At 70.8% G+C, this 55,633-nt stretch carries 59 protein-coding genes and 1 pseudogene; 36 read left to right on the forward strand and 24 right to left on the reverse strand.

What is annotated here, in order from left to right; genetic code table 11:
- On the forward strand, nt 1-1,245 hold a 1,245-nt coding region (locus NH287_RS04500), incomplete at its 5' end, for an ATP-binding protein (RefSeq protein ID WP_253034638.1).
- Between the two features lie 145 nt (nt 1,246-1,390).
- Here the strand turns inward: NH287_RS04500 and NH287_RS04505 are convergent.
- From NH287_RS04505 to NH287_RS04535, 7 genes and pseudogenes are all read right to left on the reverse strand, one after another.
- The gene (locus NH287_RS04505; protein WP_253034639.1) at nt 1,391-1,870 is read right to left on the reverse strand and encodes a GNAT family N-acetyltransferase; all 480 of its coding nucleotides are present in this window, start codon (nt 1,868-1,870) and stop codon (nt 1,391-1,393) included.
- A gap of 167 nt (nt 1,871-2,037) precedes the next feature.
- A pseudogene (locus NH287_RS04510) lies at nt 2,038-3,471 on the reverse strand (phytoene desaturase family protein); the annotation flags it as partial.
- Complete coding sequence (locus tag NH287_RS04515; RefSeq protein WP_253034640.1) at nt 3,420-4,376, reverse strand: UbiA family prenyltransferase; 957 nt, start codon at nt 4,374-4,376, stop codon at nt 3,420-3,422. The pseudogene NH287_RS04510 and the gene NH287_RS04515, both read right to left, overlap by 52 nt.
- 105 nt (nt 4,377-4,481) lie before the next feature.
- Entirely contained in the window at nt 4,482-4,979 is a 498-nt protein-coding gene (locus NH287_RS04520) for a gluconokinase (RefSeq protein WP_253034641.1), read from the reverse strand.
- The gene (locus NH287_RS04525; RefSeq protein WP_253034642.1) at nt 4,976-5,998 is read right to left on the reverse strand and encodes a zinc-binding dehydrogenase; all 1,023 of its coding nucleotides are present in this window, start codon (nt 5,996-5,998) and stop codon (nt 4,976-4,978) included. The genes NH287_RS04520 and NH287_RS04525 overlap by 4 nt, the downstream gene beginning before the upstream one ends.
- 15 nt (nt 5,999-6,013) lie before the next feature.
- Nucleotides 6,014-6,781: an SDR family oxidoreductase gene (locus NH287_RS04530; RefSeq protein WP_253034643.1), complete on the reverse strand. Its 768-nt coding sequence runs from the start codon at nt 6,779-6,781 to the stop codon at nt 6,014-6,016.
- Nucleotides 6,774-8,156, reverse strand: a complete 1,383-nt coding sequence (locus NH287_RS04535; protein ID WP_253034644.1) for a GntP family permease — start codon at nt 8,154-8,156, stop codon at nt 6,774-6,776. Before NH287_RS04535 ends, NH287_RS04530 begins: the two co-directional genes overlap by 8 nt.
- Before the next feature lie 167 nt (nt 8,157-8,323).
- On the opposite strand from NH287_RS04535, the gene NH287_RS04540 reads away from it, so the two are divergent.
- The 6 genes from NH287_RS04540 to NH287_RS04565 all read left to right on the forward strand — a co-directional run bounded on the left by NH287_RS04540 (nt 8,324) and on the right by NH287_RS04565 (nt 13,162).
- The gene (locus NH287_RS04540; protein WP_253034645.1) at nt 8,324-9,028 is read left to right on the forward strand and encodes a FadR/GntR family transcriptional regulator; all 705 of its coding nucleotides are present in this window, start codon (nt 8,324-8,326) and stop codon (nt 9,026-9,028) included.
- 147 nt (nt 9,029-9,175) lie between these two features.
- A complete protein-coding gene (locus NH287_RS04545; protein ID WP_064002763.1) occupies nt 9,176-9,457 on the forward strand; it encodes a metal-sensitive transcriptional regulator in 282 nt (93 codons plus the stop codon).
- A gap of 28 nt (nt 9,458-9,485) precedes the next feature.
- Nucleotides 9,486-9,773, forward strand: coding sequence for a heavy-metal-associated domain-containing protein (locus NH287_RS04550; RefSeq protein WP_217528798.1), 288 nt, complete (start codon nt 9,486-9,488; stop codon nt 9,771-9,773).
- Complete coding sequence (locus NH287_RS04555) at nt 9,770-11,947, forward strand: heavy metal translocating P-type ATPase (protein ID WP_253034646.1); 2,178 nt, start codon at nt 9,770-9,772, stop codon at nt 11,945-11,947. Before NH287_RS04550 ends, NH287_RS04555 begins: the two co-directional genes overlap by 4 nt.
- Nucleotides 11,948-12,220: 273 nt before the next feature.
- On the forward strand, nt 12,221-12,649 hold the full coding sequence (locus NH287_RS04560) for an SRPBCC family protein (protein ID WP_253034647.1): 429 nt from the start codon (nt 12,221-12,223) through the stop codon (nt 12,647-12,649).
- A gap of 81 nt (nt 12,650-12,730) precedes the next feature.
- Complete coding sequence (locus NH287_RS04565; RefSeq protein WP_253034648.1) at nt 12,731-13,162, forward strand: hypothetical protein; 432 nt, start codon at nt 12,731-12,733, stop codon at nt 13,160-13,162.
- 1 nt (nt 13,163) lies between these two features.
- Here NH287_RS04565 and NH287_RS04570 read toward each other — a convergent pair whose 3' ends face one another.
- Together NH287_RS04570 and NH287_RS04575 are read right to left on the reverse strand one after the other, a co-directional pair.
- On the reverse strand, nt 13,164-13,901 hold the full coding sequence (locus NH287_RS04570) for an SDR family NAD(P)-dependent oxidoreductase (protein WP_253034649.1): 738 nt from the start codon (nt 13,899-13,901) through the stop codon (nt 13,164-13,166).
- A gap of 13 nt (nt 13,902-13,914) precedes the next feature.
- A complete protein-coding gene (locus NH287_RS04575; RefSeq protein WP_253034650.1) occupies nt 13,915-15,465 on the reverse strand; it encodes a cryptochrome/photolyase family protein in 1,551 nt (516 codons plus the stop codon).
- A gap of 94 nt (nt 15,466-15,559) precedes the next feature.
- Between NH287_RS04575 and NH287_RS04580 the strand changes: the two genes are divergently transcribed.
- Entirely contained in the window at nt 15,560-16,552 is a 993-nt protein-coding gene (locus NH287_RS04580; protein ID WP_253034651.1) for an alpha/beta fold hydrolase, read from the forward strand.
- A 152-nt stretch (nt 16,553-16,704) separates the two neighbouring features.
- Here NH287_RS04580 and NH287_RS04585 read toward each other — a convergent pair whose 3' ends face one another.
- Nucleotides 16,705-17,898, reverse strand: a complete 1,194-nt coding sequence (locus tag NH287_RS04585) for an ROK family protein (RefSeq protein ID WP_253034652.1) — start codon at nt 17,896-17,898, stop codon at nt 16,705-16,707.
- 127 nt (nt 17,899-18,025) lie between these two features.
- Between NH287_RS04585 and NH287_RS04590 the strand changes: the two genes are divergently transcribed.
- The 11 genes from NH287_RS04590 (at nt 18,026) to NH287_RS04640 (ending at nt 27,258) form a co-directional block, all read left to right on the forward strand.
- Nucleotides 18,026-19,330, forward strand: coding sequence for an ABC transporter substrate-binding protein (locus tag NH287_RS04590; protein ID WP_253034653.1), 1,305 nt, complete (start codon nt 18,026-18,028; stop codon nt 19,328-19,330).
- Nucleotides 19,327-20,250 carry a carbohydrate ABC transporter permease gene (locus NH287_RS04595; RefSeq protein WP_253034654.1) on the forward strand — a complete coding sequence of 308 codons (924 nt, stop codon included), beginning with the start codon at nt 19,327-19,329 and terminating at the stop codon, nt 20,248-20,250. Before NH287_RS04590 ends, NH287_RS04595 begins: the two co-directional genes overlap by 4 nt.
- Complete coding sequence (locus tag NH287_RS04600) at nt 20,250-21,170, forward strand: carbohydrate ABC transporter permease (protein ID WP_253034655.1); 921 nt, start codon at nt 20,250-20,252, stop codon at nt 21,168-21,170. The genes NH287_RS04595 and NH287_RS04600 overlap by 1 nt, the downstream gene beginning before the upstream one ends.
- Nucleotides 21,171-21,199: 29 nt before the next feature.
- On the forward strand, nt 21,200-22,894 hold the full coding sequence (locus NH287_RS04605) for a glycoside hydrolase family 13 protein (RefSeq protein ID WP_374209361.1): 1,695 nt from the start codon (nt 21,200-21,202) through the stop codon (nt 22,892-22,894).
- Between the two features lie 107 nt (nt 22,895-23,001).
- Nucleotides 23,002-23,844: a DNA-formamidopyrimidine glycosylase family protein gene (locus NH287_RS04610; RefSeq protein ID WP_253034656.1), complete on the forward strand. Its 843-nt coding sequence runs from the start codon at nt 23,002-23,004 to the stop codon at nt 23,842-23,844.
- A 9-nt stretch (nt 23,845-23,853) separates the two neighbouring features.
- Complete coding sequence (locus tag NH287_RS04615; protein WP_253034657.1) at nt 23,854-24,228, forward strand: DUF2256 and DUF3253 domain-containing protein; 375 nt, start codon at nt 23,854-23,856, stop codon at nt 24,226-24,228.
- 1 nt (nt 24,229) lies between these two features.
- Nucleotides 24,230-24,682: an MSMEG_6728 family protein gene (locus tag NH287_RS04620; RefSeq protein ID WP_253034658.1), complete on the forward strand. Its 453-nt coding sequence runs from the start codon at nt 24,230-24,232 to the stop codon at nt 24,680-24,682.
- 237 nt (nt 24,683-24,919) lie between these two features.
- The gene (locus tag NH287_RS04625) at nt 24,920-25,369 is read left to right on the forward strand and encodes a DUF805 domain-containing protein (protein WP_253034659.1); all 450 of its coding nucleotides are present in this window, start codon (nt 24,920-24,922) and stop codon (nt 25,367-25,369) included.
- Between the two features lie 42 nt (nt 25,370-25,411).
- Nucleotides 25,412-25,573 carry a hypothetical protein gene (locus NH287_RS04630; protein ID WP_217528769.1) on the forward strand — a complete coding sequence of 54 codons (162 nt, stop codon included), beginning with the start codon at nt 25,412-25,414 and terminating at the stop codon, nt 25,571-25,573.
- 63 nt (nt 25,574-25,636) lie between these two features.
- Nucleotides 25,637-26,923 (forward strand): Na+/H+ antiporter NhaA, encoded by a 1,287-nt coding sequence (gene nhaA / locus NH287_RS04635; protein ID WP_253034660.1) that lies wholly within the window; start codon nt 25,637-25,639, stop codon nt 26,921-26,923.
- On the forward strand, nt 26,920-27,258 hold the full coding sequence (locus NH287_RS04640; RefSeq protein WP_217528765.1) for a DUF6804 family protein: 339 nt from the start codon (nt 26,920-26,922) through the stop codon (nt 27,256-27,258). Before nhaA ends, NH287_RS04640 begins: the two co-directional genes overlap by 4 nt.
- Nucleotide 27,259: 1 nt before the next feature.
- Here the strand turns inward: NH287_RS04640 and NH287_RS04645 are convergent, their stop codons facing one another.
- The 6 genes from NH287_RS04645 to NH287_RS04670 form a co-directional block, all read right to left on the reverse strand.
- Entirely contained in the window at nt 27,260-27,649 is a 390-nt protein-coding gene (locus NH287_RS04645; RefSeq protein ID WP_253034661.1) for a ribonuclease inhibitor, read from the reverse strand.
- A gap of 4 nt (nt 27,650-27,653) precedes the next feature.
- On the reverse strand, nt 27,654-28,589 hold the full coding sequence (locus NH287_RS04650; protein WP_253034662.1) for an aldo/keto reductase family oxidoreductase: 936 nt from the start codon (nt 28,587-28,589) through the stop codon (nt 27,654-27,656).
- A gap of 79 nt (nt 28,590-28,668) precedes the next feature.
- Nucleotides 28,669-29,367 carry a GPP34 family phosphoprotein gene (locus NH287_RS04655; RefSeq protein ID WP_253034663.1) on the reverse strand — a complete coding sequence of 233 codons (699 nt, stop codon included), beginning with the start codon at nt 29,365-29,367 and terminating at the stop codon, nt 28,669-28,671.
- Between the two features lie 33 nt (nt 29,368-29,400).
- Nucleotides 29,401-30,171, reverse strand: coding sequence for a MerR family transcriptional regulator (locus NH287_RS04660; protein WP_253034664.1), 771 nt, complete (start codon nt 30,169-30,171; stop codon nt 29,401-29,403).
- 45 nt (nt 30,172-30,216) lie between these two features.
- On the reverse strand, nt 30,217-30,732 hold the full coding sequence (locus tag NH287_RS04665) for a small multidrug efflux protein (RefSeq protein WP_253034665.1): 516 nt from the start codon (nt 30,730-30,732) through the stop codon (nt 30,217-30,219).
- A 128-nt stretch (nt 30,733-30,860) separates the two neighbouring features.
- On the reverse strand, nt 30,861-31,646 hold the full coding sequence (locus NH287_RS04670; RefSeq protein WP_253034666.1) for an EI24 domain-containing protein: 786 nt from the start codon (nt 31,644-31,646) through the stop codon (nt 30,861-30,863).
- 220 nt (nt 31,647-31,866) lie between these two features.
- Between NH287_RS04670 and NH287_RS04675 the strand changes: the two genes are divergently transcribed.
- Both NH287_RS04675 and NH287_RS04680 read left to right on the forward strand, forming a co-directional pair.
- Complete coding sequence (locus NH287_RS04675; protein ID WP_253034667.1) at nt 31,867-33,246, forward strand: APC family permease; 1,380 nt, start codon at nt 31,867-31,869, stop codon at nt 33,244-33,246.
- Nucleotides 33,247-33,304: 58 nt separating this feature from the next.
- Complete coding sequence (locus NH287_RS04680) at nt 33,305-34,555, forward strand: FAD-binding protein (protein ID WP_253034668.1); 1,251 nt, start codon at nt 33,305-33,307, stop codon at nt 34,553-34,555.
- Between the two features lie 379 nt (nt 34,556-34,934).
- Here NH287_RS04680 and NH287_RS04685 read toward each other — a convergent pair whose 3' ends face one another.
- Nucleotides 34,935-36,341 (reverse strand): HNH endonuclease signature motif containing protein, encoded by a 1,407-nt coding sequence (locus tag NH287_RS04685; RefSeq protein ID WP_253034669.1) that lies wholly within the window; start codon nt 36,339-36,341, stop codon nt 34,935-34,937.
- A 407-nt stretch (nt 36,342-36,748) separates the two neighbouring features.
- Nucleotides 36,749-36,994 (reverse strand): hypothetical protein, encoded by a 246-nt coding sequence (locus NH287_RS04690; protein WP_253034670.1) that lies wholly within the window; start codon nt 36,992-36,994, stop codon nt 36,749-36,751.
- Between the two features lie 199 nt (nt 36,995-37,193).
- On the opposite strand from NH287_RS04690, the gene NH287_RS04695 reads away from it, so the two are divergent.
- The 4 genes from NH287_RS04695 (at nt 37,194) to NH287_RS04710 (ending at nt 40,317) form a co-directional block, all read left to right on the forward strand.
- Nucleotides 37,194-38,201, forward strand: coding sequence for an SDR family oxidoreductase (locus tag NH287_RS04695; RefSeq protein ID WP_253034671.1), 1,008 nt, complete (start codon nt 37,194-37,196; stop codon nt 38,199-38,201).
- 57 nt (nt 38,202-38,258) lie between these two features.
- Nucleotides 38,259-39,053 (forward strand): thioesterase family protein, encoded by a 795-nt coding sequence (locus tag NH287_RS04700; RefSeq protein WP_253034672.1) that lies wholly within the window; start codon nt 38,259-38,261, stop codon nt 39,051-39,053.
- Nucleotides 39,050-39,910 carry an SDR family oxidoreductase gene (locus NH287_RS04705; protein WP_253034673.1) on the forward strand — a complete coding sequence of 287 codons (861 nt, stop codon included), beginning with the start codon at nt 39,050-39,052 and terminating at the stop codon, nt 39,908-39,910. The genes NH287_RS04700 and NH287_RS04705 overlap by 4 nt, the downstream gene beginning before the upstream one ends.
- Nucleotides 39,911-40,062: 152 nt before the next feature.
- Nucleotides 40,063-40,317, forward strand: a complete 255-nt coding sequence (locus tag NH287_RS04710; protein WP_253034674.1) for a hypothetical protein — start codon at nt 40,063-40,065, stop codon at nt 40,315-40,317.
- Nucleotides 40,318-40,349: 32 nt separating this feature from the next.
- On the opposite strand, the gene NH287_RS04715 is transcribed toward NH287_RS04710, so the two are convergent.
- Complete coding sequence (locus NH287_RS04715) at nt 40,350-40,871, reverse strand: sigma factor-like helix-turn-helix DNA-binding protein (RefSeq protein ID WP_253034675.1); 522 nt, start codon at nt 40,869-40,871, stop codon at nt 40,350-40,352.
- A 196-nt stretch (nt 40,872-41,067) separates the two neighbouring features.
- Here NH287_RS04715 and NH287_RS04720 point away from each other — a divergent pair, with 196 nt between their 5' ends.
- The 5 genes from NH287_RS04720 (at nt 41,068) to NH287_RS04740 (ending at nt 45,827) form a co-directional block, all read left to right on the forward strand.
- Complete coding sequence (locus tag NH287_RS04720; RefSeq protein WP_253034676.1) at nt 41,068-41,898, forward strand: aldo/keto reductase; 831 nt, start codon at nt 41,068-41,070, stop codon at nt 41,896-41,898.
- A gap of 127 nt (nt 41,899-42,025) precedes the next feature.
- Complete coding sequence (locus NH287_RS04725) at nt 42,026-43,537, forward strand: MATE family efflux transporter (protein WP_217528736.1); 1,512 nt, start codon at nt 42,026-42,028, stop codon at nt 43,535-43,537.
- A 120-nt stretch (nt 43,538-43,657) separates the two neighbouring features.
- Complete coding sequence (locus tag NH287_RS04730) at nt 43,658-44,455, forward strand: alpha/beta hydrolase (RefSeq protein ID WP_253034677.1); 798 nt, start codon at nt 43,658-43,660, stop codon at nt 44,453-44,455.
- A 96-nt stretch (nt 44,456-44,551) separates the two neighbouring features.
- A complete protein-coding gene (locus tag NH287_RS04735; protein WP_253034678.1) occupies nt 44,552-45,247 on the forward strand; it encodes a DUF2332 family protein in 696 nt (231 codons plus the stop codon).
- A 127-nt stretch (nt 45,248-45,374) separates the two neighbouring features.
- A complete protein-coding gene (locus tag NH287_RS04740) occupies nt 45,375-45,827 on the forward strand; it encodes an iron chaperone (protein ID WP_253034679.1) in 453 nt (150 codons plus the stop codon).
- On the opposite strand, the gene NH287_RS04745 is transcribed toward NH287_RS04740, so the two are convergent.
- Nucleotides 45,802-46,926, reverse strand: a complete 1,125-nt coding sequence (locus tag NH287_RS04745; RefSeq protein ID WP_253034680.1) for a sorbosone dehydrogenase family protein — start codon at nt 46,924-46,926, stop codon at nt 45,802-45,804. The genes NH287_RS04740 and NH287_RS04745 overlap by 26 nt on opposite strands.
- 95 nt (nt 46,927-47,021) lie before the next feature.
- On the opposite strand from NH287_RS04745, the gene NH287_RS04750 reads away from it, so the two are divergent.
- Nucleotides 47,022-47,663 carry an acyl-CoA synthetase gene (locus NH287_RS04750; protein WP_253034681.1) on the forward strand — a complete coding sequence of 214 codons (642 nt, stop codon included), beginning with the start codon at nt 47,022-47,024 and terminating at the stop codon, nt 47,661-47,663.
- Entirely contained in the window at nt 47,660-48,013 is a 354-nt protein-coding gene (locus NH287_RS04755) for a hypothetical protein (RefSeq protein WP_064002711.1), read from the forward strand. The genes NH287_RS04750 and NH287_RS04755 overlap by 4 nt, the downstream gene beginning before the upstream one ends.
- Before the next feature lie 26 nt (nt 48,014-48,039).
- Here NH287_RS04755 and purB read toward each other — a convergent pair whose 3' ends face one another.
- Nucleotides 48,040-49,422, reverse strand: coding sequence for an adenylosuccinate lyase (purB, locus tag NH287_RS04760; protein WP_217529182.1), 1,383 nt, complete (start codon nt 49,420-49,422; stop codon nt 48,040-48,042).
- 26 nt (nt 49,423-49,448) lie between these two features.
- Complete coding sequence (locus NH287_RS04765) at nt 49,449-49,922, reverse strand: low molecular weight protein-tyrosine-phosphatase (RefSeq protein ID WP_308210388.1); 474 nt, start codon at nt 49,920-49,922, stop codon at nt 49,449-49,451.
- Between the two features lie 140 nt (nt 49,923-50,062).
- Between NH287_RS04765 and NH287_RS04770 the strand changes: the two genes are divergently transcribed.
- Both NH287_RS04770 and NH287_RS04775 read left to right on the forward strand, forming a co-directional pair.
- Nucleotides 50,063-50,356, forward strand: a complete 294-nt coding sequence (locus tag NH287_RS04770) for a hypothetical protein (protein WP_253034682.1) — start codon at nt 50,063-50,065, stop codon at nt 50,354-50,356.
- Nucleotides 50,356-51,642, forward strand: a complete 1,287-nt coding sequence (locus NH287_RS04775; RefSeq protein ID WP_253034683.1) for a hypothetical protein — start codon at nt 50,356-50,358, stop codon at nt 51,640-51,642. Before NH287_RS04770 ends, NH287_RS04775 begins: the two co-directional genes overlap by 1 nt.
- Here the strand turns inward: NH287_RS04775 and NH287_RS04780 are convergent.
- The gene (locus tag NH287_RS04780; RefSeq protein WP_253034684.1) at nt 51,614-52,006 is read right to left on the reverse strand and encodes a phage holin family protein; all 393 of its coding nucleotides are present in this window, start codon (nt 52,004-52,006) and stop codon (nt 51,614-51,616) included. The two genes, NH287_RS04775 and NH287_RS04780, sit on opposite strands and share 29 nt — an antisense overlap.
- 71 nt (nt 52,007-52,077) lie before the next feature.
- On the opposite strand from NH287_RS04780, the gene NH287_RS04785 reads away from it, so the two are divergent.
- On the forward strand, nt 52,078-53,142 hold the full coding sequence (locus NH287_RS04785) for a histidinol-phosphate transaminase (RefSeq protein WP_253034685.1): 1,065 nt from the start codon (nt 52,078-52,080) through the stop codon (nt 53,140-53,142).
- A gap of 176 nt (nt 53,143-53,318) precedes the next feature.
- On the opposite strand, the gene NH287_RS04790 is transcribed toward NH287_RS04785, so the two are convergent.
- Entirely contained in the window at nt 53,319-54,767 is a 1,449-nt protein-coding gene (locus NH287_RS04790; protein WP_253034686.1) for a sugar porter family MFS transporter, read from the reverse strand.
- A gap of 145 nt (nt 54,768-54,912) precedes the next feature.
- Here NH287_RS04790 and NH287_RS04795 point away from each other — a divergent pair, with 145 nt between their 5' ends.
- Nucleotides 54,913-55,479 (forward strand): NAD(P)H-dependent oxidoreductase, encoded by a 567-nt coding sequence (locus tag NH287_RS04795; RefSeq protein ID WP_253034687.1) that lies wholly within the window; start codon nt 54,913-54,915, stop codon nt 55,477-55,479.
- Nucleotides 55,480-55,633 lie beyond the last annotated feature (154 nt).

Raw genomic sequence — 55,633 nt, forward strand, 5'->3', positions numbered from 1 at the left:
ATAGAGGGAGTGGTCATCGGTGTGACGCCTTTCGAGTGGGATGTGAGAGTTTCCTCGAAGGAAGATCCCGGTGGCCACGCTGACGTTTACTGGCCGGGATCGTTACACCACTCTACGGGGCACTACTTGTTCGACATGCATGGCGAGTACACGCCACTCACAGAGGGGGATGCACCGATCGCGCGCGCATTCCACATTGCAGGCCCTGGGCAATCGCCGGATGACGAGCGCGCCTTGTATCTACCGTGGTGGCTACTCAATCAGGAAGAAATGCAGGCCCTTCTGCTTGACCGGTCTGAGGAGAATGCGCCCAACCAGGCCGCGCGGCTGACCCATCACGTGCGGGAGCTGAAGCACGAACGGCTAGTTGCCGATGGCAAGACCGAACTCGCGGCCCGATTCACGGTCGACAGCCCCGTCCCATACGACCTCGCCGGACTTGTCGGCCGCCTTGCCGCTGACGACACCGAGATGGTGCCGGGCGCGCGCGGCGAGAAGCAAGGGCCGTTTCATGGGAGGTTGACACGACTGGTGAGCCGGATGGAAGCCAGAGTTAGCGACCGTCGGTACGGATTCATGTTCAACCCACCGGCCGACCATCTCGGCTACGACTGGCTTCATGACTTCGCCAAACGCCTACTCGGCACCGCTCCTGGGATCAAAGTCATCGACTTCAGCGAAGTGCCGAGCGACGTATTACCGATTGTTGTCGGGGTCATGGCACGTGTGCTCTATGAGATCCATTTCTGGACAGTCGAAGACAAGCGCACGCCGGTGACCCTCGTCTGCGACGAGGCGCATCTCTATCTGCCTGCCGGCAACGCAGGGGCTGCCGACCTTCGGGCACTTGACTCCTTCGAGCGAATCGCAAAGGAAGGCCGGAAGTACGGGATCTCGTTGCTCGTCGTTAGCCAGCGTCCGTCGGACGTGAGTCGCACAGTGCTCTCCCAGTGCAACAACTTCATCGCTCTCCGTCTCACCAACGATCAGGACCAAGCCGTCGTGAAGCGACTCATGCCCGACAGCATGGACGGGCTCACCGCAGCGCTGCCGCTCCTGGATGTTGGAGAAGCACTCCTGCTGGGTGACGCAATCATCCTCCCGACTCGGATCCGACTCGACGCGCCGAAGGTCAAGCCCACCAGTGCCACCAAGAACTTCTGGAGCGACTGGAACAGCGCACCAGTTGAGGAAGAGGCACTCATCGCGGCTGTCGAGGCGATGCGAACCCAGTCGCGCCGTTAGCGAGAGGCTAAGGACCGAAAGACCGGGGCGTAGGAAACTGCCATTTCGCGTGGAATCCTGACCTTGAAACCACTGCCAACTACCGTGGAATCATCGGCATCCTCCGCCATCTCGAGAGGGAACCTACACCCCCGTCCTGCTCGGATCAGCGCGGCATCCGTCGTTCCAGGATCAGGTCGCGCGGCTCGCTGAAACCGAGTCGCCGGTAGAGCGCTTCGCCGTCCGCCGTCGCAGCGAGGCGCACGACGCGGACGGCCGTCTCGGCGTCGAACCACTGCAGCAGCGCTTCCACGCAGGTGCGGGCGAGCCCGCGGCGGCGGAACGCGGGGAACGTCACGACGTTCGCGATCTCGCCCCGCAGTCCGCTCGGGTTGCGGGGCGACGGGGCGTGGTCGTCGACCGTGCCCACGGCGCACGCGACGACGCCGTCACCGGGGACCTCGGCGATGATCGCAGCGCACCGCATCGGCTCGGCGAGACGGGCGCGGTACCAGGCCGCGGCATCCGCTCGCCAGGACTCGTCGCCCGTGTCCGCACCCATGTCGCGCATCATCTGCGCGCGCAGGTCGACGAGCGCGGGAACGTCGGCGGCGCGGGCACGGCGGATCACAGCGTCGGTCGTCACACCCCGATGCTACGGGCGAGCGTTCCGGGGACGCGTTCGGTCGCTCCCGCGCGCGGCGGGCGACGAATCGCGTCCCCGGAGCCGCCGCGGCCCGCGCTCCAGGGGGTGCATCCTGTCGTTCACCGGCCGCGCACGCGACGACTCGCGTCCCCGGAACCCGACCCCCATCAGACCGGATGCCGCTGCAACAGCTTCGCGGTGACCATCATCGCTCCGCCGAGCACGGCAGGGATCCCGCCGCCCGGGTGCACGGATGCGCCGACGCGCCACAGCCAGGGTGTCCGCGGGTCGTGGTGCGCGGGGCGGTGCAGCGGGCCGCTCATCCACAGCGGTCGCGCGGCGCCGTACAGCGCGCCGTCGCGCTCGCCGAACGTGCCGAAGTAGCGTGGGTCGAGGACCGCGGCATCCGTCATCGTGTCGGTCAGCAGTTCATCGAGACCCATCGTCCGCGAGATCCGTTCGACCTCGCGGCGCACGAACGGATGCTCGAGGCTGTACCCCGCTCCGTCGGCTGGAGCGGTCAGCAGCAGCGCGAGCGTGCTGCGGTCGTTCGGGTAGATCTCGCCCGCCCGGTACAGGTTCACGAACGCCATCGTGTCGGCGGGCTCGTCGCCCGCGGCGAGGCTGCGGAACAGCGCGTCGGGCTTGGTCGGGAGGATGACGCTGTGCGCCGCGATCCGCTCGGGCAGCGGCTCGCGCAGCGCCCCGTAGATCGCGACCGCCGAGCACGACAGCGCGCGCGCCCGTCGCGGTCGCCGGCCGAGCAGCGCCTCGACGCGGTCGGCGTCGAGGGCGCTCACGACGACGTCGGCCCCGAACGATCCGCGGGCCGTCGTGACGCGGCCGCGCTCGAGGCGCGTCACCGTCTCGCCGGTGCGGATGTCGACACCGGCGGCATCCGCCATTCGTTTCAGCGCGAGCGGGATCTCGTACACGCCGCCGCGCGGCACCCACACGCCGGATGCCGCCATGATCGCCGGCATGCTCGCGTAGAGTGCGGGCGTCTGCGACGGCGAGACTCCGGCGTTGAGGGTGTGGATCGCGATGATCTCGCGCAGACCCTCGGGCATCCACGTGAGGCTGTCGAGGTACGACCGCGTGCTCAGCCGCGGACCGTAGACGGCGAGCAGTCGGCGCAGCGCCGGCAGCGAGCGGCGGTCGAGCGGGTCGGCGACGAGCAGCGCGGTCACGTCACCCGCCAGCGGAGCGTGCAGGTCGCTGAACCGCTGCCACGCCGGGTACCAGCGGTGCTCCGGCGGCACGGGGAGGGTGACCTCCTCGCCGTCGTAGTAGTACCGGCCGACCTCGGGCAGCCGTTCGAGCTGGAGCTCATCGGCCGCACCGAGGCGGCGGCACAGCTCCTCCCACACACCGGGGAAGGTCACGAGCGACGGCCCCGAGTCGATGCGCTCGCCGTCGACCTCGAGCCTGCGGCTCTTGCCGCCGACCCGGTCCGCCGCCTCGAGCAGGGTCACCTGGTGACCGGCGTGGGCGAGAAGAGCGGATGCCGCCAGCCCCCCCAGTCCGGCACCGACCACCACGATGCGGCTCATCCGTAGGCCTCGAAGAACATCTTCGTCAGCTGCAACCCGCTCGCCACCGACCCGGCGACGTACGGGAACGCGATCGACACCGGGTAGAGGCGGCGACCGGTCGCGGGAGTGGGGCGCACCAGCATCCACACGACGAGGACACCGGCGATGACGGCGTTGAGCGCGGCGACCGGGATGCTGACGAACGCGAACAGCACGCTCGACACGAGCCACCAGAAGCCGCTCCACAGCGCCGTGCCGCGCGGCCCGAGGAGCACCGCGGTCGTCCGGATGCCGGCCTCGCGGTCCTCGTCGATGTCCTGCACGGCGTCGTAGGCGTGCTTCGCGACGCTCCAGACCAGCAGCCCGGTCACGGCGGGCCACAGCGGCGGAGCGCCGAGCGCGACGGGGACGATCAGCAGCGGGAGCCCGTAGGCCGCATTGCTGAGCGAGTCGAGGAACGGTCGCTGCTTGAACCGCAGCGGCGGCGCCGAGTAGAACACGAACACCGCCGTGTAGAGCAGGATCAGCGCGTTCGCGGCGAGCGGGTAGGCGATCAGGAACCACGCGAGGAACGGCACGTTCGTGATCGCGACGGCCCAGACGATCGTCCGCACCTCGCGCGGCTCGATCCGGGCGCCCTCGATCGACCCCTTGCGCGGGTTCAGGGCGTCGGTCTCCTGGTCGAAGATGTCGTTCACGCCGTAGATCAGCAGGTTGAACGGCAGCGTCAGCCAGACGAGGAGCGGGATCGCCGCGGGATCCAGCAGCTGACCCGTGAGCCACATGCCGAGCACACCGGTGCCGATCGTGTTGATCCAGAGCACGGGGCGTGAGATGTGGACCAGGCGTCCGAGGGTCGTCCGCCAGGTGACGGGCCGGGCCGGCGCGGGGTGGTCGATGGCGATTCTCCTCGGATGCGGCGGCGCGGACGGCCGTCTTCCGCGATTGTATGCGGGGCGATCGACCAGCATCCCGCTCTTGCGCGCGGCGCCGCGCTCGGGTCGCGGCGCGGCACTCGCCTGTCGCAATGTGCAAACGCGCGCGGCGTGTTGTGACAGGGGAGCGCGGGCGGAGCCTCAGTCGGCCTGGTCGAGCGCGATGCGCGCGCGGCGCGCGACGTCGAGGATGCGACCGACGTTCTCGACCGCGACGCCCGGCTCGTCCTCGCCGAGGTGTTCGAGGGTCGCGAGCTGCGAGGCGAGGAGCGCCGGCGGCATGAAGTGCTGCCGCGACCGCATCCGACGGTCCAGCTCCTCGGGTGAGACGACCAGCTCGACGAAGCGGACGTCGGGGGCCGCGGCTCGGATCCGGTCGCGGTAGCGGCGCGCCAGCGCGGAGCACGCGACGACCAGGCCGGGTGCGTCGCCGAGCGTCCTGCCGACGATGTCGAGCCAGGGGGCGCGATCGTCGTCGTCGAGGGGGTGGCCGGCCTCCATCTTCGCGACGTTCGCCGCGGGGTGCAGATCGTCGGCGTCGACGAAGTCCACGCCGAGATCGACGGCGAGGGCGGCTCCGACGGCGGTCTTGCCCGACCCGCTCGGTCCCATGACGACGATGCGCGGTGCGGTGCTCACGATGCCACCTTCGCAGAGTTCATCGCGACGACGACCTTGCTGCTGTCGGCGGGTCGGCGGGCCGTCTCGAAGGCCTCGACCGCGTCGCCCGGAGCGAACTCGTGGGTGATGACGGACTCGATCTCGGGGCGGCGGCCCAGCACATCGATCGCCCGGTCGATCTCGTCGAGGAACCGGAAGGCACCGGTGAGCGTGGCCTCCTTCGAGATGAGTGGGGCGATGTTCACGCCGACCGGCTGGTTCGGCAGCATCCCGATCTGCACGACGGTGCCTCGCCGACGGACGGCGGCGATGGCGGACGAGACCGCGGCCGCGGCACCGGAGCACTCGAGGACGACGTCGTAGGTGTCGGAGGGGATCGCGTCCTCGCCGACCCGCCACACGGCGTCGGCCCCGAGCGCGCGCGCCCGGTCGAGCGGCTCGGGCAGCAGGTCGGTGATCTCGACACGTGCGGCGCCGGCCTCCTGTGCGGCGACGACGGCGAGCAGTCCGATGGGGCCGGCGCCGCAGACGAGCACGCGCGCTCCGTCGAGGGAGCCCGCCCGACCCGCACCGTGCAGGGCGACGGCCAGGGGCTCGGCGAGGGCGGCGCGACGCACGGGCAGTTCCGCGGGCAGAGTCCGGATCATGCCGGCATCCACCACCAGGTACTCGCTCATCGCGCCCTGCGTGTGCGGGGTGGTCGCGGCGCTGCCGAGGTAGCTGCCGCCGGGCCGCAGATGGGGTTCGACCGGAGTCGACCCCTCGGGACCGAAGCGGGCGGGATGCACCGTCACCGGCGTGCCGGGTGCGAAGCGCCCGTCGGGGTCGAGGTCGACCCAGCCCGACAGCTCGTGCCCGGGAACGAGGGGCTCGGTGACGACGAACGCGCCGTTCGCGCCCTCGCCGTAGTAGTGCAGGTCGGATCCGCAGATCCCCACGTAGCCCACGCGCACGCGGACCTGGCCCGCGTCGGGCTCGGGGAGGGGGCGCTCGGTCACAGTGAGGTCGAGCTTTCCGTTGATGACGACGGCATCCATGTCTTGCTCCTCTTGTCAGACGACGGCGGTCATGCCGCCGTCGACGAACAGGTTCTGTCCGTTCACGAAGTCGCTCGCCGCCGAGGCGAGGAACACCAGCGGTCCGCGGAGCTCCTCGACCTCGCCCCAGCGACCGGCCGGGGTGCGCTGGGCGACCCAGCTCGAGAAGTCGGCGTCGGCGACGAGCGCCGCGTTCATCTCGGTGGCGAAGTAGCCGGGCGAGAGCGTGTTGACCTGGATGCCGTGGCGCGCCAGGTCCGCCGCCATTCCGCGCGTGAGCTGGGCGATGCCGCCCTTGCTCGCCGCGTACGGTGCGATCGTCTGACGCCCGAGCAGCGACTGGACCGAGGCGATGTTGATGATCTTGCCGGAGCCGCGCGCGATCATGCCGGGCGCGACGAAGCGCGACACGTAGAAGGCGCTCGACAGGTTGCTCGAGATCACCGCATCCCAGTCCGCGACGGGGAACTCCGCGAAGGGTGCCCGCCGCTGGATCCCGGCGTTGTTGACGAGGATGTCGGGGGTGCCGACCCGCTCGATGAGCTCACCGATCGCGGCCTCGACGGCCGCGGCATCCGTCACGTCGAACAGGGTCGTCTCGGGACGGATGCCGGTGTGCTCGGCGATCGCGTCGGCGCTGCGCTCCACCGCCTCGGCGTCGCGGCCGTGCACGATGACGCGGGCCCCGGCATCCGCGAGGCCCACGGCGAGGCTCTGCCCGAGCCCCCGCGACGATCCCGTCACGAGGGCCAGGCGGCCGGTCAGGTCGAAGAGGTCAGACAAGGGACACCAGGCCGAAGATCCCGAGCACGATGAGGAAGCCGACGAGCGACTCGAGGGCCTGCTGCACGGTCCACGTCTTGAGCGTGGTCTTGACGTCCATACCCATGAGGCGGCCGACGAGCCAGAAGCCCGAGTCGTTCACGTGACCCGCGAAGACGGAGCCCGCCGCGGTGGCGAGGACGATACAGGCGACTTGCAGCGGGTTGAAGCCGCCCGACACGACGGCCGGTGCGACGAGGCCCGCCGCGGTGACGAGGGCGACGGTCGCCGAGCCCTGCGCCACGCGGAGGAGCAGGGCGATGATGTAGGCGGCGAAGATGACCGGGACGCCGATCGAGGCCAGCGAGTCAGACAGCGCGTCGCCGATGCCCGAGGCGCGCAGGACGCCGCCGAACATGCCGCCGGCGCCGGTGATGAGGACGACCGAGCAGATCGGTCCGAGGGCGGACTCGACGACCTTGTCGAGCGCGCTGCCTCCGACGCCGCGGCGGGTGCCGAGGACGAACAGGGCGACGAGGACGGCGATCAGCAGGGCGACCTGGCTCGTGCCGATGAGGCCGAGCGCCTGGACCCAGACGGCGGTGCCGTCGACGGCTCCCGACGAGACGAGCGCGGCGGACCCGGTGTTCAGGAGGATCAAGACGAGCGGGATGGCGATGACGCCGATGACGGTCCCGGCCTTGGGCGGGTTCGTGGGCTCGACGTCCTCGCCGAACAGGCGCGGGATGGCGAGCGGGATGCGGCGGTCGATGAAGCGCGCCCAGAGGTAACCGCTGAGGTACCACGTCGGGATCGCCACGACGAGACCGATGAGAAGCACGAGCCCGAGGTTGGCGCCGTAGGTCTCGCTCGCCGTGATGGGACCGGGGTGCGGCGGCACGAAGACGTGCATGACCGAGAACGCGGCGGCGGCCGAGATGCCGTAGAGCAGCATGTGCTTGCCGCCGATGCGGCGGGCGACGGCGAAGATGATCGGCAGCATGACGACGAGCCCGGCGTCGAAGAACATCGGGAAGCCCATGAGGAGCGACGCGACGCTCAGGGCGATGGCAGCGCGCTTCTCACCGAAGACCGAGACCATCTTCTCGGCCAGCACGCGGGCGCCGCCCGAGCTCTCGATGAGGGCGCCGAGCATCGCTCCGAAGCCGACGAGGAGCGCGACCGTGCCGACCGTCGAACTGAAGCTGTCGATCAGCACCTTTCCGATGCTGCCGACCGGGATGCCGGTGGCCAGCGCGGTCAGCAGCGAGACCAGCACGAGCACGATGAACGCGTGCAGGCGGACCTTGATGATGAGCAGCAGGATCAGGGCGACCGCTCCGGCCGCGATCAGAAGCAGGGGCACTGCTCCGAGTGTTTGCGTCCACTCGTCCATGGGTGTGTTCTCCAGTGAATCGTCCCGGTGCCGGGGCCTTTCCCGGCAGCGCACCCACCGTGCCACATAGGTAGTACTTTTCGCAAGCGATTGGTAGTACTTTTGTCGCGGCCATCCAACGACGCCGCGCGGGGCGGGTAACGTGACACTCGCAACGAAGGACACCGATGCCCACGCCCGTCACCACCGCATCCCATGCCCACATCGTCGAGACCCTTGGTCGACGCATCGTGGGGGGAGAATTGCCCGCGGGCACCGGTTTGACCTTGGCGGGTCTCGAGGAGACGTTCGCTGCGTCCCGAACCGTCGTCCGCGAGGCAGTGCGCGTCCTCGAGACGCACGGGCTGCTCACCTCGCGTCGCCGGGTCGGGATCGTCGTCCGCCCTCTCGCGGAGTGGGACGTGCTGAACGCCGACATCATCGAATGGTCGCTCGACAGTTCGCGCCGGCGGGATGTCCTCATCGAGCTCACCGAATTGCGCATCGCGGTCGAGCCGGTTGCCGCCCGCCTGGCGGCGGAGCGCGCCGACCCGGTCGAACGCGAGGAGCTGCTCCGCTGGGCGACGCTGCTCAGCGATCTCGGCGGGAAGGGCCTCGGCGACTCGCCCGAGTACCTGGATGCCGACATCGCCTATCACCGGCTTCTGCTGCGCGTGTCGGGCAATCCTCTCTTCGTGAAGCTCAGCGACCCGATCGCCGAGATCCTGCGTGGCCGGGCCGTCCGAGGACTCACGCCCGGAGTGCCGCGCGTCGGCACGCTCGAAGCGCACCTCGCGACGGCGCAAGCGATCCACGACGGGCGCGGCGCGGATGCCGAGGCGTCGGCGCGCGAGCACCTGACGCTCGTGTCGGACGAGGTCGAAGGGGCCTGACCCGGAGTCTGGGGACCGCGACCGCGGCCGCGGCATCCGCTCACCTGTCGCAAAGTGCGGCTCCGCGCGGCGCGTTGTGACAGGGGAAGGAATGCCGTGGCCCCAGACGCCTTGACTTACATACCCTAGGGGGGTACCGTATCCGTCGTGAACGGTTACGACGCGAACAAGGACGACCTGCAGAAGCGGCTGCGCCGCGTCGAGGGACAGGTGCGCGGCATCGCCCGCATGGTCGACGAGGACAAGTACTGCATCGACATCCTCACGCAGGTGTCCGCGGCGACGAAGGCGCTCGAAACCGTCGCGCTCTCGCTGCTCGCCGACCACCTCAGCCACTGCGTCGCCGAGGCGAGCGCCGAAGGCGGTCAGGTCGCCGCCGACAAGATCCGCGAGGCGAACGACGCGATCGCCCGTCTCGTCCGCTCCTGAACCCGCTCCTGAACCTGGAGGAAACACCATGACCGAACGCATCCAGCTGGGCCTCACCGACGTCTCCGCATCCGCGACGCCTGCCGCCCCGGCATCCGCTGTCACCGAGGAACTGCTCGTCACCGGTATGACCTGCGGCCACTGCGCCGCGAGCGTCCGCGAGGAGCTCTCCGAGATCGACGGCGTCGAGGCCGTGACCGTCGACCTCGTCGCCGGCGGCACCTCGCACGTCACCGTGCACAGCGCGACCCCCCTCGACGACGACGCCCTGACCGCCGCCATCGAGGAGGCCGGATACACCCGGGTGTCGGCGTGAGCGCCACCGACGTCGAACTCGACATCTCCGGGATGACGTGCGCCTCGTGCGCCACCCGGATCGAGCGCAAGCTCAACAAGCTGCCCGGGGTCGAGGCATCCGTCAACTACGCCACCGAGAAGGCGCGCGTGCGTGCCGAGGGCGTCGAGACGGCGCAGCTCATCGCGACGGTCGAAGCTGCCGGCTACGCGGCGACGGTGCCCGCACCCGAGCCCGAGACGACGGAGGCGGATGACGAGACGAAGCCGCTCCGCAATCGTCTGCTGATCAGCGCCGCCCTGTCGTTGCCGGTCGCGCTGATGTCGATGATCCCGGCGCTGCAGTTCGAGTACTGGCAGTGGCTCGCGCTGACCCTCGCGGCTCCCGTCGCGGTGTGGGGCGCGTGGCCCTTCCACCGGGCCGCGGCCGTCAACCTGCGCCACGGCGCCGCGACGATGGACACCCTCATCAGCCTCGGCGTGATCGCCTCGTTCGGCTGGTCGCTGTACGCCCTGTTCTTCGGCGGCGCGGGGATGCCCGGTATGACGATGTCCTTCACGCTCGTCGGCGCGCCGCGGGCGGGCGGGCACGAGATCTACCTCGAGGTCGCCGCGCTCGTCACCGTCTTCATCCTCGCCGGGCGCTACATCGAGGCCCGCGCGAAGCGGGCGTCGTCCGAGGCGCTGCGCGCGTTGCTCGAACTCGGGGCGACGGATGCCGCGAAGCTGCAGAACGGTGTCGAGACGCGCGTTCCGGTGTCGCAGCTCGTCGTCGGCGACACGGTCGTCGTCCGCCCCGGTGAGAAGATCCCGTCGGACGGACTCGTCACCGCGGGGATGAGCAGCGTCGACGCGAGCATGCTGACGGGTGAGTCGATGCCCGTCGAGGTCGCGGAGGGTTCCCGTGTCGTCGGCGCGACGATCAACGTCGGCGGACGCCTCGAGGTGCAGATCACCCGGGTGGGTGCCGACACCGAGCTGGCGAGGATGCGGCGGCTCATGGAAGAGGCGCAGACCGGCAAGGCCGAGGTGCAGCGCCTCGCCGACCGGGTCTCGGCCGTCTTCGTCCCCGTCGTGATCGCCCTCGCGCTCGTCGCCCTCGTCGGCTGGACGATCGCCGGCGCGCCGTGGGAGCTCGCGTTCACCGCGGCGGTAGCGACGCTCATCATCGCCTGCCCGTGCGCGCTGGGTCTCGCGACCCCGACCGCGCTGCTGGTGGGGACCGGGCGCGGGTCGCAGCTCGGCATCCTGATCCGTGGACCTCAGGTGCTCGAGCAGACCCGCACCGTCGACACGATCGTGCTCGACAAGACCGGCACCGTCACGACCGGACGCATGAGCGTGACCGAGGTGCTGCCCTCGGGCGTCTCGCGCGAGGAGCTGCTCGCCGTCGCGGCGGCGGTCGAGTCGGGGTCGGAGCACCCCGTCGCGCGGGCGATCGTGGCAGCGTCGACGCCGGGGGGTGTCGAGTCGTTCCAGTCGCACGCCGGGTTCGGCGTGCAGGGTGTCGTGGCGGGAGCGGCGGTCGTCGCCGGGCGTCCGTCGTGGCTCGCGGAGCAGTGGGCCGTCGCCGTGCCTGCGGATCTGCCCGAGGGGACGGTCGTCGCCGTCGCCCGGGATGGGGAGTACCTCGGTGCGATCGTCGTCGCCGACAGGGTGAAGCCCACGAGCGCCGCGGCGATCACCCGCTTCCGCGAGCTCGGGCTCGAGCCGATCTTGCTGACCGGCGACACCGCCTCCTCGGCAGCGCGGGTCGCCGCCGAGGTCGGGATCTCCCGCGTCGAGGCCGGGGTGACTCCGGCGGGCAAGCTCGACGCGATCCGCCGGCTGCAGGGCGAAGGCCGGGTCGTGGCGATGGTCGGCGACGGTGTCAACGATGCCGCGGCGCTCGCCGCTGCCGACCTCGGGATCGCGATGGGTGGCGGGACGGATGCGGCGATCGCGGCATCCGACATCACCGTCGTCTCGGGCGATCCCCTCGTCGTCGCCGATGCGGTGCGCCTTGCGCGGCGGACCCTCGGGATCATCAAGGGCAACCTGTTCTGGGCGTTCGCGTACAACGTCGCCGCGATCCCGCTCGCGATGGCCGCGCTGCTCAACCCGCTCGTGGCCGCCGCAGCGATGGCGCTGTCGTCGGTGTTCGTGGTGACGAACAGTCTGCGGCTGCGCGGGTTCCAGGCGGTGGGGCGGGGCTGAGGCGCGCGCCCGTGGCGTGTTCGCGGGCAGGGTGTTCACGGATGCAATGGATGCCGCGCGACACGCCGCGCTCCGGCATCCGTCCCCGGCGTGTCGCCTCGGATCTGTTGCATCGGTGAACGGCCGAGGCCGCGACAGGCGCCCCACGGCCGCCGCGCCTGCGCGCTGAGGCTGCTCGGTGTGTTCCTCGTCATCTTCGCGCTCGGTGCCGGGATGCTCCCCCCGAGACGCCGCACGCGTCGACCCCCATCGGATCCCACCTAGGGTGAGGACATGTTCACCGTCGCCGAGTCCGTCACGATCGACCGCCCGGTGGACGAGGTGTTCGCCTTCTTCACCGAGGGGCGCGCCCGATGGGATGAGTCGGTCATCTCGGAGGAACTGACCTCGCCTCCGCCCGTCGGCGTGGGGTCGACACTGCACACCCGGATGCGGGCGGTCGGGCGCGAGTTCGCGTTCGACTGGCGCGTGACCGGGTACGAACCGGGCACCCGCATGGCGATCACCAGCACCAGCGGCGTCATGGCGACCTCGTCGGAGCTGACGTTCGCCGATGCGAACGGTGCGACCCTCGTGAGGGTGCGCATCGAGGCGGAACCGACCGGCGTCATGCGCCTCGCGCAGGCGATGATCGCCGGCGAGGTGCGCTCCACGCTCACGGCGTCGCTCGCGAAGGCCAAGCGCGTGCTCGAGCAGGGCTGACGACCAGCGTCATCCTTCCGACGGACACGGATGCCTCGCGAGGCCGATGATCGCGGCGCGGCATCCCCGTAGACAGGAAGCATGAACCGCGCACTCGCCGCCCTGTCCCTCGCCCTCCTCGCCGCCGGCCTGACCACGGCGTGCGCGCCGACGTCGAGCGACATCGAGGAGCGTGTGCTCGGCACGGTCGCGGCGGGGTCGACCCTCACCGTGACCGACCTGCTCCCCGAGGAGGGGGCGAAGCGGTTCACGGTCGCCTGTCCGTACGAGACCCCAGCGGATGTCGCTGCCCGGCTCGACGTCGACGCGAAGGCGGTTCCCGACCTCTCGGACCGCGACGACGCCCAGGCGCTCGTTGTCGTGACGGCGGACGGGATCGACGCGGGCGAACTCCCGCGCGATCGGGTCGACTTCTGCTCGACGGGCGGCGCGTGGCCGGTCTACTCGGGCGACGCCGACGACGCGCTCGCCGTCACGCGCAACGATGACGACGTCTACGTCGTGACTCGCTGACCTATTTCACGAGCGGGCGGATGGTCGTGAACCCGCCGTCGACGGGGATCACCTGACCGGTGATGCGGGCGGCATCCGCCGACAGCAGCCAGTCCATGACCGCCGCCACGTCGTCGGCGCTCTGCACCCCGCCCAGCGGGTACTGCTTCTCGGCGCCCTCCCGCTGCATCGGGACGCTCAGCATCCCGGCCGTCAGGGGGGTGTCGGTCATGCCCGGAGCAACCGCGTTGACCCGGATGCCGCGGCTCGCATACGTCGCGGCGGCGCTGCGCACGAGCGCCTCGACACCGCCCTTCGCTGCGGCGATCGCCTCGTGGTTCGCGACGCCGATTCGCGCGACGACGGAGCTCGCGAACACCGCGGCGCCGGGCTCCTTGCCGGTCGCCTCGAGCCAGGCCTGCAGGATCCAGATGCTGCTCTCGAGGTTCACCCGCAGGATGTCGCGCGCCGCGTCGGCTTTCGTGCGGTGCAGCGGCGTGATGAGCGTGCTGCCGACCGCGTGCGCGAGCCAGGCCGGCGCGTCACCCAGCTCAGACCGGCACCCCTCGAGTGCGGCGGCGGCACCCTCGGGCGTCGTCACGTCGGCCTCGATGTGCGCGTCCGCCTCGACGGCGGTGAGGGATGCGGCATCCCGCCCCACCGCGGCGACCCGCAGCCCGCGCGCCCGCAGCCGGACGACGAGGGCGCTGCCGACGCCGCCGCGGGCACCGGTGACGAGGGCGATGTCGGTCGAGGTCATAGTGTCTCCTTCTTCAGCTGAGCGGCACGGGGATGTCGCCGGCACGGATCGCGTCGGCGCGCTCACGGATGGCGGCGATCTCCTCGTCGTCCAGGCGCGAGACGTTCTTCACCTGCAGTAACATGCGGTGGTTGGCGGCGAGCGGCTCCTCGTGCCGGATGAGGTAGTCCCAGTACAGTGTCGTGAACGGGCACGCGTCGTCGCCGATCCGCTTCGCGGGATCGAACGGGCAGGTCTTGCAGTACGGACTCATGCGATCGATGTACTTGCCGGTCGCGGCATACGGCTTGCTGCCCATCAGTCCGCCGTCCGCGTACTGGCTCATCCCGAGGGTGTTCGGCAGCTCCGCCCACTCGACCGCATCGACGTACACCGCGAGGTACCAGGCGTGGACTTCTTTCGGGTCGACGCCGAGCAGCATCGCGTAGAGCCCCGTCACCATGAGGCGTTGGATGTGGTGTGCGTAGCCGTTCTCGAGCGTCGTGCCGATCGCGTCCTGCAGGCACGCCATCGCGGTGTCGCCGGTCCAGTAGAAGTCCGGGAGCGGCTCGAACGCCTCGAACGCATTCCGTTCGAGGTATACGGGCATCTGCGTCCAGTAGATCCCGCGGACGTACTCACGCCAGCCGAGGATCTGGCGGATGAATCCTTCGACGGCCGCGAGCGGCGCCTCCTTCGCCCGGTACGCCGCCTCGGCCGCGGCGACGACCTCGCGCGGCGTCAGCATTTTCAGGTTCATCGACGACGACAGGTGCGCGTGCCACAGCCACGGCTCCCCTGGCCACATCGCGTCCTGTGTCTCGCCGAAGCCTGGCAGCCGCTCGGCGACGAACAGGTCGAGTGCCTCGAGCGCCTGCGCCCGAGTCACCGGCCACGCGAACGAGTCGAGCGAGCCCGGGTGGTCGCCGAACCGCTTTTCGACCAGCGCGATGACGTCCCGGGTGATCTCGTCGGGCTCGAACCGGGCGCGCGGCGGCACGAGGCCCGGGCCCTGCTTCGGGAACGCCTTGCGGTTGTCGGCGTCGTAGTTCCACTGCCCGCCGACGGGCTGGCCGCGCGTCGTCATCAGCACGCCGTGCTTCTTGCGCATCTCGCGGTAGAAGTACTCCATCCGCAGCGACGTGCGGCCCTCGGCGTGCGCGTCGAACTCCGCGACGGTGCTGAAGAAGTGACGATCCTCACGGATCTCCAGCGGGATGCCGGTGGTCTCGGCGACCTCGCGGAGCGCTTCCCGCACACGCCACTCCCCGGGCTCCGTCACGATGAGCGCCTCGGGCTTCAGCTTGGTGAGGTCGGCGGCGAGCTGCTCGGCGAGCGAGCCCCGGGTCCCGCGGGCGTCGAGCTTCGCGTAGTGGAGGGGGCGCCCGGCATCCGTCAGTTCGGCGGCGAAGTGGCGCATGGCGGCGAGGAAGACGGCAGTGCGCTGCTTCGTGCTCCACACGTGCTCGGATTCCTCGGCGACCTCCGCCATCCAGACGGCATCGCGAGCCGCGTCGAAGTCGTCGAACGCGCTCGACTCGTGGTCGAGCTGGTCGCCCAGCACGATGACGAGGTGGCGCAGCATGGCGCCAGCGTAGGAACGCCGCGGACCGATCCCCACCGCTTGTGCGCGGTGCGGCCCTGCGCTAGCGGCGCGCGCGACCTGGCATCCTGGGGGCATGCCCGCGACAGAGGACGCCCCCGACGTCGACGTCGAGCACGTCGGCCACGGCGATCGCCGCACGCGGGTCACGCGGGTCGAGACCACCGCGGGCGACGGCGGCCGCCCGTTCGTGCTGGTCGCGGGGGTCGGGGTCGCGGCGACCTACTTCGAGTTCCTCGCCCCGTCGCTCGCCGAGCACGGCGACGTGTTCGCCCTCGACCTGCCGGGTTTCGCCGGGATGCCGCGCCCCGGTGACCAGCCCACCGCCGAGTTCTTCGCCGATCGGGTCGAGGAGGTGCTCGACCACTACGGGCTCGACGACCCCGTGATCATCGGCCACTCGATGGGCACGCAGGTCGTCACCGAGGTGCTCATCCGCCGGCCGCAGCTGCGTCACGCCGTGCTCGTGAGCCCCGTGGTCAACGACCAGGAGTCGTCGCTCCCGATCGTCGCGCTCCGCTTCGCGCAGTCCGCCACCCGCGAGACGTTCCACCTAGCCATGACGGCGCTGTCGGCGTACGTCCTCTGCGGCTTCGTCTACTTCGTGCAGGTCCTCCCGCATCTGCTGCGGTACCGGCTGATCGAGCGGATGCCGCTCGTCGAGGCATCCGTCCTGTTGATCCGCGGCGAGTACGACGCGACCTCCCCGCGCCGGTTCCACTCCCGGCTCGTCGCTGTGGCCCGGCGCGCGCGCCGCTGGGAGATCCGGGGAGCTGCGCACTCGATCATCAACGCGCACGCCGTGGGTGCCGCCGACCTCATCGTGAAGCACGCGAACGACTCACTCGCCCCGAAGGGACGGATGCCGGCCGAGGAGGCGGTCGTCCCCCCGCCGCCGCACGCCGGACTCGACATCGTCCTCAGCGCGATGCGCGAGCGCTTCGCCGAGTGGTGGTCCGCCGCCCGCGGCGATGAGGCGGGCGTCGAGCGCGCGAAGGAGCGCCACGCGCGCATCCTCTGGCGCGCGTACACCCGCTCCGGCCAGGACCCCCGCCGCGGCGCACGCTGAACCGGCGTCGCCCCCCGCGCGCCGCCCCTCTCCGCCGAATCACCACACCCGTGCCGAGTCACCTCGCAGATGTCGCCACACGGGTGGTGATTCGGCAGCCGGATGGTGATTCGGCGACGGATGCCGCACCGACCCACACGCGGCCGTCCTGTTCAGCCGGCGGCGCCCCACACGTCGAGCACCCGCTCGCGGGCCGACGCGACGGCGGCGGCGACCGCACCGGTCACGACGACCTCGCCGCCGAGCGTCGAGGCGACGAGCTCGGGCGCGGGCAGGTCGAGGTCGGTCGGCAGCGAGCGCCGCGCGGCGGCGACCACCTCAGCGACGCCGTCGGCGATCGCCCCCGAGACGACGACCCGTTCGGGGTCGAACATGCTGCCCAGCACGCTGACGATGCGGGCGAGCGCGAGGCCCACCCGGTCGACGATGCGGAGGGCATCGGCATCCCCCTGCGCGGCCATCGCGAGCACCGTCCGCGCGTCGAGCGATTCCGGCGCGACGTCGCGGAACCCCGCCGTCGCCTCACCGGACTGCGCGAGTTCGGCCGCCCACGCGGCCACGCGATGGCCGAGGCCCTCGGCCCCGTGCACGCCGTCGACGTGGTCGAACGCGACCATCTCGCCGACACCGCCGTGGCTGCCGCGCAGCAGGCGACCGTCGACGACGACGCCGGCGCCCAGGCGCGATCCGGCCAGCAGCGCGATGTAGTCCTGGCATCCTTTCGCGGCGCCGACCGACCCTTCGGCGACGGCGGCGAGCGAGGCGTCGTTCTCGATGCGCACGATCGGCGCCCACGACAGGACGTCGGCGAGGTCGGGGTTCATCCGCTCCCAGAAGCGGGTGGGATGCCGCGGCGACCGCCCCGTGCGGTCGACCGGCGCCGGCACCCCGGCGCACACCGCGAGCACGTCGGTCCGCGTGACGTCCGCGGCGGCGAGGGCGCGGTCGATCGTCTCCGCGACGATCGCCGCGCGTGCGGGACCGTCGTCGCGGTCCAGGACGAGGCGCGCATCGGCATCCGCGATCCGCGTTCCGCGCAGGTCGGCGACCGTCACTGACACGTGCTCGTGGCCGGCGTCGACACCGACGACGACGGCGGCGTCCTCGCGCAAGGCGAAGCGCCGGGCGGGTCGTCCCTTGCGGTAATCGCCGGCGAGGCGGGCGTTCGGCAGTTCGCGCAAGAGGCCCCGCGCGACGAGCGCACCGGTCGCTTCGATCGTGGTCGACCGCGTCAACCCCGTGGACTGCAGGGCCTCTGTCGCGGTGAACTCCGAGGAGTCCCACGCGAAAGCGAGCACGGCGTCCTGACTGGCAGGCCGTGCCGGGGAGGAGGCGAGTGTCGACATCGGGGTCTTGACCTTTCGGGACGCGCCCTGCAATATTGCCTGCATCACATTGATTTGGCGACTAAATATAATCGCCGCATCACCTCCTGAGTGAGAACTTCGTCCGCAACGACGCGATCGGATACACATGTCATCGACCACTCCCCGCCGCCGGCGGGCGGCCGCCGCGCTGGCCGTCGCCGCCCTCGGCGCCGCGACCCTGGCCGGCTGTTCCGCCGACGGCCGCGAGACCATCCGCTTCACCTTCAGCAAACGCGAGGCGCTGACGTTCATGCAGGACGTCGTGAAGGACTACAACGCCTCGCAGGATGCCGTCACGGTCGAGATGGACACGTCGGGCGTCGACGTTGTCTCGGCGAGCTTCGTGCGCGGCAACCCGCCCGACATCATGCTGGCCAACTACAACTACGAGGTCGCTCGCTTCGTCCAGCGGTGCGCGCTCAGCGATCTCGGTGACACGGATGCCGCGGCCACCGTGCGCGAGGATCTGCAGCCGCTCATGGAGCAGTACGGCAACTGCGAGGGCCGCACGAGCGCCCTGCCGTACTCGGTGATGGCCTCGTCGGTGATCTACAACACGCAGATCTTCGAGGAGAACGGGCTCGAGGTCCCCACGACGTGGGACGAGCTCATCGCCGTGTGCGACGCGCTCGAAGCCGCCGGCGTCACGCCGTTCTACGGCACGTTCAAGGACGACTGGACGGTCGCGCAGGGCTGGTACGACTACGCGATCGGCGGCTCCATCGACGTCATCGACTTCTTCGACGGGCTGGCCGCCGAAGGCGCCGACGTCGACGGGTCCTCGGACGTCTCGTTCGAGAAGGACTTCACGGGGCCGGCCGAGAAGATGCTGCAGCTGGCCACCGAGTACACGAACGAGGATGCCGACAGCCGGGCCTACGGCGACGGCAACCTCGCGTTCGGCGAGGGCCAGGCGGCGATGTACCTGCAGGGGCCCTGGGCCTTCAGCGAGATCGCGAAGACCGCGCCCGACGCGCCCCTCGGCACGTTCCCGCTGCCGATGACCGACGACCCCGACGACCGCGCGATCCGCGTGAACATGGACCTCGCGGCCATGATCCCCGACGCCTCCACGAAGAAGGACGCGGCGCGGGACTTCCTCGAGTACCTGTACCAGCCCGAGATCATCGAGGCGTACAACGAGTCCCAGCTCGGCTTCGCGCCGACGACGGATGCCGCTCCGCCCGACGACCCGCGGGTCCAGGGCATGCAGGAGTTCTACGACGCCGGCGCCATCTACCAGGGCCCGTCCGTCCTCGTGCCGAAGACGATCCCCGTCTTCGCCTACGCGCAGGCGCTGGTGTTCGGGCAGGACCCGGCGCAGACGTTCGCCACCATGGACAGCGACTGGTCGCGGCTCGCGTTCCGCCAGCCCGTCCTCACCGACGAGGCTGAGGAGGCCACGCGATGACCACCACCACCGGGTCGACGACGACCCTCCTGACGCAGGGCGACCGCACGCGTCGGCGCAGCAGCAAACGCGTCGAACCGATCTACTACCTGTTCCTGCTGCCGACGGTGCTGTTGTTCACCCTGGCGATCACCGTCCCCGGGATCATCGGCATCTTCTTCAGCCTGACCGACTCGATCGGGCTGGGAGAGTGGAACTTCATCGGATTCACGAACTACATCGCCCTGTTCAGCGATCCCGCGATCCTGCAGAGCTACCTGTTCACGGCCGGCTTCGCGGTGGCGACGGTCATCGTCGTCAACATCGCGGCGTTCCTGCTGGCCGTGGGCCTGACCTCCCGCATCCGCTTCAAGACGGGCCTCCGGACGATCTTCGTGATCCCGATGGTCATCTCGGGCATCATCATCGCTTACGTCTTCAACTTCCTGTTCTCGAACTCGCTGCCCTCGGCGGGGTCGGCGCTCGGGGTCCCATGGCTGCAAGAGAGCCTGCTCGCGAACCCCGACCTCGCCTGGATCGCGATCGTCATCGTCACCGCGTGGCAGGCGATCCCGGGCACGCTCCTCATCTACATCGCCGGGCTGCTGTCGGTGCCGGGCGACGTGTACGAGGCGGCCGACATCGACGGGGCGTCCAAGCGGCAGCAGCTGCTGCGCATCACCATTCCGCTCGTCGCCGGGTACGTCGTCATCAACGTGATCCTCGGCTTCAAGGGCTTCCTCAACGCGTACGACATCATCGTCGGCCTCACCGGCGGCGGTCCCGGAACCGCGACGCGCAGCGTCGCGATGACGATCATCGCGGGCTTCAACGGCGGCGACTACGCCTACCAGATGGCCAACGCGACGATCTTCTTCATCGTCGCGGTCCTCCTCTCTCTCCTCCAGCTCTCGCTCACGCGGGGAAGGAACAAGGCCTGATGTCCACCACGCAGCCCGCGCTCGCCTTCGAACAGGCCGACGCCGTCACCGCCCCCGACCGCCCCACCGAACCGCCGCGTCGTCGGCGCAAGACGGGCGCCGAGCGCCCCAACTGGTCGGGCACCGTCATCCTCTTCCTCTGCTCGGTCACCGTGCTCCTGCCGCTGTACGTCACCATCTCGATGTCGCTCAAGACGACGGGGCAGGCCGTCGACGGCAACGCGTTCTCGCTGCCGGCCCCGTTCAGCTTCGACGGGTTCGTGCAGGCGTGGAACCTCACGCAGTTCCCCGTCGGCGCCGCGATCTCGTTCTTCGTCACGGCGGGGACGGTGGTCGCGACGATCATCCTGGCCGCGTTCGCGTCGTACGCGATCGTCCGCAACTGGGACCGCAAGCTCTTCCGCTACTCGTTCTTCTACCTGCTGGCGGCGATGTTCATCCCGTTCCCCGTCGTCGCGCTGCCGCAGATCCAGCTGACCGGACGCCTCGGCCTCGACAACCCCGTGGGTGTCATCCTGCTCGCGACGATGTTCCAGCTGAGCTTCAGCGTGCTGCTGTTCACGGCGTTCCTGCGCTCGATCCCCCTCGAGCTCGAGGAGAGCGCGCGCATCGACGGCGCGACGACGTGGCAGACGTTCTGGAAGCTGATCTTCCCGCTGCTCGCCCCGATGAGCGCGACGGTCGGCATCTTCGCCTTCCTCTACGCGTGGAACGACTTCATGCTGCCGTCGCTCATCATCTCGGACCCGTCGATGCAGACGCTCCCGGTGCGGCAGAACCTGTTCCAGACGCAGTTCAGCAACAACTACAACGTCGCGTTCGCGTCGTACCTGATGGCCATGGCCCCCGCGATCCTCGCGTACCTCTTCACCCAGCGCTGGGTGATGGAGGGCGTGACGCAGGGCGCCGTCAAGGGCTGATCGACCACCGCAACCTCGAAAGGACCCTCGTGACCTCCGACGTGCAGACCGCACCCGAGACCGCCGACCTCACCGACGCCGAGCTGCCCGAATGGTGGCGGCAGGCGGTCGTCTACCAGGTGTATCCCCGCAGCTTCGCGGATGCCGACGGTGACGGCATCGGCGACCTTCGCGGCATCCGCTCCCGGGTGCCCTATCTGAAGGAACTCGGCGTCGATGCGATCTGGATGAGCCCGTTCTACCCGTCCGACCTGGCCGACGGCGGCTACGACGTGGCGGACTACCGCGACGTGGATCCGCGGCTGGGCACGCTCGACGACGCGGACGCGCTCATCGCCGCCCTCCACGAGGCGGGTATCAAGGTCGTCATCGACATCGTGCCGAACCACACGTCCGACCGACACGCGTGGTTCCAGGAGGCGCTCGCCGCCGGGCGCGGCTCGGCGGCGCGGGCGCGGTACATCTTCCGCGACGGCAAGGGTGAGAACGGCGAGGAGCCGCCCGCGGACTGGACGTCGGCCTTCGGCGGCTCGGCGTGGGAGCGCGTCGAGGACGGGCAGTGGTACCTCCACAACTTCGCCGTGGAGCAGCCCGACCTCGACTGGTCGAACCCCGAGGTGCGGGCCGACTTCGTGCGGACGCTGCGCTTCTGGTCGGACCGGGGCGTCGACGGGTTCCGTATCGACGTCGCGCACATGCTGACGAAGGACCTGCCCGAGGAGCTCCCCACGCAGGCCGAGCTCGACGCGATGCCGCGCGACGGGCAGCATCCGATGATCGACCGCGACGACGTGCACGAGGTGTACGCCGAGTGGCGTCGGGTGTTCAACTCCTACGACCCGCCGCGCACCGCCGTCGCCGAGGCGTGGGTCGATTCGTCGCGCATCCCGCTGTACGCAAGCGCCGAGAGTCTCGGCCAGGCGTTCAACTTCGACCTGCTCGAGGCCGACTTCGACGCGAGCCAGTTCCGGCGGATCGTCGCCGACAACCTCGCGCTCGCCGCCTCGTCGGGGTCGTCGACGACGTGGGTCCTCTCGAACCACGACGTCGTCCGGCACGCGACGCGGTACGGGCTGCCGCATCCGGAGCGGGACGCCTCGGGCCGCCCGTCGCGCAAGCACGGCAACGAGTGGCTGCTCTCGGGCGGCGCCGAGCCTGCGCTCGACGCTGAGGCCGGCCTGCAGCGCGCCCGCGCGGCGAGCACGTTCGTGCTGGGGCTGCCGGGCTCGGCCTACGTCTACCAGGGCGAGGAGCTCGGGCTGCAGGAGGTCGCCGACATCCCCGATGACGAGCGGCAGGACCCGACGTTCTTCCGCAGCCCCGGCGAGGACAAGGGGCGGGACGGATGCCGGGTGCCGATCCCCTGGACCGCGTCCGGCTCGTCGTTCGGCTTCGGCTCGGGCGGATCGCACCTGCCGCAGCCGGAGTGGTTCGGCGCGATGTCGGTCGAGGCGCAGGAGGACGACCCTGCGTCGACCCTGAACCTCTACCGCCGTGCGCTGGAGCTGCGTCACGAGTTGCAGACGGCGGAGGAGTTGACCTGGCTCGAGACGGGACGCGACGACGTGCTCGCGTTCTCGCGACCGAACGGGTGGACCGTGGTCACGAACTTCGGCGACGAGCCGGCCGATCTGCCCGCGGGTGAAGTGCTGCTCGCGAGCGCCGAGCTCGAGGGTGACCGGCTGCCCGGCGCGACGACGGTCTGGCTGCGCGCCGCCGGCTGAACCCCGGACGGCCCGTCTCGCACGTGCCGACGTGCTCGTGCGCGACTCCGCAGCGCCGAGTCACCACTCAACGGCCGAATCACCACCGGAATGCATGACGATGGGTGGTGATTCGGCACGCGGGTGGTGACTCGTGGTTCGGCTGGAGCGACACGGGGATGGGGAGACGGATGCCGGAGGGCGACAGTGTGTTCCGGCTGCGGCTGCGGCTGGCCGCGGCATCCGTCGGTCACACGATCGCCTCGTACGACACGCACGGCAAGCACCTGCTGACCCGCTTCGACACCGGGCAGACCCTGCACACGCACCTGCGCATGCAGGGGAGTTGGACGGTCACGCGCCCGGGTCGCCGCATCCCGTCGCGCGAGGAGCATCGGGTGCGCGTGCGGATGCGTCTCGACGACGGATCGACGCTCTGGGGCGTCGATCTGCCGGTGGTCGAGCTCGTGGCGACGGCGGACGAGGGCGGGCTGATCGCGTACCTCGGTCCTGATCCGCTGCGCGAGGACTGGGATGCCGCCGAGGCGGTGCGCCGGCTCGCATCGCGGCCCGAGCGTCCTCTCGTCGCGGCGCTCCTCGACCAGCGCAACCTGGCAGGGCTCGGCAACCTGTGGGTCAACGAGACCGCGTTCCTCTCCGGCGCGCATCCGTTCGCACCGATCGGATCGGTCGACCTCGCACCGCTCATCGAGAGGGCGCCGCGGATGCTGCGGATCTCGGCGACCGTGCCGGGGATGTACCAGGTGACCACCGGGTCGACGCGGAAGGGCGAGTCGCACTGGGTCGTCGGCCGCGCCGGTCGACCGTGCCTGCGGTGCGGCACCCGCATCCTCGTCCGCAACGAGGTCGCGAACGACCCCGAGCGTCGCCGCACCTGGTGGTGCCCGCGCTGCCAGCCCGAGTGTGACGCCGTCCGCAACCCCTTCGCCCGTGTCGGCTCTCCGACGTAACGTCGCGGCATGGCTTCCACCCGGGCACCCAAGACGTGCGCCTCGTGCGGGCGCGAGATCCAGTGGCGCAAGAAGTGGGAGAAGAACTGGGACGACGTGAAGTACTGCTCCGACGCGTGCCGGAAGCGCGGCATCCGTCCCGTCGACGAGAAGCTCACGCGGACGATCGTCGAGCTGCTGGATGCGCGGGCCGCGGCGGCGACGATCTGCCCGTCCGAGGCGGCGAGAGCGGTCGGCGGCGACGACTGGCGCGACCTCATGGAGCCCGCCCGCCGCGCCGCGCGGCGACTCGTCGCGGCCGGCGAGGTCGAGATCACGCAGCGGGGGCAGGTCGTCGACCCGTCGACCGCGAAGGGACCCATCCGCATCCGGAAGGTCCGCTGACGTGCAGACCTTCGTTCCGTACGCCGACCTCGCCCGCGGCATGGCCACGCTCGACACGAAGCGGCTCGGCAAGCAGCGCGTCGAGACCCTGCAGGTGATGCGCGCGCTCACGATCCCGGACTACGGCTGGCGCCACCACCCGGCGGTCGCCATGTGGCGCGGGCACCGCGCGGCGCTCATGGTCTACCAGGACCTCACGGTCGACGAGTGGGTCCGGCGCGGCTTCGCCGACACGACCCGGCAGTCCACCCTCGCGACCCTCGACGAGATCCCCGAGGACGGCGCCGAGTACCGGTCCGGCACGGTACGGATGCCGCCCTGGTTCGGCCGCGAGGAGGTCCACCGCTCGCACCGGTCGAACCTGCTCCGCAAAGACCTCGAGTACTACCGCGCGCAGGGCTTCGACGATCCCGACGACCTGCCGTACGTGTGGCCGAAGGCCGAGGTCGACTGAGTCAGGCGGATGCCGCCCACGCCCGGACCCGCGCGAGGAGGTCCGTCTTGCGTGCGGCATCCGCGAACTCTGTGTGTGTGCGGGCGGGGGGATCCGCCTCTGTACATGAGAGGGATCCGACCGGAAGTCGTCACGAAAAAGTCCGGCATCCGCCACGATGGACCCACGCAGTCGACCGCGCTGGAGGAACCGATGTCCTACGCCCCGCCCCCGCCGCCTCCCCTATACGGCCAGCCGATGCCGCCCGCCCCGGGCCCGGGCCAGCCGCCCCTCGAATGGCCCCACTACGGGGCGTCGTTCACGCAGGCGTTCGTCCGGTACTGGAAGAAGTACGCGACCTTCACGGGTCGCGCCAGCCTCAGCGAGTTCTGGTGGATGAGGCTCGCCTACTTCCTCATCGTCCTCGCGCTCGTCGTCATCATGATCGGCGGCGCGCTCGTCGGCGTCTCGTACGACCCGATGACCGGTGAGAGCCAGCCGGGCCCCCTGATCGCGGTCGGCGGCATCCTGCTGTTCCTCTTCATCGTCGCGACGATCGTCCCGGATGCCGCTCTCACGTGGCGTCGGCTGCACGACGCAAATCTGCCGGGAGCGCTGTTCTTCCTCTCCCTCGTCCCCGGCGGCGGCATCGTCCTGCTCGTCCTGACGCTGCTTCCGACGAACCCTGCCGGCCGTCGTTTCGGCTGAGGCAGCCGGTCGAGGCGCGACCCGCGCCGGTACGATGGAGGTGTGACGATCACGGCCCGCTACCGCCTCGAGCGCGCGCTGCCGTCGGCGATCGGCATCCGCGCCCTCACCGCACCGCAGCATCCGGGAACCAACGGATGGGTGAGCGAATGGGGCACCAACGCGCACGGCGAGATCGCCGGCTGCCCGCCGTCGGGGGCCTGACGCGCACCGCTCGACGGTGCGTCCTCAGCGACCCCTGATCACCGACGCGGAAAGCGATCCGTCATGTCCACTTCCCCCTCCTCCCGCACGGCGCCGCACGAGATCTGGCGCGGCATCCGTCAGACCGTGCAGACCGACACCTTCGGCGGCATCCTGCTGCTGGCTGCGACCGTCGCGGCCCTCGTCCTCGCCAACTCGCCCGCCGCGCCCTGGTACACCGGTCTGCGCGAGACGTCGTTCGGACCCGAGGCGCTCCACCTGCACCTGACCGTCGCGCAATGGGCGGCCGACGGACTGCTCGCGATCTTCTTCTTCGTCGTGGGTCTCGAACTCAAAGAGGAGATCGTCGCGGGGCGGCTGCGCTCGCCGCGCATCGCCGCGGTCCCCGTGATCGGCGCGCTCGGCGGTGTCATCGTCCCGGCGCTCATCTTCACGGCCTTCACGGTGACCGCGCCCGGTGACGCGGTGCGGGGCTGGGCGATCCCGACGGCGACCGACATCGCCTTCGCCATCGCGGTGTTCGCCGTCGTCGCGAAAGGCCTGCCGCCCGCGCTCCGCGTTTTCCTGCTGACTCTCGCCGTCGTCGACGACCTCTTCGCCATCACGATCATCGCCACCGTCTACACCGACGACCTGCAGCCGGTGTGGCTCGCGGCGGCGATCGTCCCGCTCGTCCTGTTCGGGCTGGCGGTGCGGCGCGGCATCCGTCACTGGTGGGTGCTGATGCCGCTCGCGATCGTCACCTGGGCGCTCGTCCACGCGTCGGGCGTGCACGCGACGATCGCCGGCGTGCTGCTGGCCTTCACCGTCCCCGCGACGGTGACGCCGCGAGCGCGGGTGCAGGTGGGGACGGATGCCGACGGCAGCCCCATCCACGATGCGTTCACTGCGCACTTCGCCGACCGCTTCGGTCCGATCTCGACGCTGGTCGCGATCCCCGTGTTCGCGTTCTTCTCCGCCGGGGTGACCGTCGGCGGCTGGGACGGGCTGGTCTCGGCCTTCGGCGATCCGGTGACCCTCGGCATCCTGGTGGGGCTCGTCGTGGGCAAGCCGGTCGGCATTCTGCTCGCGGTGTTCCTGCTCACGCGGGTGCCGTCGGTGCGGCGGACGTTCGAACTGCGATGGGGCGACATGCTCGGCGTGGGCCTGCTCGCCGGCATCGGGTTCACGGTCGCGCTGCTCGTCGGCGAGTTGTCGTACGGCGTCGGATCGCTCGAGGACGACCACGCGAAGATCGGCATCCTCAGCGGGTCGGTCATCGCTGCGATCGTCGGTGGCGCCGTGCTCGCCGGGCGCGCGCGACGCGTGCGGCAGACTGAGAGCGCGTCCCCGTCCCCAGGAGCCTCATGAGCCGCACGCAGCCGACACCCGCGATGTACCAGCGCAACGCGCTCGCGCCGAGCCTGCTGGCCGCGGCGGTCCTGTTCGTCGCGCCGGCGCTGCTCGAGAGCGACTGGTTCCTCACCGTCCGGTTCGTCGCCACGATCCTCGCCCTCATCATCGGATGGTTCGCGGTGCAGGCGAGGCACTGGTGGTGGGTGCCGATCATGCTCGCTGTCGCGGTGATCTGGAACCCGATCTTCCCCTTCGCGTTCTCGGGTGCGATCTGGAGCGCTGCCCAGGTCGCGGCCGCGTTCGTCTTCCTCGCCGCCGGCGCGACGATCAAGATCCGCCGCCAGACCTGAGTCAGCGGAGGTCGAGCGTGACCTGCGGGTGGTCGGCGAACACGTCGAGCACCCGTTCGAAATAGGTCAGGCCGGTCCCCGCGCGCAGGTCGTCGAGCTGACGCTGGATCGTGTCGGACTGGAATGTGCCCGGCTGTGCCAGCTTCTCGCGCAGCCATCGCTCCGTCTCGGCGACGCCGAGGGCCTGCCGGCTGCGCGCCGAATCGCGCCAGACGACCCGCGCAGAGTGGTCCTCGGCCAGCGCCCCGTACCCGCCGTGGAGCAGGTCGTCCAGCGCGTCGAGGCTGGCGCCCAGCTGCCAGTCCTCCCCGGTCATGAACAGACGGTTCAGTTCGGCGTAAAGATCGGGGATGCCGCCGATACGGCTCCCCTCGATGACGTAGTCCGCCATCCGCTCAGGGCACCTTGTGGCCCGCCGCCGAGATGAGGCCATACCACTCGGCGCGGGTGAGGGGGATGTCGGAGCCGGCCGCGGCATCCGTCACTCGCTGCGGCGTGGTCGTCCCCAGCACGACCTGCATGTGGGCGGGATGCCGTGTGATCCAGGCCGTGGCGATCGCGATCGGCGTCACGTCGTACTTCGTGGCGAGGCGGTCCAGCAGGGCGTTCAGCTCGGGCAGCTCGGGGGCGCCGAACATCACGCCGTCGAAGAACCCCTTCTGGAAGGGCGACCAGGCCTGCAGCGTGATGCGGTTGATGCGCGAGTAGTCGACGAGTCCGCCGCCGTCGCGGGTGATGGAGTCCTCCTCGCCGATCATGTTGGCGGCGAGGCCCTGCGCGACGATCGTCGAGTGGGTGATCGACAGCTGCACCTGGTTGGCGACGATGGCCTGGGTCACGGCGGTCTTCAGCAGGTCGATCTGGCGCGGCGTGTGGTTCGAGACGCCGAAGGCTCGGACCTTGCCCGAGGACTCGAGGTGATCGAAGGCGCGGGCGACCTCGTCGGGTTCGACGAGCGCATCGGGGCGATGCAGCAGGAGCACGTCGATGCGGTCGGTGCCGAGGGCCTCGAGCGACTCCTCCGCAGAGGTGACGATGTGCTCGTACGAGTGGTCGAAGTGCCAGTCGCCCGGCACGATGCCCGTCTTGGTCTGCAGCGTGATCTCGTCCCGCTCCGAGGCGCTCAGACCGAGCGCCTCGGAGAACCGTCGCTCGCAGCCGTGCCGCGTGCTGCCGTACAGGTCGGCGTGGTCGAAGAAGTCGACGCCCGCCGCGCGGCACGCGTCGTACAGCTCGCGGATCGCCTCATCGGACATCTCCTCGATGCGCATCATCCCCGCGACGACGTTGGGGACGCGGTGGTCGGTGGACCCGAGGGGGACGAGGCGCATGGTGCTCCGTTCTGCGCCGATGCGGCGCGATCGAGCTCCCAGCATGACCGAACCCGATGCGGGTCTGTCAACGGGCTGGCTACGCGCGACCGGCCACCGCAGCGGCCACCACGACGTTGTTCACGATCGTGGCGGCGACCGTGCGTGCGACGGCCTGCGCCGCGGCATCCGCTCCCCAGTTGCCCTGCTCGAGCTCCTTCGCGCGAGTGATGACGGCGCTGTTCCAGCCGATCTCGCGGTCGAACTGCGGGAGCGTCCCGCTGCCGGACAGCAGTGCGGCCAGCGCGGCGGTGCGGACGTCGGGCTGCGCGCCGTCGACGAGCACCGCGCGGACGCCGGCCATCAGCTCGTCGCGCCGGCCGCTCGGGCCGGGTGCGAGCGAGGTGGTGTCGATCAGGCCGAGGAGCTTCCGTGAGGTGCGGGCGATGTCGCCGCGGTCTTCGAGGCGCTCGAGGACGGGCGAGCGGAGTGCGGGCCCGACGGCGGCGAGCACGGTCTGGACGCCGCGCGGCTTGTCGGTGACGTAGTCCCAGGCTGGGCGGAGGAGCGGGTCGCCGGGCGGGTGGTCGGCGACGGCGCGGATGCGGAGTGCGCCGGTGGCGCCGGCGGTGTCGGTCTCGACGTTGCCGTCGAGGCCGAGCTCGGCGAGGACGGCGCCGGCGAGGACGTAGAAGAGGGTGCCTTCGCCGGCGATCGTGCCGTGGCGCGGCTGGAAGAGGAGGAGGAGCAGGTCCTCGGCGAGCGTGGGTGCGCCGGGATCGGTGTTCGTCGTCATCATGTGCTCAGTCGACACCCTGTTCCCGGAACAGGGTCAAGCGCCGGAGGCGGTCTCGTCTGGGGTGGACGCCTGCGCGGCGGCGATCTGCTCGGTCGCGAGGTGGCTCGCCAGTTCGAGCACGCGGATCTGTGCGGGGTTGTACAGCTCCTGCAGCGCCTCGACGAAGGTCTCCTGGCTCACCCGCTCGCCTCGGGGGAGATGGTCGCCCGGATCGCTCAGCCACGGGTAGTCGCGCAGGCTCTGCTCGATCGAGGGAGCCAGCGCGCGTGCGAGGCGGAGCACGGTCTCGTCGCCGGCGTCCGCCGCGAGGGCGTCGATCTCGGCGCGGACCTCGGGCGGGGTCGTGTCCTCGCCGACCATCTTCCGGACGTCGGCCATCGCCTCGTCGTCGTACAGGCGGCCGAAGACGTGGATCAGTGAGCTGTCCGCATCCGAGAGCGTGTCGGCGTACGGCTCGAAGCCCGACGGGCCCGACGCGGGCGCCTGGCCGCTACGGATGGCGGCGAGGTCGGCGCGGGCGCGCTGCAGTCGCTCGATGCCGGCCTGCAGCTCGGCATCGAGATCGTCGAGCTCGCGCTCACCTGCGGTGCCACCGTCAATGAGGTCGGGGACCCGCGAGAGCGGGACGCCCAGGTCGACCAGACGCCGGATCCGCAGCAGGCGCACGAGGTCGGCCGCCGTGTACTGCTTGTAGCCGTTGTATCGCCGGTCCGGCTCGGCCATGAGGCCGAGCCGGTGGTAGTGGCGGACCGTGTTGACCGTCGTACCGGCGAGCTCAGCCAGTTCCCGCGTGCTCCACGCCATGCGCTCCTCCTCGCCGCGTCACTGTATCCAGGGGATGCCGCGATGTCACCATCCGAGGACGGTGACGAGCCCTGTGGCGGCCGCGGCGACGGCACCGGTCCACAGCACGATGGCGATGATCTGCCAGAGCATGACCCAGCCCTTGCGCACGCCCGAGGCGACGAAGAACGCGGCGGTCAGCTGGGTCGGCAGGGCGAGCGGGGCGAGCAGGCTCGCTCCGGGGACGCCGAAACGCACGAGCCAGCGGCGGAGCTTCGTCTGCCCCTTCGTGCGGCGGGTGGGCTTGTCGTCCGTGGTGGCCTGCTCGTCGACGGTCGCGACCGTCAGCGCCCCGGTCGAGGCGCCGGCGCGGGCGGGCGCGGCGGTCTGCGTCGCTGCGGCGCGGCGCGCGACGACGGATTCGCGGACGCGCGAGCCGAGCAGCACGACGAGCAGGACCGAGAGGATGTTGCCCGTCGCGCCGGCGATCGCGGCGACGATGGGGTTGATGCCCACGATGATGCCGAGGGTCGCGGAGCCCTCGCCCTCGACGTAGGGGATGGCGCCGGCGAGGGCCACCATCAGGGGCTGGACGAGTTCGGGAAGGCCGGCGACGACATCCTGGAGGCCTCGTAGGGGCTGGACATGGGGTGCTCACGCTCCGTTTCGATGGGTGAGCACCCATCACAGACCGTGTTCTCACCACAGGGTCAAGCGGTCGTGTCAGCCGTGTCGGCGGCGGTCGTGTCGAGCATCCTCCGGGCGAGCAGCGTCGAGCCCGCGACGGCTGCCGGCATCGCGACGACGGCGCCGAGCGGGATGAGGAAGCAGAGCTGCGTGGCCACGCCGAACCCCAGCACCCGCGCGCGGTGTCCGCGTCGCACGCGGCGGCGGGCCGCGGCATCCAGCCCTCGCGCTGACAGCGCGCGCGAGGTGAGTTCGTCGGCGAGCAGCCAGCCCGTGAGGAACGCGGCCGTCACGGCACCCAGGACGCTGCCGACGGCGGGGATCAGTCCGACCAGGCCGGCGACGATCGCGGCGAGGAGCCCGCGGAGGATGAGCCCGATGCTGTCACGGATCGACCGCCAGAACCCGTAGTCCGACTCGGGCGGCGCGTCGCCGAGGTGCTGCTCGACCGAGCGCCAGATGCGCTCGTAGAACGGGTCGCCGACGAGCAGCGTGAGCGCGGTGAACGAGACGACTGCGAGGACGACGGCGCCGCCGAGGATCGCCGCGCCGATGCCGAGCCGGACGAGGGATGCCGCGACCTCGGCCCAGTCTTCGGCGAACGGGGTGAGCGCGTCGACGATGTCGCGCAGGAAGACGACGAGGGTGATGATCCCCGCGAGCAGCAGGATGCCGACGATCGCCGCCGGGATGAGGCCGAGCGCCATCCGGCCCGGCAAGCGCCCCCAGAACGCGAAGCCGCGACCGAGGTCGCCGACCCCGCGGAAGAACGAGGCGACCGGGCGCGGTGCGGGCGGGGGAGTCGTCATGCCCCCATCCTGCCCGGTCGCCGTTCTCGGACCGACGCGAACCGTCGCTTCCACCGCCGGATGACCGCCGTTGGCGTCGGCTCGGCGGCGAGGGGCGCTGCGCGAGGTGCTCAGACAGGCGGTTCTGCTGCAGGATCAGGTCGTCGGGGTCACGCACGCACAGGAGAACCCGCCGCGATAGGGGTTGCATCCCACGCGCGGTTTCGGTTGAAGTGGTGCGATGACAAACGACACGTCGGCTCCCCTCGCCCAGGAGACGCCCGGTCTGAAGCGCGCCGTCGGCACCTGGCTGCTCTTCGCGTTCATCGTCGGTGACACCCTCGGCGCGGGCATTTACACGCTCGTCGGCACGATGGCGACCGACGTGGGCGGTGTCATCTGGCTGCCGCTGCTCATCGCGCTCGTCGTCGCGCTGCTCACGGCCGGCACCTACGCCGAGCTGATCACCAAGTACCCCCACGCCGGCGGCGCAGCACGCTACGTCGACAAGGCGTTCGGCATCCCGTTCCTGTCGTTCCTCGTCGGCTTCCTGATGATGGCCTCGGGCATCACGACGGCAGCGGCCCTCGCCAACGCGTTCGCGGGCGACTACTTCAGTGCGTTGTTCGACATCCCGCCGATCCCGGTGGCGATCGGCTTCATCCTCGTGCTGACCCTCATCAACCTGCGCGGCGTGAAGGAGTCGCTCGCGACGAACATGGTCGCGTCGATGATCGAGGTCTCGGGACTCATCCTCGTGATCGTCATCGCGGCCGTCGTCTTCGGCAGCGGCGGCGGCGAGCCGTCGCGCATCTTCGAGTTCGCGCCCGACGTCGCACCCCTGCAGGGCGCGTTCGCGGCATCCATCATCGCGTTCTTCTCCTTCCTCGGTTTCGAGGCGGCGGCGAACATGGCCGAGGAAGTCAAGAACCCGTCGCGGTCGTACCCGCGAGCACTGTTCGGCGCGATCCTCACGGCCGCCGTCGTGTACCTGCTGATCGCGATCGGCGCGGTCATCGTCGTCGAACCGTCGACGCTCGCGACCTCCTCCGGTCCGCTGCTCGAGGTCGTGACCGCGAGCGGCCTCGCGGTGCCGGGATGGCTGTTCAGCCTCATCGCGCTCGTCGCGATTGCCAACGGCGCGCTGCTGTTCATGGTGATGGCGAGCCGCGTCGCCTACGGGCTGGCGGAGTCCGGCCTCATGCCGCACGCCTTCGGCAAGGTGCTGCCGAAGCGACGGACGCCGTGGGTCTCGATCGTCGTCGTCGCCGGGGTGACGATGCTCCTCACGGTGGTCGGCGACATCTCGACGCTCGCCGAGACGACCGTGCTCCTGCTGCTCCTCGTCTTCCTCGCCGCGAACGTGAGCGTGCTCGTGCTGAAGAAGGACAAGGTCGAGCACGAGCACTTCTCGGTGCCGCGCATCGTCCCGATCCTCGCCATCATCGCCAGCATCGTGCTGCTCACCCAGCAGACCGGCCTGGTCTGGCTCGCCACCGCGGGGTACGTCGTCGTTGGAGCGATCCTGTTCTTCGTCGCGCGGTTCAGCCGTCGCCGCGGCGACCGCAAGATTGCCGCGCGCACCGGCGCGATCCCGACCGTGAAGGGGTTCCGCGACTGACTGCATGGATCTGCGGATGCAGGGCTGACCCCGTGCGGGCGCGCCTAGGCTGGCACGCATGAGCGACGACGCCGGCCTCAACTGGTCCCGCAACATCCGCTACTCGGCAGAGCGCATCGTCGCCCCGACGACGGTCGACGAGCTGCGCGAGGTGGTCGCGGCATCCGCGTCCGTGAAGGCCCTGGGTTCGCGGCACTCGTTCACCCGCATCGCCGACACGACCGGCACGCTCGTGTCGACCGCCGAGCTCGACCTGCCGATCCAGGTGGATGCCGCGCAGCGCCGGGTGCGCGTCGGCGGCGGCCTCCGCTACGGCGAACTCGCGCAGGAGCTCGACCGGCAGGGCTGGGCGCTCGCGAACCTCGCGTCGCTGCCGCACATCTCTGTCGCCGGCGCGGTGAGCACGGGAACGCACGGGTCCGGTGTCGCGAACCGATCGTTGGCCGCGGCGGTCACGGGGCTCGAGCTCGTCACCTCGACCGGCGACCTCGTGCGGCTCAGCGAGACCGACGAGACGTTCTACGGCGCCGTCGTGGGGCTCGGCGCGCTCGGCATCGTCACGACGGTGGAACTCGCGATCGAGCCGACCTTCGAGGTCGCCCAGACGGTCTACGAGAACGTGCCCGTCGAGGCTGTGCGGACGGCGTTCGACGTCATCGCCGGGTCGGCGTACAGCGTCTCGCTCTTCACGACGTTCCGCGAGGACGCCTACGTCGACCAGGTGTGGCGCAAGGAGCGCACGGATGCCGCGGCGACACCGATCCCCGCGGCGCTGCGCGATCGCGAGGCGGGCGGGGCGCGGCATCCGCTGCCCGGGGTGTCCGCCGCGTCGTGCACGGTGCAGGGCGGCAAGGCGGGACGCTGGCTCGACCGGCTGCCGCACTTCCGCCTCGAGTTCACCCCGTCGAACGGTGAGGAGCTGCAGTCCGAGTTCCTGTTGCCGCTGGCCGATGCCGTGGCCGCCTTCGACGCGGTGCGCGAGCTCGCCGGCCGGCTGAAGCCTGTGCTGCAGGTGTGCGAGGTGCGCACGATCGCCGACGACGAGTTGTGGCTGTCGCCGAGCTCGGGCCGGGACTCGGTCGCGTTCCACTTCACGTGGACCGCCGACGAGGCGGGCGTCGCCGAGGTGCTGCCCGAGCTCGAAGCGGCGCTCGCGCCGTTCGACGCGCGGCCGCACTGGGGCAAGGTCTTCACCCCGCGCGACCCCGCTGAGCTCTACCCGCGCTGGGCGGACTTCGTCGCTCTGCAGCGCGAGCTCGACCCGCGCGGCGCGTTCGTGAACGACTACCTGCGCGCGTTCGGGGTGTAGTCCGCGCGGGCTGCACGGTTGCGCGGGTTGGCGGTGTGGAGTCGGCTCGATGGTTGCGTGGGGTCGAGTCGGGCTCGATGGTCATGCGGGGCCGGGTCGGGCAGCGGTGCAGAGTCGGGTCGCCGGTTGCGCGGTGCCGCGTCGGGCCTGATGGTTGTGTGGGGTCGAGTCGGGCTCGATGGTTGCGCGGGATCGCTCGGGTTCGATGTTTCCGTGGGGTCGCTCGATGGTCGCGCGGTGCCGGGTCCGGCTCGATGATTGCGCGGGTGGGTCCCGAGGGTTGCGGGCCGGCCCGACGAGAGCCCGCGCTGGCTCAGCGGTCAGCGAGACCGCGTGGGTGGTAGTCGGCGGCAGTTCGGTCGTCGAACCGTCGTCGACTTCAGAAGGGTGCGGGTTCCGCTGGTGCGGTCGGTGGTGGTGGTGCGGCAGGGGTGAAGGCGACGGCCGGTGTCGGTGCGTCTTCTCTGTAGATCCTGCCGAGGGGTGAAATCCATTCGAGGACGCCACCCTTCAGTTGTCGCACCCTCCACGCGGTGAACTGCTTCATGGAGTGGTGCCGTTGGCACAGATGAGCGAGGTTCGACAGTTCTGTTCGTCCGCCGAGGGCGTGATCGTGCGTGTGGTCCACTTCGCAGCGGATGGCAGCGACCCGGCACCCGGGGAACCGGCAGTGCTGATCGCGGGCTTGCAGAAACCGGCGCATCCCCGACGGAACCCGGTACGAATCTGTCGACACCGTGACACCAGTGGTGGGGTCGTGGAACAGGCGTTCCCAGATCTGCGCACCGCCGGCGAGGCTGCGGGCGGTCGCGGGATCGATGGCGGACCGGCCGGCGAGGTGGCACGGCCCATCGTCCTCGCCGGTGAGGGTCGCGGCGGGCACGAGGACCTGCACGCGTGCCCGGATCGCGCCGAGCGGCCCGGCGGTGGTGTCGCGGGTGTCATCCAGCGCCGGTGTCCCGGCGAGGAGCAGGTCGGCGAACACGTCCGCCCGGACCTGATCCGTGGAACGCTGATCGGTGTCGATGACCGTGGCCGAATCGCCGTCGCCGTCGCCCGTGCCGTCGTCGCTCTGCGCGGCTTCGCGCCCGAACGCGACACCCGCCCCGCCGTGCGCAGCGGCGCGTTCGTCGCGGGTGTCGATGATCGCCCGCGCTTGCTGCGTGAGCCGGTCGTGGATGCCCTCGGCGATCACCGTCGGGACGGTTGCGACCACGTCGCTCATCCCGTCCCGCCCCGGGATGATCCGCACGCACCTGCCAGCGGCGGCTTCCTCATGCCGCTCCGCGAACGAGCGAGGGTGCATTCGGTGCGCGAGGATCTCGAGCTCACCTCGCACCCGGTTCGGGGTGTCCCGTTCACACCGGGTGATCGCGACCTGCTCGAACTCCGCCCACATCTCCGCCGGCAGACTCGTCCCGGTCTCGAGGATCGCGATCGCGTGACCGCGCACGATCCGCCCTTGCTCCCACGCTTCAACCGTCCCGGGGAACCCTTCGACCAACGTCCGAGCCTCACCGATCCGGCGTTGCACGGTCCGATCGGTCACGCGCATCACGCCGCCGACCTCCGCGGCGATCGACCGCAGCGCCATGTCGTGGACCTGCACGCGGGCGTTCCGTTGCGCGGTCTGCGCGTCCGCCAACCGCCCTGCTGCGGCGAGCGCGCGCAGTTCCTCGATCTGCGCCGCGGCGATCCGTCGGGCCGCGGAATCGACGCTACCGACAATCCCCGCCAGCGCAGCGAGATAGTCCTCGCCACCGGGGGTTTCCGTCGCGTCCGTCATACCTGCACTCTGTCACCAACCTCCGACATTCAGCCCGGAAGAACGGGCCCAGAACACACTTTGTGCACACCCCGAAGATGAGAGTCCTCTCATCTTCGTCAGACGGCCGCGAGCGGCCGTCTCAACACCGCGGACACCCACACGCGAGATCGAGACGACCGCGGCCACATAGGGCGCGACGGGTCGCCGCGATACCCGAGAACTCGCACTACCAGCCGTCGCAGGTGCGGGGTGCGGCAACCTCAGGCCCGAGTGAATCGCGGTCCGAGGTCGACCGCATCCCCGACGAGGAGGTCGTCGAGATGTGGCGTCAGGCCGGTCGGTTCATCCTCGACGAGCTGATGGGAGTCTGGGAGATGGTCGACGCGAACGACGCCGCGCGCCCCCACCGCTCGCGCCGTGCTGAGTCACCCCTCGTCGGCCTCGATCTCGCCGTTCGCGATCGCGTCGGCGTAGGTGCGGATGTCGGGACCCGGCTCCCAGTCGATGAACTCGTCCTTCAGCCTGCCGGTGAGCGCGGCGTACGCCTCGTCCGAGGACATCCCGTCACCGGAGCGGGCGAGGTCGACCACGGCCTCCCGCAGCACCCGGTCGGCGTCGTCGAGGATCTTGCCGCGTGCTTCGTCGTTCCAACGGATCTCTGAGCTTTTCATGCCGCGACGCTAGCCCGACGGGCGGATGCCGCATCCCGGCTTGCTTTCTCGACCTCGATGCGCTTGCCCTCTACCTCATCGCCGCGACCCTGGCAACGGCATCCCGACCCTCCACGGCAGACCGAAGGATGGAGGCAGCGGCAGAGGCCCGCCTCACACGGGTCCCCCGCCCGGTCGGGCCCCCGCGGAGGAGCCGGTCGTGAGCAGCACCACATCCCGGGGCGTCGCCGTCGTCACCGGCGGCAGCGCCGGACTCGGCCGCGCGATCGTGCGCGAACTCGCCGCCCGCGGCTGGGACGTCGCCGTCCTCGCCCGAGGATTCGAGGGAGTGGATGCCGCGGCCACCGAGGTGCGCGCCAAGGGCCGCCGTGCGCACGGCATCACCGTCGACGTCGCCGACCACGCTGCCCTCGAGCTCGCGGCGGCCGAGGTCGAGGCCGAGCTCGGCGAGATCGACCTGTGGGTGAACAACGTCATGTCCGGCTCGATCGCGCCCTTCCTCGACACGACCCCGGAGGACTACGAGCGTGCGACGCAGGTCACCTACCTCGGTACCGTCAACGGCACGCGCTCCGCGCTGCGACGGATGCGGGGGCGCGACCGCGGCCACATCATCCAGATCGGCTCGGCCCTCGCCCACCGCGGCATCCCGCTGCAGGCGGCGTACTGCGGGTCGAAGCACGCGATCCACGGCTTCACCGACTCGGTCGTGTCCGAGCTCACGCACGAGGGGAGTGCCGTCGCGGTCTCGATCGTCGACATGCCGGCCCTCAACACGACGCAGTTCGGTTGGGTGAAGTCGCCGTTCTCGAAGCACCCGCAGCCGGTGCCGCCGATCTTCCAGCCCGAGGTGGGCGCCCGTGCGGTCGCCGACGTCGCCGACAAGCCGCGTCGCCGCACCTGGGTGGGGGAGTCGACCGTCGGCCTCGTCCTCGGCACGCGGGTGGCGGGCCGGTTCATGGACTGGTACCTCGCCAAGAACGCGTGGGAGGGTCAGTTCGCCGACGACAAGGGCTCGTCGACCACCCCGCCGAACCTGTACGAGCCGGTCGCCGGCGACCACGGCGCGCACGGCGCGTTCGACGACCGCGCGCGCGGCGAGAGCCTGCAGACGCGAGCGCTGCGCCACCGGCGCGGGCTGTACACCGCGGCATCCGTCGTCGGGGCCGCCGCGGTCGCGGGCGCGGTGAAGCTCCTGCGACGCTGAACCCCGCCCCCCGGACCCCCTGACCCCGGGGGCCGGCCGCGGGTAGCATCCCATCTCGTGCCCGCCTACTTCGAACGCCTCGCTTCCGAAGATGTGAACGAGACCCGGTTCCAGCCCACCGCCTTCACCGGCGGCGCGTGGAACGTCACCGAGCAGCACGTCGCCCCGCCGATCGGCCTGCTCGCGCATGCCATCGAGGTCGACCATGCGGCGCGCAGCCCGCAGCCCATGCAGCTCTCGCGCCTATCGGTCGACATCCTCGGGGTCATCCCCATCGACGAGGTCGAGGTGACGTGTCGCGTGCTGCGGCCGGGTCGCAGCATCGAGCTCGTCGAGGCGACGCTCGCGCAGGGCGGTCGTCCCGCGCTCTCGGCACGGGCGTGGCTCCTGCACACGCGCGACACCGAGGCGCTCGCCGGCTCCGCGCACCCGGCGATGCCGCCCCGCAACGCGATCGAGCGCGTCGACCCGTCGTCGGCGTGGCCCGGCGAGTTCATCGCGACGGTCGGCGAGGTGCGCCGCCGGCAGGAGGCGCCGGGTCGCGCCTGGACCTGGATCCTGCCCGCCGTGCCGCTGCTCGAGGGCGAGCCGGTCTCGACGACGGCGCGCCTCGTGTCGCTCATCGACATCGCGAACGGCGTGACCCCGCGCGTCGATCCGCGCGAGGTCGCGTTCCCGAACCTCGACCTGACCCTCCACCTCGTCCGGGCCCCCGAGGACGGCTGGATCGGCTTCGACACGACCGTCACGTTCGGCGCGACGGGGCTCGGGATGACGCACACCGTCCTGCACGACGAGCGCGGCGTCGTCGGCTCGGTCGTGCAGTCCCTCACCGTGAGGCCGCACCGATGACCGCGCCCCTCGCCGGGAAGACCGCCCTCGTCACCGGCGTCTCGCGCCGGCGCGGGATCGGGTACGCCGTGGCGACGCGGCTCGCGCAGCTCGGCGCGAGCGTGTTCATCCAGCACTGGCGCCCCCACGACCTCGACCGGCCGTGGGGTGGCGACGATCTCGACGCGGTGCGCACCGGCATCCGCTCGGCCCTCGTCGATGACGCGCGCGTGGGCGACGCCGAGGCGGATCTGACGGATGCCGCGGCGATCCCGGGTCTCATCGCCGACGCCGCTGCTCTCACCGGCCGGCTCGACATCCTCGTCTGCAACCACGCGAAGAGCGGCGACGACGGAAGCATCCTCGACATGACCGCCGACCGGCTCGACGCGTTCTGGGACACCAACACCCGGTCGACACTGCTGCTGACCGCGGCGTTCGCCCGTCGCCTCGCGCCGCCGCAGTCCGGTCAGCGCCGGCCGGGCGACGCGGTCGAGGGTTCGAAGCCCTACGCCGAGCCGACCGGGCGCGTCTTCTGGATGACGTCCGGGCAGGGTCACGGCGCGATGCGCGGCGAGGTCGCCTACGCGACGAGCAAGGCGGCGCTCGCGGGGGTCACCCGCACCGTCGCGGCGGACCTCCTCGATCTCGGCATCGTCCTCAACACGATCAACCCGGGACCCGTGAACACCGGGTACATGGACCCCGACAGCGCCGACCGCGACACTTCGGGCCTCGACGAATGGCTGCGCACGACCGCGTTCGGCCGCGTCGGCGTGCCCAGCGACCCCGCGGCCCTCATCGGCTGGCTGTCGACCGCCGAGGGCGCCTGGATCGTCGGGCAGGTGCTCACGAGCGACGGCGGATTCAGCCTGTAACCACGGCGGTTACAGCCTCCAGCGGTGACGGATGCACGATCGGTGGGGCAGGCGTCGCTTCGCCGCGACGCGCACTGAGCGCCGGCACCGCCGGTCGTGCATCCGCGCGCGAACCCTGGCGCGAACACCCTCCGATGTGGTCGGATCACCCCATGGGTGCGGGATCTCCGATGCGGGCGGTGCTGTGGGGCGCCGCCGCGCTGCTCCTCGCGACGATCTTCCTCGCCCCGATCTTCGGTTTCGGACGCTGCCTCGACTCGCCCGATCCGGAGAAGTCCTTCTGCGAGTCGTACACCGCGTCGTACGCCGGTCTGCGCGTGGACATCTGGCCGTGGGCCGTGGTCTCCGCGGTCATCGTGGTCGTGACCGTGGTCGTCGCGGTGCGCCGACACCGCCGCAGTTCGTGACAGGCAAGCGCTGGGTCGGGGCCCTGGCGCCGCTACGCGACGGCGCCGGAGACGCGCGGCAGCGTGATGGGCGAGGCCACGACGCGCGCCGCGGCCTGCAGCTGGTCGAGGGCGCCACGGGTGAGGGAGCGCACGGCGCTGAGGGTCTCTCCCGTGAGCGCGGCGATCTCGGTCTGGCTGTAGCCGCCGAAGTAGGCGAGCGCGATGACCCGCTGCTGCTCGAGGCTCATGTCGCCCAGTCGCTCCCGCGACACGGCCTCCGCCTGCGCATCGAGGGTGCGCCGGTGCGCGATCGCGTGATGGTGGGTGAGCAGCAGGACCCAGGCCCGCGGATGCCGCGCCTCGGCCTCCGCCGCGTGTTCCCACACGTGCACGTAGACCTCCCGCAGCACGCGCTGCGCCGGCTGCTCGTTCCGCAGGATGTGGGTCGCGAGCGTGTAGGCGCTCGCGCAGGTCGCGTCGTAGAGCCGCGCGAAGGCGTCCGCGTCACCGGTGGCCGTGCGGGCCAGCAGATCCGACAGCTCGGTGTCCGTCAGCGGAAGGGGGTGCGACATGGCCTCATCGTGCGCCTCCCGAGCCGTTCATTCGAGCCATTGCCCCCGTCGGGAGTCGGTGCTAGCCGAGATCCAGTCATCTGAATGGACGAATCGCCCGCGTGCGCGACCCGCGAACGCACGGAGCGGATGCCGCATCCGCAACGTTTCGTCAACCGGTGCCGATGACGTACCCGGCGGTGGAAAAGTTGAGCCCATGACCGTTCCCACTCTCACACTCAACGACGGACACACCATCCCCCAGCTGGGCTTCGGCGTCTTCCAGGTCGATCCCGCCGAGGCCGAACGCATCGTCAGCGTCGCCCTCGAAGCCGGCTACCGCCACATCGACACGGCGGCGGTGTACGGCAACGAAGAGGGTGTCGGTCGCGCGATCGCGGCCTCCGGCATCCCCCGCGACGAGCTGTTCATCACCACGAAGCTGTGGAACTCCGAGCAGGGCCGCGACACCGCGCGTCCCGCGATCGAGGCGAGCCTCCAGAAGCTCGGGCTCGACTACGTCGACCTGTACCTGATCCACTGGCCGCGCCCCGACAAGGACCGCTACGTCGAGACGTGGCAGCAGTTCGAGACCTTCCAGGCCGACGGCCTGACCCGCTCCATCGGCGTCTCGAACTTCCACCAGCCGCACCTGCAGCGCCTTTTCGACGAGACCGACACCGTGCCGGCGGTCAACCAGATCGAGCTCCACCCGGCGTTCGCGCAGCGCGAGCTCCGCGCGTTCCAGGAACCGAAGGGCATCCACACCGAGTCGTGGGGCCCGCTGGGCCAGGGCAAGTACGACCTGTTCGGCGAGAAGGCGGTGGCGGATGCCGCCGAGGCCCACGGTGTGAGCCCGGCGCAGGTCGTCATCCGCTGGCACCTGCAGGAGGGCCTCATCGTCTTCCCGAAGTCGTCGACGCCCGAGCGCATCCGCACGAACTTCGACGTGTTCGGCTTCGAGCTGACGTCGGAGCAGGTCGAGGCCATCAACGCGCTCGACCGCGGCCAGCGCGTCGGCGCCGACCCGGACACCGCCACGTTCTGACCCGTTCACCGAGGAGGGGCGCCGAGGAATCGGCGCCCCTTTTTTCGTGGACCCCCCTTACGTCTCCCAGGGAGGGCTCGATACAATCGATCGACCTCGAATCGATTCGAACCCCCTGAAAGCCCCCATGGCCACCTCCCTCACGACGGGCCGCCCTTGGCGCGTCATCCTGCTGTTCACCCTGCCGCTCATGATCGGCAACGTGGTGCAGCAGCTGTACCACTTCGCCGACACGATCGTCGTGGGTCGGCTGCTCGGCGTCGACGCGCTCGCCGCCGTGGGAGCGACCGGCAGCCTGCTCTTCCTGCTGCTCGGTTTCGCGTGGGGTCTCACGTCCGGGTTCGCGATCCCGACCGCGCAGGCCTACGGAGCGATGGATGCCGCCGGTGTCCGCCGCTCCGTCGCCACCGGCGCCGTCCTCAGCGGCATCACGACGGTCATCCTGACCGTCGGCGCGCCGCTGCTCGCCGAGCCCGCACTCGTGGCGCTGCAGACGCCGCCCGAGCTGCTCGCGGACGCGACCGTCTTCGCCCAGGTGAGCTTCCTCGGCGCCGGGGCGCTCATGTTCTTCAACTTCCTGTCCGCCGTCATCCGTGCGATCGGCGACTCCCGGACCCCGCTCGTCTTCCTCATCGTCGCGTGCGCCCTGAACGTCGTGCTCGTGATCGCCGCGATCGCGTGGCTCGGCCTCGGTGTCGCCGGCGCGGCTCTCGCGACCGTCGTCGCCCAGGGTGTCTCGGTACTCCTGTGCCTCGAGTTCGTGCGCCGCCGCATCCCCGAACTGCACCTGAAGCGCGAGGACTGGCGCATCACCCGCGCCGACATCGTCGCGCACCTGCGTCTCGGTCTGCCGATGGGCTTCCAGGCGTCGATCATCGCGATCGGTGCGCTGACCGTGCAGGTCGCGCTCAACACGCTCGGCGGCGAGGCGATCGCGGCCTACACCGCGGCATCCCGTGTCGACGGCCTCGCCGTCGCCCTGCTGCAGTCGATGTCGCTCGCGGTCTCGATGTACGTCGCCCAGAACTACGGCGCCGGCCGTCCCGACCGCATCCGACGCGGCGTCGTGCAGGCGACGTGGATCGCCGTCGGAGCGGCGGTGGCCCTCGGCATCCTGCTCATCTCCCTCGGCGGCCCGATCGTCCGCATCTTCGTCGGAGACGGCGCGGACGACGTCGTGCACCTCGCGGTCTCGATGCTCGTCATCAACGGTTTCAGCTACACCGCCCTCGGCATCCTGTTCGTCACGCGCGGTGCGCTGCAGGGGCTCGGCAACGCCGTCATTCCGACGGTGACGGGTGTCGTCGAGCTCGTCGCGCGGGCGGCGGCGGCGATCCTGCTGGGAGCCCTGTTCGGGTTCATCGGCGTGGCGTGGTCGAACCCGCTGGCGTGGATCTCGGCGGCGATCATCCTGATCCCGGCGTACATCCGCGCGCACCGGATGCTCGCGACGATGCCGATGGCGCCGATGACCATCACCCCGACCACGCCGATCGCCGTCATCGGACCGGTCGACGGCTCGATGACGGTCGAGACGGTCGTGACGCAGCCGGTCCCGCTGCCGAAGCCCACCTCGCGGATGCGCCGCGCCCTGCGTCGCCGCGCCGGCACGTCGCGCCGCCTCGCCCGCAAACGCTGACGCCGAGGTCCCGATCCGACCGGGTATCGCACCGCGCCGTGTCGCGGAGGAGCTCGTCTCGGGCGAACGCTTCGACGCAATCGATACCTGAGCGAAACCTGTGGGGTGCATGATCGTGGGGTGACCACCGTGTTCCCCGCGCTGACCGAGACCCCCGACCCGCAGTTCGTGATGGTGGGGGACGGCTACCGCATCGCGACGTACGAGTGGGGACCGGCGGATGCCCCGACGGTCATCCTCGTGCACGGTTTCGCCTCGAGCGCCCGCGACAACTGGGTGAACACGGGCTGGGTGCGCGACCTGCTACGCGCGGGGTACCGCGTGCTCGCCGTCGACCAGCGCGGACACGGCGCGAGCGACAAGCCGCATGAGTCGCGTGCCTACGCGCTGCGGACGATGGTGACCGACCTCGAGGCCGTGCTCGACACCTACCTCGTCGACGAGGCGCTGTACGTCGGGTACTCGCTCGGCGCCCGCGTCGGATGGGAGGTCGCCCGCGACCTGGAGCCCCGCATCCCGCGCGTCGTCCTCGGCGGCGTCCCCGACGGGGTGCCGCTCGGTCGTCTCGATCTCGACCAGGTGCAGGCGTACGTCGACGAGGGCGAGCCGGTGACGGATGCCGTGACCCACGACTACATCACCCTCACCGAGCGGGTGCCCGGCAACGACCTGCGGGCGCTGCTCGCGATCGCCCGCGGCATGCGCGCGACGGGCACGGTCGACCCCGACCCCGGAAAGGCGCCCGGCCAGCCGGTGCTCTTCGCCACGGGCACGAAGGACGGCATCATCGAGGGCTCGAAGTCGCTCGCCGCCGCGACTCCGCAGGGCCGGTTCGTCGAGATCCCGGACCGTCACCACTTCAACGCACCGGGTTCCCGCGTCTTCCGAGAGGCGGCGCTGGCCTTCCTCGCCGAGTAGGCCGCGCCGCGGCATCCGTCGACGTCCCATTCCGGCTGGGAAAGGTCGCGAGATACCCGGCCCGATCGGGACCTCGCCCCGCGCTACGCTCGCGCCATGACCGACCTTCCCTCGTGGGGCGTCGCAGCGGATTCGCCGACGGCCGAGCACTACCGCACCTTCGGCGCGCGCGAAGCGGCCGGATCATCGGCGACGTACGAGGACTGGGCGCTCGGGATCGCGGACGACGGCGACATGCTCGCGCTGATCGACGAGCTCCCCCGCGCCAAGCGGCAGGCGAACCTCGTCGTCGTCGACTGCCGCATCGAGAACGCCACGCCCCCGACCCGCCTGCCCGAGGTGGTGTGGCGCGGTGGCATCGACCTGAACCCACTCGACCCGGCCGACCCCGACACCCTCGCCTGGCTCGACGCGCTCGTGTGGCCCGAGCACGACGACCGCCGCGCCCGCCTCGCCGCCGCGGCGCGCATCGCGGCATCCGATCCCGCGCCGATCCGCGCCGGCGACCTGAACGACCTGATCGCGGATGCCGCGGCATCCGCCCCTCGCGATGCGACCCTCGTCGTCTTCCACACCGCGGTGCTCGCGTACCTGACCCCCGAGGACCGCGAGCGGTTCCGGCGGACGATGGCCGACACGGATGCCGTGTGGCTCTCGAACGAGGGGCTCGGCGTGTTCCCCGAGTTCGAGCGGGTGGTGCCGCCCGGGGAGCGGCACCGGTTCGTGCTGGCGGTCGACGGCGAGCCCGTCGCACTCACGCATCCGCACGGCCGCAGCTACCGCGCGCTCTGACCCCGCTCCGGGGACGCGATCTGCCGCCGCGCAGCATCACACCCGACGAAACGCGTCCCCGGAACCGCCCCCTCGTCCCACGAGCGCGCGAGTGGCAACATCGACTCCACAGCAGGAGGGAACCACCATGGCAGGCAAGACCAGCGGGGGAGCCGGCTTCAGCGACGCCGAGAAGGCCGCGATGAAGCAGCGGGCCGATGAGCTCAAGGCGACGAAGGGCCTGCAGGGCCTCGCCAAGATCGAGAAGGAGAACCAGGCCTGCCTCGACGCGATCGAGGCGCTCGAGGGCACCGATCGCATCATCGCCGAGCGGGTGCACGTCATCGTCCTCGAAGAGGCGCCCCACCTCAACCCGAAGACGTTCTACGGCTTCCCGGCCTATGCGAAGGACGGCAAGGTCGTCGTCTTCTGGCAGCCGGCATCCAAGTTCAACACCCGTTACGGCACGGTCAGCTTCGACGAGCCCGCGCAGCTCGACGACGGTCCGATGTGGCCGGTCTCGTTCGCGGTGATCGAGATGACGGATGCCGTGGAGCAGCGCATCCGCGAACTCGTCAGGGCTGCGGCACCGCGAGACTGACGATCCGGTCGTCGCCCTCGCGGGGCGACCCCCGCCCGTCGGTGTTGTTGGTGAGCACGAACAGCGTGCCGTCGGGGCCGATGATCACGTCGCGGAGCCGGCCGTACTCGGTGGTGAGGTCGGTCGACGTCGACGGATCCGCGACGGGAACGGCGCGGAGCACGCGGCCGCGCAGGTTCGCGATGACGATCGTGTCGTTCACGACGGCGATGCCGCTGGGGCTGGCGGCATCCGTCGGCCACGTCTGCACCGGGTCGATGAACCCGTCCGCCTCGCCGCCGGTCCCCTCGACGAACGGCCAGCCGTAGTTGCCGCCCGGCTCGATGATGTTGAGCTCGTCGCGGTAGTTGCGGCCGAACTCGCTCGCGAACATCGTGCCGTCCTCGGCCCACGCGAAGCCCTGCACGTTGCGGTGACCGAGGCTGTAGACGGGGGAGTCGGGGTCGGGATTGTCCGGCGGGACGCTGCCGTCGGGCGCCATCCGCAGGATCTTGCCCGCGAGCGAACCGGGGTCCTGCGAGGCGGGTTCGTCGCTCGTGTCGCCGTTCGCGATGTAGAGCATCCCGTCGGGACCGAACGCGATGCGCCCACCGTTGTGGTGGGTGCCCGCCGGCATCCCGTCGATGACCGACTCCGGTTCGCCGAGCCCGAAAGAACCCGCAGAGCCCGTGATCGGGTAGCGCTGCACCCGGTTGCCGTCGCGGGCGGTCGAGTAGACGAACAGGTCGTCGCCGTCGATCGCGAGACCCAGCAGACCGCCCTCGTCGCTGTGCACCACACCCTCGACCGTCGCGACGACACGCGTCGCACCGTCCGCCGCGACCTCGAGGATGCGGGCGCTGTCGCGTTCGCTCACGAACACGGTGTCCCCGTGCACGGCCATCGACCACGGAGCCTCGAGCCCCGTCGCGACGGTGCGCGGCGTCACCGGGGTGGGCGTCGGGGTGGGCGTGGCCGTGGGGGTGACGGTCGGCGTCGGCGACGCGGCAGTCGGCTGCTCGACGGTCGGCTGCCCGGGCGCCGCGCACCCCGCGAGAGCGAGGGCCGCGGCGAGGCCGAGCCCGGCGGACGAGGCGGCGGAGCGGCGGCGCGGGGACATGCGCTCAGTCAACCGCATCCTGTCGCGCCGGAGGCCGGAACCGGGCGGACGACCTAAACTGGGGGCATCCCGTCCCCGTCCCCGAGAGACAGCCTGTGCCTGACGCCGCCCCCCGTACCTTCGAGGTGCGCCACCTGCAGATGGGGCGCGCCCTCTTCGCGGCGATCGCGGCGGTCATGATCACGTTCTCGGTCGATCACTCCGCGCAGGTCGGCGGAGCCGTCTTCAGCGGGTTCGCCGTGGCCACCGCACTCATCCTGATCCTGTCGGCGTGGCTCGTGTTCCGCGCGGGTGAGCGCTGGCAGGCGGTGCTCCTCGGCATCCTGACCCTCGTCGCGGGCATGATCGCGACCCTGCCCGTCGCGCGCACCGTCGACGGATACTTCACGGTCGTCCTCGTCTGGGCGCTCGCGGCTGGCGTCGCGGAGCTCGTGATCGGCATCGTCGGCCGCCGCCGGGGCGCACCTGCCGCGCGCGAGTCCGTCTTCGTCGGCGCCCTCACGATCGTGCTGGGTGTCGCGCTGGTGTTCATCCCGCGCGAGTACATGCTCGAGTACTACATCGACGAGGCGCGTCGCTCCTTCACCCTCACCGGCATCACGATCGGCGTCGGTGTGTTCGGCGGCTACGCGGCGATCGTCGCGGTGTATCTGGGGATCGCCGCATTCTCACCTCGTCCCGCTGCGGTCCCCGCGGTGGAGACGGCCAACACGGATGCCGCTGGAGGCCGCTCATGACCGACAAGAACCCGACCCGCCGCGACCTGATGCGCCCGGTCCAGCTGCTCGGCTTCGCGCTGCTCGCGGCCCTGTTCGCCGGGATCGTGACCCTCGTCTCGATGGGGGTGCTGCAGGATCAGCGTCCGACCAGCGACGTCGACCAGCACCTGCGTGCCTGGGGCGTCGCCGCGATCGTCGCCGGGGTCACCTTCATCGCGACGCTCGTGATCATGGCGCTGTCGCTGCTGGTCGTCGACCCCGCGCAGGTCGGCAAGCAGGTCGACCGCGGCCTGCTCCTCGACCCGGAGGACGACGCCGCTCCGGACGCCCCCGGCGACGCCGGCCGCGGCCCGCGCTCCCCGCACTGACCCGCGCGCCGCGCACTGACCCGCGCTCAGCGCAGCAGGTCGACGAGCCGGTCGGCGAGACCCGCGTAGCCGGCGGGGGTGAGCGCGAGCAGGCGCTGCTTCGCGGCATCGCCGATGTCGAGGCCGTTCACGAACTCGGCGAGTTCGGGCGCCCCGACGCGGCGGCCGCGCGTGAGGTCCTTCAGCAGGGCGTACGGGTCGGTGATCTGCGAGCGGCCGGCGACGATCTCGGCGCGCACGACGGTCTGGATCGCCTCGGCGAGGACCTCCCAGTTCGCGTCGAGGTCGGCTAGCAGCACGTCGCGCGACAGCGAGATCTCGGTGAGCCCACGCTGCAGGTTGTCGAGCGCGAGCAGCGAGTGGCCGAAGGCGACGCCGATGTTGCGCTGCGTCGTCGAGTCGGTGAGGTCGCGCTGCTGGCGCGACGTGACGAGCGTCTGCGCGAGCGTCCCGAACAGCCCGCCCGAGATCTCGAGGTTCGCCTCGGCGTTCTCGAACCGGATCGGGTTGATCTTGTGCGGCATCGTCGACGAGCCGGTCGCACCCGCGACGGGGATCTGCGCGAAGAAGCCCATGGAGATGTAGGTCCACACGTCGGTGGCGAGGTTGTGCAGGATGCCGCCCGCGTGGCGCACGCGGTCGTACAGCTCGACCTGCCAGTCGTGCGACTCGATCTGGGTCGTCAGCTCGTTGAACCCGATGCCGAGCCCCTCGATGAAGCCGCGCGAGAGAGCGGGCCAGTCGACGTCGGGCTCGGCGGCGAGGTGCGCCGACCAGGTTCCGGTCGCCCCCGAGAACTTCGCGAGGTACTCGCCGCCCTCGATCTGGCCGGCGACCCGCTGCAGGCGCCACGCGAAGACGGCGAGTTCCTTGCCCATCGTCGAGGGCGTCGCGGGCTGACCGTGCGTGCGTGAGAGCATGACGGCATCCCGGTGCTCTTCGGCCAGCTGCGTCAGCGAGGCGATGACCGCGCGCAGCTTGGGCAGCCAGACCCGCTCGACGGCGCGCTGGACGGTGAGCGCGTACGAGGCGGAATTGATGTCCTCGCTCGTGCACGCGAAGTGGGTGAGCTCGGCGATGGCGTCGAGCCCGAGCGATGACAGGCGGTCGCGGACGAGGTACTCGATCGCCTTCACGTCGTGCCGGGTGACGGCCTCCTTCTCGGCGAGCCAGGCGATGTCGTCGTCGCCGAAGTCGCGGTAGAGGCTGCGCAGCGACTCCTTCTGCTCATCGGTGAGCGCGGACGATCCGAACAGACCGCGGTCGGTCAGCGTGATGATCCACTCGACCTCGACCTCGACGCGGGCCCGGTTGAGGCCCGCCTCCGAGAGGTACTCGGCCAGCGGGGCGACTGCGGCGGCGTAACGACCGTCGAGCGGGCTGAGGGACATCGAGGGCAGGGAGGACACGCGACTCCGTTCGGTGGGGGGTGCGCTCACCGGCGAAGCGCGGGTTCGAGCTGCCGGAACAACGCCCGGCTGGCGCTCTCGATCATACCGAGCACCTCATCGAACATCGTGGGGCCGCCGTAGTAGGGGTCGGGCACGTCGAGGGCCCCGTCGGCCCGCGCGTCGAAGCTGAGCAGCAGCGCGAGCTTGTCGACGTCGGCGGGGCTGCGCGCCCACTCCGACAGGATCCGCTCGTGCGAGCGGTCCAGCGCGATCACGAGGTCGTTGCGGTCGAAGTCCTCGCGGGAGAACTGCCGCGCGCGGTGCCGGGTGCCGTCGTACCCGCGGCGGACCAGGGCTTCGAGCGTGCGGCTGTCGGCTCGTTCGCCGACGTGCCATTCGCCGGTGCCGGCGCTCGTCGAGACGACACGGTCGCCGAGGCCCGCCTGATCGGCGAACCACCGGAACACGACCTCCGCCATCGGGGACCGGCAGATGTTGCCCGTGCACACGAACAGCACACGGAAAGCATCATCGGGCTCGGGCACCCTTCCATTGTGCTGATCGTCGGGCCTTCTGCACAGAGCGGGTCCGCTGCGCGGCATCCACCGTCCGTTCCGGGCGCCCTCCGAAGAGCGGATGCCGGGGGCACAGTCGACGCATGTCCGATGTTCTCGCGCAGTCCCCGTACCTGTGGGGCGCTCCCGTGGGGGAGCGTCTCGCCGCCCTCGACGACGGGATCGCTCTGCTGCGACAGGCCGACGATCAGGTGCTCGAGTTGCTCGCCGACGTCCGGCGGATCGCGCACCTCGTCGACTGGCGCGCCGAGGCCGCCGACGCGTTCCGCGAGGCGGTGGCCGCGTGGGAGGGCGAGGTCGCCCGGTTGTCGACGTCGATCGAGGGGGCGATCGACCAGGCGTACGGCGACCGCACCTGGGTCGAGGCGACGGGCTGATGGCGGAGATCGAGATCCGCGGCGGCCGCGTCGTCGCCGTCGACACCGAGACCCTGCGCAGCGCGGCGGCGCAGACCGAGCTCGCGGTCGCCGACGCCGACACCGTCCGTGCCGGACTGACGCTGGCCGACCGCCTCCTCGGGTCCGCGACGATCGGCGGGGGCGCCGCGTACCTCGCCACCGCCGCGGGCGCGGTCGTCGAGCGGGGGCAGGAGCTTGCGCGCGCACTCCGCGACACGGCGACCGCGTACGAGATCGTCGAGCTGCAGGCGCGTGCGGCGATCGCCTGGCACGGGGACGCGCGCGATCGGGGCGACGTGGTGGACCTCGCCCGGAAGGTGGCGGAGCTCGAGGCATCCTCCCCCGCTGCGGCAGAAGCCGCGCGGCAGGCCGTCGCGGACGCGCCCGATCCCTTCGCGACGGTCGCGGGCGAGCTGTGGTGGACGACCCTCGCCTCCGGCCTCGCGCCCGTCGCAGTGGGCGCGCTCCGCTGGGGGGCAGCGGAGATCCGGGACCGCGGCACGGGAACGCTTCCCGAGGGGAGCCGTCTGCTCGGAAAGCCAGCGCGTCCCACCGTCGAGCTGGCGCGGTCCCAGCCGGGATCGGCGCCCGCGACGGTCGCCGACGTGGCGCGCCGCGTGCCCGGCGGCGGGCCGGGCGCCATCCGGGTCGAGCGGTACACGATGCCGGACGGGGGACGGCGGTTCGCGCTGTACCTTTCGGGCACACGGTTCGGAGACGACCCCGGGACGTTCGACTGGTCGTCGAACGTCGCCCTGTACGACGGGATGAGGTCGTCTTCCTATGAAGCGAGCCGCATCGCGCTCGAGAAGGCGGGAGCGAAGCCCGGCGATTCGGTGATGGTCAGCGGGCACTCCCAGGGCGCCATGGTCGCCAGCCGGATCGCGCTCGAGAAGGAGTACGAGGTGCCGATGATCGTCGGGTTCGGCAACCCCGTCCAGGCCGACGTGGGGCCGGACACCCTGCAGGTCGACTTCCGGCACCGGGACGACGTGGTGCCGCTCCTGGCGGGCGGAGGCCACGACGCCGAGATCGGCGCCCCCGGGAGCATGGTCGTCGAGCGCACCGTCGACCCGCTTCCGTGGTTGAACTCCCACCAGATGGACGAGTACACCGCGACGTCCGAGATGCTCGACGTCTCGACCGACCCGCGGATGGATGCCGTGCGCGACCGCCTCGCCGAGCTCGGCACGGCGGAGTCGGTGGAGGTGTTCGTCTACGACACCGCCGAGGGCGTCAGCGCTTCGTCTGCGGACGCAGGATGATCCCGAAGACGAAGTTGATGAGCGAGATGATCAGCGCCGCGACGACGCCCAGCCAGAACGACTCGACCGACAGACCCCAGCCCCACCACTCGGTGAACCACCCCGTCAGCCAGAACAGGAAACCGTTGATCACCAGCGAAATGAGGCCGAGCGTCAGGATGTAGAGCGGGAACGCCAGGATCTTCAGGATCGTCCCGATGACGGTGTTGACGATCGCGAAGACCGCCGCGACGGCCAGCAGCGACAGCACGAGCTGCAGCGTCTCGCCGGGTTCGAAGGGGGTCACCTCGACGCGCAGCGGCTCGATGAGGGTGACGACCCAGATCGCGAAGGCGTTGATCACGACGCGGACGATGAAGCGCATGCCCGCAGTCTCCCATGCCGTGCGCCCGTGGGCGAGGCACGGGCCGGCGCTCCCGCTCGTAGACTCGTCGCGTGACCGACATCCCCGTCCGGGTTCGTCCCGAGATCGCCGCGCTCCCCGCCTACAAGCAGGGCAAACAGGCCGGCGCCACCGCGTACAAGCTCTCCAGCAACGAGAACCCGTTCGACCCGCTCCCCGGCGTCGTCGCCGCGGTGCGTGACGCGGTCGCCTTCAACCGCTACCCCGACGCGCTCGCCGCCCGGCTGCGCACGCGCCTGGCGGAGCGGTTCGGGGTCACCGACGACCGCATCCACATCGCCGCCGGCTCGGTCTCGATCCTGTATCAGCTCGCGCAGGCGGTCGCCTCCGTCGGCGATGAGATCGTCCTCCCGTGGCGTTCCTTCGAGGCGTACCCGGGCATCGTGACGGTCACCGGCGCCACCCCCGTGATGGTCCCGCTGACGGATGCCGCCGCGGTCGACCTTCCCGCGCTCGCCGCCGCCGTCACCGACCGCACGCGCGCCGTCTTCGTCTGCACGCCGAACAACCCGACCGGCGCGGTCGTGACGCAGGCAGACTTCGACGCGTTCGTCGCCGCCGTCCCGGAGGACGTGCTGATCGTCCTCGACGAGGCGTACGTCGAGTTCGTGACGGATGCCGCAGCCGTCAACGGCGAGCGGGTCATCGCCGCCGGGCACGACAACGTCGTGATCCTCCGCACCTTCTCGAAGGCGTACGGGCTCGCCGGCCTGCGCATCGGTTACGCCGTCGGGCACCCCCGCATCCTCGATGCCGCCCGCAGTGCCGGCATCCCCCTCTCCGTCACGGCGCAGGCCGAGGCCGCCGCGCTCGCGAGCCTCGACGCCGAGGACGACCTGCGCGAGCGCGTCGCGGTCGTGGCGCGGCGGCGTGACCTTCTGGTCGACCGCCTGCGCGAGATCGGATGGGACGTACCGACCGCGCAGGGCAACTTCGTCTGGCTCCCGGCCGGCGACCGATCGCTCGAGGTCGCGGCGGCCTTCGAGGCCGCCGACCTCGTGGTCCGGCCCTTCGCCGGCGACGGCGTGCGTGTGTCGGTGGGCGAGGAGGAGTCGATCGACCGCGTGGTCGAGGTCGCGGCATCCGTTCGCCCCTGACGGCGACCCATCTGCGCGCAAGCCGTCGCGCGGCACCCCGCCCGCGTTCCCCTGTCACGACACGCCGCGCGGCTCCGCACGTTGTGACAGGGGAGCGCGGCGCTTGCGGCATCCTCGCGCTCCCCTGTCGCGACACGCCGCGGGGCGCCGCGCTTCGTGACAGGGGAGCGCGCGGGTCAGCCCTTCGCCTTGCGGACGAACAGCGTCTCGGTCTGTTCGAGCTCCATGCCCTTCGTCTCGGGCACGCGCCAGGCGACGTAGACGAACGACAGCGCCGCGAACAGCGCGTACATGCCGTAGGTGAGGGGCAGCGACCAGGTCGACATCGCGGGGAACGACACCGTGATGAGGAAGTTCGCGATCCACTGCGCGCCGGCGGCGACGCCGAGCGCTTTGCCGCGGATGCGGCTGGGGAAGATCTCGCCGAGCAGCACCCACACGAGCGGGCCCCACGAGGCGCCGAATCCGACGACGAACAGGTTCGCCGCGATGAGCGCGACCGGCCCCCACGCGCCGGGCAGCGAGACCTCGCCGTCGACGGTGACCGCGAAGGCGAACGCGAGCGCCATGGTCGCGAGCGACAGGGTCATGAGCACCGAACCGGTCAGCAGGATCGGCTTGCGGCCGACACGGTCGACGAGCCAGATCGCGATGAGGGTCACGACGACGTTGGTGACCGAGGTGATCACGCTGATGAGCAGCGAGTTGCTCTCGTCGAAGCCGACCGCCTTCCAGAGGGTGGTCGAGTAGTAGAAGATCACGTTGATGCCGACGAACTGCTGGAACGTCGACAGGATGATGCCGACCCAGACGATGCCCTGCAGGCCGAGGACCGGGCCGCGAAGCGAGGCGCCCTTGGTCTTGCGGTCCTCGTCGATGGCGCCCCGGATCTCGTTGACGGACTTGTCGAGGTCGGCTTCGGGCACGAGTCGCGCGAAGATCTCGCGGGCCTCGTCGTTGCGTCCCTTCGCGAGCAGATAGCGGGGCGACTCGGGCATGGTGAAGGCGAGGATGCCGTAGACCGCGGCCGGGACGATGCCGACGAGGAACATCCAGCGCCACGCCTCGAGGCCGAGCCACAGCTGCTCCGACGCGCCGCCGGCGGTGTTCGCGAGGACGGCGTCGGAGAGGAGCGCGGCGAAGATACCGAGCGTGATCGCGAGCTGCTGCAGTGAAGCGAGGCTGCCGCGGATCTGCCGCGGCGCGATCTCGGCGATGTAGGCGGGGGCGACGACCGAGGCGATGCCGATGCCGATGCCGCCGATCACACGCCAGACGATCAGGTCGGGGACGCTGAAGGTCAGGCCCGATCCGATGGACGACACCAGGAACATGACGGCGCCGAGCATCATCGTCTTCAGGCGGCCCCAGCGGTCGGAGAGGCCGCCCGCGAGCACCGCGCCGACGGCGCAGCCGAGCAGGGCGACGGCGACGACGAAGCCGGTGAGGACGCTGTTCAGGTCGAAGTTCGACTCGATGGAGTCGACCGCGCCGTTGATGACGGACGAGTCGAATCCGAAGAGGAAGCCGCCGACCGCGGCGGCCACGGACAGTCCGATGGCGCGTCGCCCGTACGGGCTTTTCAACGAGAAGGAGTCCGCAGGAATGGTCCCGGTAGTGCTCATGAGGTTCGAGGGTACGCCGGTGCGCGTCGGTCCTGCCCGCCCTTGCGCGCGCGACGAAAACCGATACGGGTGGCAGTTGATCCGCGCTCGCCTGTCACAAACGGCGTGGCCTGCGCTTTCTCATCGGAACCTTTTCGTTCCTCAGGTGTGGGGCGCCTCGCGCCCGGGTCAGTCCTTCACGCACCACGTCGCCGACCGCCTCGCCGACGCTCTGCCGGCGGGCGAGGTCGAGATCGCCGATCTCACGGCTGAGGGCTTCGACCCCCGCTTCACGCTCGCCGATCGGCACGCGTACGCCGTGGCAGGGGAGTACCCCGCGGACGTCGCCGCCGAGATGGCCCGCATCGACCGCGCCGACCATCTCGTGCTCGTCTTCCCGGTGTTCTGGTGGTCGATGCCCGCCCTCCTCAAGGGCTGGATCGATCGGGTGTTCGCGAACGGGTGGGCCTTCGGTGTCGGCGAGGGCGGCGGCATCCGTCCCGGACTCGTCAGGCTCACGGTGCACCTGGTGCCCGTCGCGGGCTCGGATGCCGCGCTCTACGAGCGGCGCGGGTACGACCGCGCCTTCGCGACCCAGATCGAAACCGGCATCCTCGACTACTGCGGGGTGCGTCGCGGGCGGACCGAGTTCCTCTACGACGCGGATGCCGGTGGTGCCGCCGCCGACGTCGATGCCGTCGTCGCGCGCATCGCCGCCGCGGTCCGCGCCTGACGCTGCAGGAGGGCCCCCGGGCCCGAACGAACCGCGGGGGGAGGTCGGCTCGACGGCCGGGGCTCCCGGACGCGTCGCCATGACAGGGGAGACGCGATTCCGCGCGGACGATCCGGGGCTGGGTTGCCCGCGACGATACGCGCGCGTCCGCCCG

This window comes from Microbacterium sp. CnD16-F (genome assembly GCF_024124465.1).
Lineage (GTDB): Bacteria > Actinomycetota > Actinomycetes > Actinomycetales > Microbacteriaceae > Microbacterium > Microbacterium gawkjiense.

What these genes read in the sequence shown, in the direction of transcription:
- NH287_RS04515 (WP_253034640.1), bottom strand. Translation starts at nt 4,376, where the DNA reads ATGCTGGTCGATCGCCCCGCATACAATCGCGGAAGACGGCCGTCCGCG.
- NH287_RS04525 (WP_253034642.1), bottom strand. Translation starts at nt 5,998, where the DNA reads ATGGATGCCGTCGTCATCAACGGAAAGCTCGACCTCACTGTGACCGAG.
- NH287_RS04535 (WP_253034644.1), bottom strand. Translation starts at nt 8,156, where the DNA reads ATGGACGAGTGGACGCAAACACTCGGAGCAGTGCCCCTGCTTCTGATC.
- NH287_RS04540 (WP_253034645.1), top strand. Translation starts at nt 8,324, where the DNA reads ATGCCCACGCCCGTCACCACCGCATCCCATGCCCACATCGTCGAGACC.
- NH287_RS04550 (WP_217528798.1), top strand. Translation starts at nt 9,486, where the DNA reads ATGACCGAACGCATCCAGCTGGGCCTCACCGACGTCTCCGCATCCGCG.
- NH287_RS04560 (WP_253034647.1), top strand. Translation starts at nt 12,221, where the DNA reads ATGTTCACCGTCGCCGAGTCCGTCACGATCGACCGCCCGGTGGACGAG.
- NH287_RS04565 (WP_253034648.1), top strand. Translation starts at nt 12,731, where the DNA reads ATGAACCGCGCACTCGCCGCCCTGTCCCTCGCCCTCCTCGCCGCCGGC.
- NH287_RS04570 (WP_253034649.1), bottom strand. Translation starts at nt 13,901, where the DNA reads ATGACCTCGACCGACATCGCCCTCGTCACCGGTGCCCGCGGCGGCGTC.
- NH287_RS04575 (WP_253034650.1), bottom strand. Translation starts at nt 15,465, where the DNA reads ATGCTGCGCCACCTCGTCATCGTGCTGGGCGACCAGCTCGACCACGAG.
- NH287_RS04580 (WP_253034651.1), top strand. Translation starts at nt 15,560, where the DNA reads ATGCCCGCGACAGAGGACGCCCCCGACGTCGACGTCGAGCACGTCGGC.
- NH287_RS04585 (WP_253034652.1), bottom strand. Translation starts at nt 17,898, where the DNA reads ATGTCGACACTCGCCTCCTCCCCGGCACGGCCTGCCAGTCAGGACGCC.
- NH287_RS04590 (WP_253034653.1), top strand. Translation starts at nt 18,026, where the DNA reads ATGTCATCGACCACTCCCCGCCGCCGGCGGGCGGCCGCCGCGCTGGCC.
- NH287_RS04595 (WP_253034654.1), top strand. Translation starts at nt 19,327, where the DNA reads ATGACCACCACCACCGGGTCGACGACGACCCTCCTGACGCAGGGCGAC.
- NH287_RS04600 (WP_253034655.1), top strand. Translation starts at nt 20,250, where the DNA reads ATGTCCACCACGCAGCCCGCGCTCGCCTTCGAACAGGCCGACGCCGTC.
- NH287_RS04615 (WP_253034657.1), top strand. Translation starts at nt 23,854, where the DNA reads ATGGCTTCCACCCGGGCACCCAAGACGTGCGCCTCGTGCGGGCGCGAG.
- NH287_RS04625 (WP_253034659.1), top strand. Translation starts at nt 24,920, where the DNA reads ATGCCGCCCGCCCCGGGCCCGGGCCAGCCGCCCCTCGAATGGCCCCAC.
- nhaA (WP_253034660.1), top strand. Translation starts at nt 25,637, where the DNA reads ATGTCCACTTCCCCCTCCTCCCGCACGGCGCCGCACGAGATCTGGCGC.
- NH287_RS04640 (WP_217528765.1), top strand. Translation starts at nt 26,920, where the DNA reads ATGAGCCGCACGCAGCCGACACCCGCGATGTACCAGCGCAACGCGCTC.
- NH287_RS04645 (WP_253034661.1), bottom strand. Translation starts at nt 27,649, where the DNA reads ATGGCGGACTACGTCATCGAGGGGAGCCGTATCGGCGGCATCCCCGAT.
- NH287_RS04650 (WP_253034662.1), bottom strand. Translation starts at nt 28,589, where the DNA reads ATGCGCCTCGTCCCCCTCGGGTCCACCGACCACCGCGTCCCCAACGTC.
- NH287_RS04655 (WP_253034663.1), bottom strand. Translation starts at nt 29,367, where the DNA reads ATGATGACGACGAACACCGATCCCGGCGCACCCACGCTCGCCGAGGAC.
- NH287_RS04660 (WP_253034664.1), bottom strand. Translation starts at nt 30,171, where the DNA reads ATGGCGTGGAGCACGCGGGAACTGGCTGAGCTCGCCGGTACGACGGTC.
- NH287_RS04665 (WP_253034665.1), bottom strand. Translation starts at nt 30,732, where the DNA reads ATGGTGGCCCTCGCCGGCGCCATCCCCTACGTCGAGGGCGAGGGCTCC.
- NH287_RS04670 (WP_253034666.1), bottom strand. Translation starts at nt 31,646, where the DNA reads ATGACGACTCCCCCGCCCGCACCGCGCCCGGTCGCCTCGTTCTTCCGC.
- NH287_RS04675 (WP_253034667.1), top strand. Translation starts at nt 31,867, where the DNA reads ATGACAAACGACACGTCGGCTCCCCTCGCCCAGGAGACGCCCGGTCTG.
- NH287_RS04680 (WP_253034668.1), top strand. Translation starts at nt 33,305, where the DNA reads ATGAGCGACGACGCCGGCCTCAACTGGTCCCGCAACATCCGCTACTCG.
- NH287_RS04685 (WP_253034669.1), bottom strand. Translation starts at nt 36,341, where the DNA reads ATGACGGACGCGACGGAAACCCCCGGTGGCGAGGACTATCTCGCTGCG.
- NH287_RS04690 (WP_253034670.1), bottom strand. Translation starts at nt 36,994, where the DNA reads ATGAAAAGCTCAGAGATCCGTTGGAACGACGAAGCACGCGGCAAGATC.
- NH287_RS04705 (WP_253034673.1), top strand. Translation starts at nt 39,050, where the DNA reads ATGACCGCGCCCCTCGCCGGGAAGACCGCCCTCGTCACCGGCGTCTCG.
- NH287_RS04710 (WP_253034674.1), top strand. Translation starts at nt 40,063, where the DNA reads ATGGGTGCGGGATCTCCGATGCGGGCGGTGCTGTGGGGCGCCGCCGCG.
- NH287_RS04715 (WP_253034675.1), bottom strand. Translation starts at nt 40,871, where the DNA reads ATGTCGCACCCCCTTCCGCTGACGGACACCGAGCTGTCGGATCTGCTG.
- NH287_RS04720 (WP_253034676.1), top strand. Translation starts at nt 41,068, where the DNA reads ATGACCGTTCCCACTCTCACACTCAACGACGGACACACCATCCCCCAG.
- NH287_RS04725 (WP_217528736.1), top strand. Translation starts at nt 42,026, where the DNA reads ATGGCCACCTCCCTCACGACGGGCCGCCCTTGGCGCGTCATCCTGCTG.
- NH287_RS04735 (WP_253034678.1), top strand. Translation starts at nt 44,552, where the DNA reads ATGACCGACCTTCCCTCGTGGGGCGTCGCAGCGGATTCGCCGACGGCC.
- NH287_RS04740 (WP_253034679.1), top strand. Translation starts at nt 45,375, where the DNA reads ATGGCAGGCAAGACCAGCGGGGGAGCCGGCTTCAGCGACGCCGAGAAG.
- NH287_RS04745 (WP_253034680.1), bottom strand. Translation starts at nt 46,926, where the DNA reads ATGTCCCCGCGCCGCCGCTCCGCCGCCTCGTCCGCCGGGCTCGGCCTC.
- NH287_RS04755 (WP_064002711.1), top strand. Translation starts at nt 47,660, where the DNA reads ATGACCGACAAGAACCCGACCCGCCGCGACCTGATGCGCCCGGTCCAG.
- NH287_RS04770 (WP_253034682.1), top strand. Translation starts at nt 50,063, where the DNA reads ATGTCCGATGTTCTCGCGCAGTCCCCGTACCTGTGGGGCGCTCCCGTG.
- NH287_RS04775 (WP_253034683.1), top strand. Translation starts at nt 50,356, where the DNA reads ATGGCGGAGATCGAGATCCGCGGCGGCCGCGTCGTCGCCGTCGACACC.
- NH287_RS04780 (WP_253034684.1), bottom strand. Translation starts at nt 52,006, where the DNA reads ATGCGCTTCATCGTCCGCGTCGTGATCAACGCCTTCGCGATCTGGGTC.
- NH287_RS04790 (WP_253034686.1), bottom strand. Translation starts at nt 54,767, where the DNA reads ATGAGCACTACCGGGACCATTCCTGCGGACTCCTTCTCGTTGAAAAGC.